Source organism: Mucilaginibacter celer, assembly GCF_003576455.2.
Classification (GTDB): Bacteria; Bacteroidota; Bacteroidia; order Sphingobacteriales; family Sphingobacteriaceae; genus Mucilaginibacter; species Mucilaginibacter celer.
In genome coordinates this window covers 5,070,290-5,127,960 of sequence record NZ_CP032869.1, presented here as the reverse complement: position 1 = coordinate 5,127,960, position 57,671 = coordinate 5,070,290, and the positions used below count along the sequence as shown (strand labels likewise).

Sequence of the window (57,671 nt, the reverse complement as noted above, 5' to 3'; positions counted from 1 at the left end):
CGGCCTGTTCTTTCGAGGCAGAAGTACTTAATACGGTTACTTCGGCACCAAAGGCAACGCCAAATTTAACGCCCATGTGGCCTAAACCACCTAAGCCTAAAATAGCCAGTTTATGGCCTTTGCCAACTTTCCAGTGGCGCAGTGGCGAGTAGGTAGTGATACCTGCGCAAAGTAATGGAGCTGTTGCTGCAAGTGGCAACTTATCTGATACGTGCAGTACAAATTCTTCGCGAACAACAATAGTGCTTGAATAGCCGCCGTAAGTTGGTACACCTTGCCTATCCAGGTTGTTGTAAGTTTGGGTATTACCTTCAAGGCAGTATTGCTCCAGGCCGTCTTTACAGTTTTCACAAACCTGGCACGAATCAACCATACAGCCAACGCCGGCAAGTTCACCTACGCTGAATTTTTTAACATGATCGCCTACTTTAACTATTTTGCCAACAATTTCGTGGCCCGGAACCATCGGGAATACGCCCGGGAACCAGTCGTTTTTAATCTGGTGAAGATCGGAGTGACAAACGCCGCAATACTGGATCTCGATCTGAACATCATGAGGACCAACCTCACGGCGTTCAAAATCCCAGGGCGCAAGATCTGTTTCGGGGCTTTGAGCCGCGTACGCTTTTGCTTGTATCATAGTGTGGATTTTGTGTTTTATGTTTAACAAAGTTATGGTGTAGCGCGGCAAATGCAAATAAAGGTTTCAAAGTAAAAATTATACTTTTCAAAGCGTTTTTCGCAGCGCCAATGGGGTGTGCCCGGTATGTTTTTTGAAAAAGTTGTTAAAGTACGATGCATAATCAAAACCCAGGCTGCCGGCAATATCGGCAATGGTCCAATCGGTATGCGTTAGCAACGACCGGGCTTCGGCCAGTATCCTGTCGTTAATATGTGTGGTTGTAGATTTTCCGGTAACCTCACGTACGGCGGCGTTTAAATGATTAACATGTATGGCCAGTTTATCGGCATAATCGCTGGCTTTTTTAAGCTTGAGTGAAAACTGCCCCGAATCTACCGGGAACTGTTTTTCTAACAGCGTTGAAAATAATTTGGCGATGCGCGATGCCGCGTTTTGCGGATTAAAGTAAGCCATTGCGGGCTGCATTTTTATAGCCTCGTGAATGATGAGGTTAAGCTGGTTACGCATCAAATCGTACTTGTAAATGTAATCTGTTTCAGCTTCTTGCAGCATGCGGGTAAAAATGCTGTACAGGTATGCCGCCTGCTCATCGCTTAAAAAATAAACCGGGGTGCCGCCGGGTTTAAAAAGGCTGAGCTCATCGATGCTTTCCATACGGTTGGCGCCATGCAAAAACTGGTTGGTAAATACGCAAAAATAGCGTTCGCACTCGTCGTGTACATCCTCCCACGAGTAGGGGATCTGCGGATTGGTAAATATCAGGGCCGGCTTATCAATTACAATACCCCGGTTGGCATAAAACAGCCGGGTGTGGCCTTTCATGGATAGGGTTATCTTATAAAAACCACGCCTCATGTAGGCGGTCAAATCACAATTGGCTGTGCAGTTGGTGGCTACCTTAAATTGTGCTTTATCGGTATGAATGTTGTCGAGATAGCCGTTGGTGATGGTTGAAACTTCAATTGCTTCCATTTTTCTAAGTTAAACAAATCAAAGGGAAAACAAGGTTACTGTGGTAAGACGATGAGTGCAGGTTGTAGGATAGTTGTTTTTTGACGGTAGGGTGATGACATGTTCGGCACCTTTAAGCAAAGATGCTTTGCCGTATCGCGATAAACTTTAGTGAGAGTATTTTGAAGAGGCAGATTCGACAGATACCTTTTATGGCTTGGTTCATTAATAATACCTTAGCTTTGTCAATGTTAAAATGTTATCATATTTAAGCAAAAAAACATTACCCCGGCGGTTTAAAAGCCTCTATTTTAGATCGATAAAAACCATAAATATGAAATATATAGCAGCCTGTTTTGCCGCACTTTTTTTGTTTGGCAATGCATCGGCACAAAATAAACAGGAAGCGGCTCTGCAGGCAAAAATCAGCGGCATTATTAAAAAAATGACCCTCGAAGAAAAGATAGCCATGCTGCATGGAAACGCACTTTTTTCATCCGAGGGAGTGAAACGTTTGGGCATCCCCGAGCTTACCTGCGATGACGGCCCGCTGGGTGTACGCGAAGAAATAAAACGCTTCGACTGGGCATCGGCCAACTGGACAACCGATTCGGCTACGTTTTTACCCAACGGATCGGCCATCGCCGCTACCTGGAACCCGGATATGGCCCATAAATACGGCGTTGTTTTGGGCGAAGAATCAAACGCCCGCAAAAAGATAGTGATCCTCTCGCCCGCGTTTAATATTTGCCGGATGCCGCTTAACGGGCGCACTTATGAGTATTATTCGGAAGATCCTTACCTGAATGCGCAGCTGGCCATACAATCGGTAAAAGGGATCCAGAGCCAGCATGTGGCAGCCTGTGTAAAACACTTCGCGGCCAATAACCAGGAAGTTAACCGCGGCACCATCAATACCATTGTTGATGAACGCACCCTGCGCGAAATTTATCTGCCCGCGTTTAAAGCATCAATACAACAAGGCAATGCCTACACTATTATGTCGGCCTATAATAAGATCAACGGGTACTGGTGTTCAGAAAATGATATCCTGCTTAACCAGATCCTGAAAAAGGAGTGGGGCTTTAAAGGGGCGGTAATATCAGATTGGGGCGGCACCCATCATACTGTCGAGGCCGCCAATAATGGCCTGGATATTGAAATGGGATCAAGCGGCCCGTACGATAAATGGTATTTTGCCACACCACTGCTTGAAGCGGTGAAGGCTGGCAAGGTATCCGAAAAAACAATTAACGATAAAGTGAGCCGCATTTTATGGGTGATGTTCCATACCTCGATGAGTACTAATCACCCGGCGGGTTCGATAGGCACACCGGCGCATGGCAAGGCTGTGTATGATATTGCCGCCGAATCAATCGTGTTGTTGAACAATGAAGATCATCTGCTGCCGCTAAAAACCAGCAAGGTAAAAAGCATCGCTGTAATAGGCGATAATGCTACCCGCACCTTTGCTTCGGGTGGTTTTGGCGCGGGTGTTAAAGCTAAATATGAGATTACTGCCTTGGCAGGTATCAAAGCCCGTTTTGGCAAAACTGCCGATATCAAATTTGCGCAGGGTTATAAAGCAAATTACAAAGCAGGCAATACCGATGCGCAGAATGCCGGTTATGATAAGCCTGATCAGTCTTTAATAGATGAGGCTGTAACCACAGCAAAAAGCAGTGAAGTAGCTATACTTTGCATAGGCGCTAACCGCGAATACGAAAGTGAAGGCCACGACCGTAAAACGTTGGAGCTGCCTTTTGGCGAAATGGCATTGGTTAAAGCGGTAACCGCCGCTAATCCAAACACCATTATTGTGGTAATGGCCGGTGCGCCTTATGATTTAAACGATATTAAAAAACTGAACCATACCATTGTATGGTCGTGGTTTAATGGTTCGGAAGCAGGTAATGCTTTGGCCGATGTTTTGGCTGGGGTTATCAATCCATCAGGAAAATTACCATTTACTTTTCCCGCATCGCTGCATGATTCACCTGCTTTTGCGCTGAATACTTACCCAGGCGAAAATCAAACCACCGAATATAAAGAAGGGATATTGGTAGGCTACCGCTGGTATGATACCAAAAAGATTGATCCGCTGTATTGCTTTGGTTATGGGCTTTCCTATACCTCGTTTGCTTACTCGGGGTTGGCAACGGATAAAAAGGTTTATGCTCCGGGCGGTAAGATCGGCATCTCGTTAAAGTTGAAAAATACAGGTGCTGTGGCCGGTAAAGAAACCGTGCAGTTTTATGTAAGTAAGGTAGGATCATCAGTTTCGAGGGCTGAAAAAGAGTTGAAAGCGTTCAGGAAAATAATGGTTGCACCGGGTAAAACCAATGCGCTGGCATTGAACATCAATGTAAATGACCTTGCTTATTTTAATGCCGAACAGCATAAGTGGGTAGTTGAACCGGGTGAGTATAAACTGCTGGCTGCTTCATCATCAAAGGATATTAAAGAGGTTGTGAGTTTTAGGGTTGGGAAATAGAGTCTCGCTAAGTTCTCTACTGCCCGGAAACTTCTGATGGCTAATTAACGAACAAAGGCCCGTTGCTTATAACGGGCCTTTGTTCGTTTTACAATTATTCTGCCAGCGCGTAAGTTATATTTCGCAAATCGGTTAAACCGTTTGAAGATTCGTTTGCTGTAGCTCCGGACTTTGTCGGTAAAATAGCTTTGCCTATACAAACCCGCAATTCTAACCCTTTTTTATTGAAAAGCTGTGCCGGCAGCATAGCCGTTTGTAAGCCCGGGTGGATATGCCGCAACAAGCCGAATGCTAAACCATTATCGCCATGAAAGTAAATGGGTATAACCGGTACGGCGGCTTTGGTTATCAGTTTGCCTACCACGGGGTGCCAATCCCTGTCGGTTATTTTGAACCTGTTAAAATCGTATGCGGAAACCTCTCCGGCCGGAAATATCGCCACCGGTACACCTTCCTTAAGTTTGGCCATGGTTAACTTAAGTCCTGTAATACTTGAGCTATCTTTAATTTTTTCGAAAGGGTTTACCGCGATAATATACTCAGCAAGGTTAGGCACTTTTTTTAGCAGGAAATTCCCCATAAAAAGTGTATCCGGCCGTTTGCTTACTAATAAAATAAGGAGCGCCAGGGATTCTATGCCACCATAAGGGTGGTTGCATACGGCTATAAACGGCCCACTTTCAGGGATGTTTGCCAGTTGCTGCTCATCAACCTTGATATGGATGCCCAAAAAATCGAGCACGAACTTGCAAAATTCCACACCTTCCAAATCTCCGGCCTGGCGCATCATCTCGTTAAAAGTATCAATTTTCATTAGCTTCATTAACAGTGAAGCCAGTTTGGGGTAGGGAGATGTGCCGGTTGCCCGTGCAAAATCCTCAGGGGAGATTAACGCCATTCTGTAAAGATACCCTTTCAATATAAAGTGCAGCCCCTATTGCTGTTAAGCTTTCAATATAAATAACAAGGCCCTAAGCAAACGCTTAAGGCCTTGTATTTGATGGTGATACTCAAATTAATTATTGGTATATCCCGGATTCTGATCTTCCGGACCGATATCATCATTCTGCTTAATTTCCTGCAGCGGGATGGGGTAGCGGTTATGGTATTGCTGTATGGTACCCGATTGTTTGGTCCACTTGTTACGGGCCTTAACCAGATCAACCAGTTTGCCCGAGCGGATCAGATCCATCCTTCTCCAGCCTTCAAAGCATAGTTCGCGCATGCGCTCATCAAGCATTTTGGTGCGGAACTCATCGGCACCCATGCCATTGTTCCAGCGTTTATCTACAGGTAATGTACCTCCCCAGGCCCTTTTACGGATCTGGTTGTTCACAATATCAACAGCCTGCGATGTTGCGCCGGTTTCGTTAAGCGTTTCGGCATAGCAAAGCAGGATATCCGCATAGCGTAAAAAGAAGATGTCTTTACCCGAGAGCCAGAAGCTTAGTGTGCCATCGGTACGGATGTCCTCATATTTTTTAACATGCGGATCAAGCTCATCGCCGCCAAAGGTTGGGTTAAGTACCGGGGTTTTGCCTTTGTACTTAAAATCGTAGCGGATGCTTTCGCCTTTCCGCACATCGCCATCCTCCCACAAACCACCGGCGCTTACATCCGAGTAGCAGTATTGCGTAGGTACCATCAAATCGTAACCGCCAAAGTAGCAGTACTGATCGATATCGGCCAGCGAGCGGGAGCCCATTTGCCATTGGCACTGGTTATTATCCGGGTATACGTTGTTAAATTGAAACTCGTAGATCGATTCGGTGCTGTTGGCATGGTTTGGATCCCACAAATCGGCATAGTTGGCAACAAGCGCGTATTTACCGCTATTAACCACCTGCTCAAAATATGATTTGGCTTTAGCAAAATCACGCACGTTTGCCGCTGCCGGGGCATACAGGTAAACTTTACCAAGTAAGGCAAGGGCCGCGCCTTTGGTTGCACGGCGTTTATCGGTTTGGGTTTCGGGCAGATATTTTACCGCGGTTTCCAGATCATTAATAATAAACTGGTAAACCAATGGCAATGGCTGGCGTTTGGTGCCATATTCCTGAAATTTAGCCTGGTCAATGATCGGGATCTCGCCCCAATATTGCGAAATTTCGAAAGTGAGGGCGGCACGGATAAAGCTCGATTCGCCTAACAGGAGGTTTTTCCTGGTGCCTTCTTCTTTATTCAGTCCCAAAGCATAAACCGCTTTTGCTGCTGCCGAAATAACGGGCCAACGGTTGTTCCATTGCTCGGCCAGGGCGGTGTTGCTTGGCGCTAAAAAGCCGTTGTAACGATCAAGGCCGGCCTGGCGGTCGTCGGTTTTAACCTGGTAGGCGCCCTGTTGGGCTTCGTCGCTGCCGAGGGTAAACATAAAGCCGCCGCGATCTTTTTTAACGTTACGCCAGCTGGTGTATAAACCCAGTACAAGGGGTTCGATATTATCGAGCTTCGAAAAAACCTGCTCTTCGGTAAGCGCTGTTTGCGGCTCCTGGATCACAAATTTTTTGCACGATGGTGATACCGCTATAACAAAAGCAAACAGTATCAAAATATATTTTCTTTTCATTTTGGGTAATGATTAAATCGTATTAAAAACCAACGTTAACACCTGCAACTATCATTTTCTGCATCGGGTAACCGTCGCCGCCTTCCGGATCGTAACCTTTGTATTTGGTTATGGTGAACAGGTTGCTGCCGGTTAAATAAACCCTGAAGTTGCTTAATCTTGCTTTTTTCATAAAGCCCTGGTTAAAGCTATAAGCCAGCGTTAAGGCCGATAACCTGAGGTAAGATGAATTTTGAACAGCGTAGTCGGTTTCGCCAACGCCGTAGCGGCCGGTGCCCTGGTATGCACGTGGTATGTTGCTGCCGGTGTTGGTTGGTGTCCAGCGGTTAAGTTCGTCGGTAACGCCAGCGTATTCGCCGGTGCCGTTCAATAAACCTTCATATAAACCGCTGATTTTTTTGCCACCGGTGCTGTAGGTAAATACGCCGTTAAGCGACAGGTTTTTATAAGTTAAATTGGTTGAGAAACCGCCATAAAATTTAGGATCGGTATTGCCAACAACAATCCTGTCGGCATCGTCAATCTTTTTATCGCCGTTAACATCAACAGGGATAATATCGCCCGGACGGATAGTGCGGCCGCCGTAATCAATACCTTTAATAGCATCCATATCGCTTTGCTGGGCTATCTTCTCAAACTTATAAGTGTAGATAGAGTTGAGTGATTTGCCTAAAAAGAGGTTGCCTTCGCGCTGGATATCAACACCCGTAAAACCGCCGTAATTGTAAATAGCATCAACATTGCCATACAGCTTGGTGATTTTGTTACGATATGAAGAGATATTGGCGCTCACATCCCACTGAAAATCTTTAGTGTTCAGCACGTGGGCGTTAACTGCAACCTCAAAGCCTTTATTAAGCAAAGCGCCAACGTTATCAACCGTATTGTTAAAGCCCGATGTGGTAGATAAGCTACGCTGCATTAACAAATCGTTATTGTGGATGATAAAGTAATCGGCAGTGATGTTGAGTTTGTTGTTCAGGATACCCAGGTCAACACCTACGTTTAGTTGTTTTTGTTTTTCCCAGCGAAGGTTAGGGTTACCTAAACGGCCGTCAGATACATAAGTAACCGTGCCGTTGGTAAACACCGGGCGGTATAATGAACGGTAGGCGAAGTTTGGTATATTCTGGTTACCGGCAATACCGTAACCTGCACGTAGTTTCAGGTTATCGATATGGCTATCCTTCATAAAATCTTCGCGGGCTACGTTCCATGCCAGGGCAAGCGACGGGAATAAACCCCATTTATTACCATTGCCAAAACGCGACGAGCCATCATACCTGCCGGTTAGGGTGGCAAAGTACTTATTGTCGTAATTGTAATTGGCGCGGGCTATGTAGCTTACCAATGTATTGGTATAAAAATCCGACTGTAGCACAAATTTGTCTTTCAAATAGGCGCCGCCAAGATATTTGTATGAAAAATCATCTGTTGCAAAACCCCAGGCATCTACCTGGTCGTAATCGTAGCTGTTGTGTGTTAAGCCAAAGCTTACCAAACCCGAAAAATTGTTTTTTCCAAAGCTTTTATCGTACGATACCGAGTTGTCCCACTGCCAGTTAAGCCAGTTTTCTTTTTTTTGCGTAGCACTGCCGTTGGTTGAGTTACGGAGCGACTGGCCCAGATCTTTAGGCACATAATTAAAATAATTCTGGTTCCGTACATCAACCGAAAAACCGCTGCGGATATTTAAGCCGCTAATTGGGTTTACCACTAAATAGTTGGTGGTAAGCAAACGGTTTTGGTTGCCTTTGCCGTCGATGCGTAAACTGCGCAAAGGGTTGTACAAATCCGGGCTTTTGATGCCTTTCCAGCTTAAGTATACCGTGGTATCATTGATAGGTAACAACGGGTTTGCGTTAGCCGCTATGTTGAACACGCCGCCATCAATGTACGATTCTTCGGTGCGGGCAAACGTAGTGTTGGTGCCAATTTTTAACCAGGGTTTTATTTTTTGGTCGAGGTTAATTTTGCCGCCGTAACGTTTATAATCGGATGTTTTTAACAAACCTTTCTGATCGGTATAGTTAAAACTCACATAAACCGACGAACCATCTGTTGTGCTTTTTGAAAAGCTGATGGTATGGTTTTGCTGTACACCATGTTGTTTAATTTTGCTTAACCAGTTGTAGGTTTGCCCTGCATTGTATGTCTGCAATTCATCGGCACCAAAAGCAGGTGAGCCTGGCGACAATAATGTTTTAATATAAGCGGCCCTATCCGCATTCGGGTTATCATCCATATAACGGTTGGCATAGGCATCAACCCTTAAATCAACAATCTGGCTGGCATTAAGGTAGTTTACATTGCGCGCAAATGATTGGATACCAACCCAGGCATTGTAATCAACTTTGCCTTCACCGCCTTTGCCTTTTTTAGTGGTGATCAGCACTACGCCGTTTGCACCACGGGCACCGTATAGGGCTGTGGCCGATGCATCTTTCAATATATCAACGCTGGCAACATCATCGGGGTTAATGGAGTTAAAACCATCTTCAATCACCAAGCCATCAACCACATAAATAGGGTTCGATCCATATTGAATAGAGTTATTACCACGTACTTTGATAGATACCGAACCACCCGGACGCGGATCGGTATTTTGGATCAGTACACCGGTTACGCGGCCCTGAATGGCCTGGTTAATATTGGTTACCGGCAACTCCTTCAGCGTTTTTTCGTTCACACTGCCTACCGAGCCAGTCAGGTCGCCTTTTTTAACAACCGCGCCTACCACCACCACTTCGGTAAGGTTATTGTTTGATGGTACCAGGGCAATGTTCATAGCACTTTCTTTGGCAGGTACCTCCTGCGTATCAAAGCCCACTGCCGAAATTACCAATACAGTGCCAGGAGCCACATTCAGACTAAAAGAGCCATTAATATCGGTTACTGTGCCGGTTTTAGTGCCCTTAATAGTTACCGAAACTCCCGGCACCGGCAGCCCTTTTTCGTCAACAACCTTACCTGTAACAGGTGCCTGGGTCATATCCAGGTCGTTAAGCTTGTTAACTGTTAATGATGGCAAACCTGCATTGATATTCCTGATCACGATTACATTGCCCGATACTTCGAACGAAAGGTTTAGCGGCGTAAACAGATCAGTAAGTACGCTGCCCAATGTTTTTTGATTATATGAGGCATTTACCTTTTGGTTACCATTAATCAGATCAGGACTGTACACGAAATTAATGTGATACTGCTGCTCCAGTTTTTTGATCACTGTTTTAAGGGCAGTATTGCTTTCGCTTACTGATATTTTGGTATCAAGAACAGCCTGTGCTTTGCTTTCTTTAGCAAGGGCGCTTCCTAATAATGAGAGACTTATAGTTAACTGTAAAAATGTGATCTTCATTATTTTTACGAGTATAGGTTTATATTTCATAGATTTGGTTAGAGTTAATAATTCGTTAATAACTTGACAAAAAAAGCCCCGGCTCAACCTTTGCAAGAGGTTACAGTAAAATGGCTATCAAACATTTTGGGGCTAAACTTTTAAACCGGTGGTACCGCAAATACTGCCGGTTTATTTTTAGGGCTGTTTTTCTTTATGTAATCATTCTGGTCATTTAAATCATAATTTGGTTAAAGGGTTAATTAATTGGCAGTGTTATGGTTAAGGTTTTGTGTGGTTATAATAATACGCCCATCAATAAACTGGCACGACGTATTGATAGCCCTGCATATCAGTTTAACTTTCTCATCAAGCGGCATACCCGAAAGTGATGCCGATAGGTGGATATTGCCGAGTGTAGCCCTGTCATACTCGATGTTTACATCGTAGGCTTTATCTATTTTATCGATAATATCGGCAAGGGTGGCGTTATCAAAGGTAAACTCCTTTGGGGCAACCGGGGTGGATAATATCAGTGGTACAGGTAACGATTCTTTTTTTACCCTGCTCAGTTTAACGGTATAAGTTGCTGTTTGGTTGGGTAAAAGGGTTACGTTGCTTTTGGTGCCGGTGTTTTTTTCGTGCTGATTGTAAACCATTACCTTGCCGGTATTTACAATCACTTTAAATTCTTTATCGATACTGAACGACCTAACCGTAAAGCTGGTGCCCAAAACTCTCACCACCATATCGTGACTGTGAACCAGGAAAGGCATTTCAGGGTTTTTATGGATCTCGAAAAATGCCTCCCCTTCTAAAAATGCCTCGCGGCCAGCTTTAAATGATCTTGGATATTTAATACCCGAACCAGGTTTTAAAACCGCCAAACTACCATCTGCCATTTGCACCAGTTTTGATTGGGTGGTGTTGTTTACCACATTTACCAACTCGTTTAATTGATTATCGGTTTGCCCGGTAAATGCCTGGTTATTGCGCGTTTTTAAAAATATAATGCCGATAGTAACAAAAACTGCTAAAACAGCCGCTATCCTGAACCATTGGGTTTGATAAAATTTTAACGACCTAATAATAGCCTCCCTCCCACCATTCTGAAGGCGGTTTTGCACGTTAGCTGCAATGCCATCCACTTCATCATCAGTTAAACCGGGTTCAATTAGTTTAACGGAGATAGCCATGATGATTTGCCTGGCACTTTCTGCTACTTTTTGTTTATCCGGGTTGTTGGTAAGCCACTCGCTCCAGAACTTATTTTGTTCGGCGGTACCTTGCTGAACCCAGTTTATAAAAAAGTCGTCGTGTAAAAAATCTTCAACTTCGTAATCGGTATAATTAGCCACTGAAACTGATATAATTGGTCTATAATTAGATATATTCCGGATTGGCAAAAAATTACCCTTCTAAACACAAGAAATTTTGTGTTTTTTATTTAAGCTGTTGATTTATAGAAAGATAATTTTAAATAATGTGCTTAGAGAAAAGTGTAATAAGAATAAGCCATTCTGAGCGGAAGCTTTTATAGGCCTTTTGCAGCAGGTTATGAACCGATTGCTTGCTGAGATCCATAATCTGCGAGATGTTATCAAAATCAAGTCCTTCATAAAAACGGAGGTACATGATTTCGCGCTGCCGGTTGGGGAGGGCATTAAGCACCTGTTGTATGCGGGTTGACAGCTCAATGGTTTCTAAATCGGCTATCATTTTGGTTTCGATGTTAAACTCAACTACAAATTCGTAATTATCATCAAGCTGCTCGCCGCGGTTCCATTTGGCTTGCTCCCGGAAAATGCGTAATCGTAAAGCTTTAAACAGGTAGTATTTAACGGCAGGGGTTGAACTGATTTTAAGGCGGCGGTTCCAAAGTTCCAGGAAAACATCCTGGATACAATCTTTTAAAAAATCCTTATCCTGGCAAATCCGGAATCCGTAATTGAACAAGGTTTTGGAGTACATTTTCATGAGCTGTGTATAAGCCGCTTCATCACCGGCCCTGAACAAATCCCACAAAGCAGAATCGTCGGGCCTAATTAATCGGTTATTGTCGTTACTCATTAGTTGTACTACGCGCTGTATCCTTAAACGTTGCGTACAGTTAAACGCAACATATTAAAGGTGAATTAAAACAAAGGTATTTAAAAGATTAAAAAGTGCGGTGTTTATCACTAATGGCTTTAAAAAATGTTACAACCATCAATTAATGCAGGTTAAAATCCTCTGCCGGACTATAATAAAGTTCGCTGAGATGAAGACATCGGGTAAAGCATTGTCCGGGTCAGGGTTTAATTTGCCCGCTTCGGCTTTAAACAGCTTAGAGAACTCCCGTTTTCAGCGCAATTTTGAATCATCAAACAACAAAAAAAACTTAACATCATGAAAACTAAAACAGTAAAAACAATCTATTGGATAGGCGCAGTACTTACAGCAACCTGGTTTGCAGCAAGCGGTTTAGGCGAATTAACCAACAACCCATTTGTTTGGGGAATAACCGTAAAATTAGGGTACCCTCCGCACTTTATCTATATTCTTGGTGTAGCCAAGCTGGCAGGCGTAGCCGTACTTTTGGTGCCAAATAAATTGCTAAGGTTAAAAGAATGGGTATTTGCAGGCATCTTTTTCGATATCATTTTTGCCTTCCTGTCAAAATTAGCGGTACTCAATTTTGCCGCTACTGCGGATGCCATTGTGGCTTTTACTATGGTAACGGTAACTTATATCATGTTCCGTAAATTGTACCAGGTTGTATACGTAAACACCGCGGCTAAATAAAGAAGTATTTTTTTCTAATTATCTGCACATAAAACAAAGATCGTCATAAATATATGGCGGTCTTTTTTTATGCATACATCGCCGGATATTTCGGTTTAATTAAGTTTGGATAATGATGATGTATAATTATTAGGCTTGATTATCAGCTTGTTGGAAATTATTTTAATCAAATAGAAATATTTTATTTGTATTTTATAATTTAATATACTACCTATGTATTATAAATCTTGTCACAATAAATATCCTGATTAGTTCTTTGTACCGGTTAAAACCTGCCCGGTTAGAATTTTGAAGCCTGTTTTTATTGTTTTTTAATTTAGTTCTGACTGAACGATATTTTTTTCGCAATAGTATTTATTGTGTACAAAATATTGTTCCTGGTTGGATTGGTGATGTATTGCTTTATAATTAACACTTGGGGGCGTGCCCCGGTGAAAAATATTGGTCTGATCAACCAGAGAGGAAATTATGGCCCAATCCTCAAATTGCGCGCTTTAAAAAAAGGGCCTTTTACTTTAAATAAATTAAAAAAATGAAAAAACTATCTGTAAACAAATTGAACATGCAACAAATGGAACAAATTGAAGGCGGCATGGCTGCTGCTTCTTGCGACACCAAGCTGGCTGCCGCTGCTGCAGGCTTTGCGCTGATTGGCTGCTTTATCCCCGGAGCGCAAATTGTGGCTGGAGCTGCTTTAGGCGCCTGGATGAGCAAATGCTTATAAAAACAAAGGTACCGGTGCCCGGCAAACAGCCGGGCACATTTTAAATTTTTTACTATGGCTAAAATTGCATTGCAAGATATTTCGAAGGCGTTTAACAATAAAATTGTGTTAAACCAGGTAACACTCACCATTAACGGCGGCGAAGTTTATTGTATTTTAGGACGAAACGGTGCGGGCAAAAGTACGCTGATTAATATTGCCTGCGATATTATACCGGCAGATGAAGGATTGGTTAAATATGAGGATGGCCAGTTGCAGGGTGTTACGCTACGCAGGCTCACCGGTATTCAAAGCCAGTTTGAAACCCTGATAGAAGAGCTGAACGCTTATGATTACCTGCAATTTGCAGGTAAGATATACGGCATGACAAAAGCCGAAATTGCAACGCAGATTAAGGTGCTTACCGATTATTTTTTTGAAGACGACAAGGATTTAAGTAAGCCTATAAAATCGTACTCAACCGGGATGCGGAAAAAAGTTATGTTATGCGCAGCTTTTTTGCATAAGCCAAAGTATATGTTTTTAGATGAACCCTTTGCCAATATTGATCCGATAGCTGCCAACGCGCTTTGCAAGCTTGTTAACGCTTACCGAAACGAGAATAGGTGTATCATAATTTCCTCTCACGATTTACTGTATGTTAACAAAATTGCTACGCATATCGGGGTGATTGAAGGCGGAAAACTGGCTTATAATGGCAATATCGATAAGTTCAGAACGGGAGCGGGCCTGGATGAAGACATGCTATCCTATGTGCAGCCAAAAAGTAACGAGAGCTTTTTACTTGACCAAATTATCAGCGAGTTATGATTTGGTTTCTGTTAAAAAAAAGATGGACTAACTTTTTCTCCATCACCAACAATGTTTATGAATTGTTAATGCAACTGATGTACCTGGTGGTCATGGTTTCGGTGGCTACTACCGCCGGGTATATTTATACGCTTACCGTTAATGGCCAGCTCAAATTGCAGCCTGTTACATTAATCCGTTTTTTAATGTACAGCCTTTACCTGTTACCGGTATTGTTCAAGTTCTTTCCCTCGGTGCGCGTAAAGCCGGCCCTTATTCAAAAATATTATCCACTTACCTTGTTTAAAGCCGCTACTACCGAGTTGGTGTATGCTGTTTTTTCTACATCATCGGTATTTTTTGTTGCACTGTTTTGCATCTTGTTTATCTCCGTTTCCGGGGCCGGATCTGCCGTTTTTGTTGCACTGTTTCTTTTTGGCATTTGTGGTATTGTACTGGCCGAAAATATACTTGCGGCATATTATCTTAAACGAAAGCTATTCCTGGCTGTGCTTATTGTTTATATACTTGTAGGCACGCCGGCAATCGGATATTTGTCTTTATCGTCAATATCGTATCTTTTGCCAGGCGCTATGGTGTTATTATGCGGGTTATTTTATCTTTTTTACACCCCTAACGAATTGCTGATTGAGCGGCCCGTGATGTTTTTTGCCAGTTCGCACAACATGATCCTCAAAATCATGTCGCGCGTAACAAAATTTCGCGTTGCAGTTGCCTTTTCGTTTGTTATACAAACCGCGCTAAGTGTACTGTTTATTACGGTATTGTTTGATGAATTGCAGTTTCTTAAATTCTATATGCTTTCATCATTAATGTATTTTTCATATTGCTATAACAATACGTTTGGTTTTTTTGCCGCGCCAACGTTTAATATGATAATGGCAGGCTGCACAATGGGGCAGTTTATACGCTTTTATCTCAAAGCACTGATCCCTTTATTTATTTTAAACCTGGTATCCTTTGGTCTGATCTTTTTTTTTCAAAAAACTGTTTTTACAGTTCCGTTGATATCGGGCCTGGTTGTGTTGCTCTTGTTTAGTATGGCAAACGGCTTGTTGTTTTCAATAATTAAAATTAAAAATGTTGAAAAAGCTGTTTCTTTCGATCAGAATAATTTTAATACCAACCTGCTGCCCACCTATATTTTAGGTGCAGCCGGGGTTATTACCGGTTTAACAGAAGACAAACCGATACTTTTTTATGCCGTTTTGGGGCTGTTGGTAGTGTATAGCGTAGCGGTTGTTATCTATCTGTTTATCAGGCAACATCATTTGTTGCATATTCTTGCTAACAGGCTTGCATCAAAAAAACGGTAACATTTTTTACACCTAAAACCTTAAACCATGTACATCGAACTTTTGCATATAAAAAAGATCTACTACTTTTTGGCGGTAGTGGTTCTGTCAATATTTTTTACTTATTACATCAACGCGGTATTTGTTTCTAAAAGTGTTTTGTTTCATACCTATGCCGAAAGCCTTACAGATGAACGGATTGGCGAGCTTTTTAATATCAGCCGGTCATATACCTTTATTTCATTTATAATACTGCCTTTTATAATACTCTTCCGTGTTTTTTATAATGCGGCTGCAGTTTCAACCGCCACACTTTTAGAAAACCAGGGGCAATACAAATTCGACGATAATTTCAACATCTGCCTCAAGGCCGAACTGGCTTTTATCCTCATGAGCATCGGTAAAATAATAGCTTTCATTTTGTTTAAAAAAGTAACGGTTTTAACCGATATCGGCTATATGCCATTATCGGCGCTGGCTTTCTTTAACGCAGATACATTGCCTAAATGGAGCCTTTTCGCATTACAATCGGTTAATGTATGGGAGTTGCTTTATTGTTATATCGGCGCTCATCTGTTTGCAAAAAACTATGGCATTTCGGTGGGCAAGTCAATACGCCTGTTTGTATTGCCATACCTTACGGGACTGTTAATTGTGGTTTTGATCGTTACTTTTCTTACCCTTCAATTTGCCTGAAATGAAACGTAAAACAGTGTTTTTTTTAATAATAGGATCGGTGTTATTATTAGTAGTAATACTGGGATATTGCAGCCTGCGTAAGGTTTCAAACAGAGAACTGGCCGCCAGGCGTGGTAAGCCTATGCCTGTTTTGCCTTTCAGGTTTTTATCGCCTTTGCATAGCCTTGAAGGTAAACCGGTTGTTATCAATTATTTTTCGCCCGATTGTGATCATTGCCAATACATGGCAACGCAAATGGTTAAAAATAAAAACGCGTTTAAAACCTGCGAAGTGGTTATGGTTACCGGGGCAAACGAAGGCCAGACCAGGGCTTTTATTACACAATATAAATTAAATGAATTATCGTTTATAACGGTTGGCATTGATACGGCATCACGCTTTTTCAGTTTATTTGGTATGGCCGATTCGCCCTCGTTTTTTGTTTATTCCCGTCAACACTACCTGCAACGGGCCATTGCCGGCGAAACCAGGATTGATAGCCTTAGTTGCCTGCTAAATTAACCAAAATACAATTGTAACATGAATAACCAATACAAAGGTTTTGTTTTACAGCAAGATCAGGCCGACTGTGGGGTAGCTTGTTTGCTTTCTGTGATCCGGTATTACGGGGGCGACAATAATCTCGAAGAGCTCAGAAAACTATCAGGAACATCTGTTACCGGGACAACATTATTGGGACTTTACCAGGCAGCAAAAAAATGCGGGTTTAATGCCGAAGGCTGCGAAGCAGATACCCAAATACTTGCCGATTATAATATGCCTTGCATACTGCACGTAAAAAACAGCCATTACGTGGTTTTTTATAACGTTATCAAAAAGGGGGCAACGCTAAAATTTGTTATCGGCGATCCGGAAAAAGGCATCATATATTTACCAGAAGAAGATCTTAAACTATTGTGGATCTCGGGAAAATGCCTTGAATTAACACCCGACAGCTCTTTTAAAAAAGCTGCCGACATCAGGAAGGAAAAAATACGATGGATCTACAGTGTAATTCGTAACGATATCGCATTATTGGGTGTAGCCACAATACTTGGAATATTGATCTCGGTTTTGGGCCTTGCGCTGGCCATTTTTTCGCAGCGATTAATTGATGATATCTTGCCGCACAAAGCCATCGTTAAACTCGAAGCAGGCCTTGCCCTTATTTTGCTGTTATTGTTATTGAAAGAATTTTTATCCCTGCTGCGGCAAAGGCTTTTAATTTCGCAAAGCCGTGATTTTAATAACAGGATCATCAATTTTTTTTATGACCGCCTGCTTTATCTGCCAAAACCTTTTTTTGACAGCCGCAAAACCGGCGATTTAACTGCAAGGCTGAATGATACTGCACGAATACAAAAAGTAATTAGCCAGCTTGCCGGTAATGTTGTTACAGATGCCGTAGTGGTGCTGGTTTCGTGTGTGTTTATATTTATCTATTCGCCTGTAATAGGTTTGGCCACCATTATTATTGCTCCTTTGTTTTACCTGCTAATCCATTTTAACCTTAAAAAAATTGTTAGCGGGCAAACCGGTATTATGCAGGCTTATGCACAGTGCGAGGGTAATTATATTTCAACACTGCAGGGTATCGATACCATTAAAAATCATAACAAGCTTAGCCTGTTTTCTTTTAGTAACAAACGTTATTTTGAAAATTACCAGGCTAATATCTTTTTACTGGGTAAGCTCCAGGTAACACTATCATTTGTTGTTAATATATTTTGTGTATGTTTTTTAACAGGAGTACTGGCTTACTGCAGCTATGAGGTTTTGAACAACCAACTAAAAGTTGGGCAAATGATGGCTGTAATAGGGATCTCGAGTACCTTATTGCCGGGCATTGCCAACCTGGCTTTAACCGCGGTGCCTGTAAACGAAGCGCGGGTAGCGTTTAACAGGATGTTTGAATTTACCCTTGCGCTTCCCGAAAGCCTGGCTAACGGTGAAGAGCCGGATGATATAAACAGTATAACCTTGTCGCACGTGGCATTTAGGTATCCGGGGCGACCGCCTGTTTTGGCAGATATATCCTTCCGCCTGCAAAAGGGCGAAGCTATAGCCCTTATCGGCGAAAATGGCTGCGGAAAAAGTACTTTAACCCAAATCATCCAGAAACACCTGCTGTATGAAAGTGGCAGCATCCATATTAATGATACATTGGAGCTATGGGCAATAAATACATCGGTATGGCGCAAACTATCGTGCATTGTGCCTCAGCAACCTTTTATTTTTAACAGCACCATACTTGAAAACATAGCCTTCGATGATGCCGTAAATAACACACAGGCTGTTATTGATTTTTTAGCTACCTATGGTTTTGATGAGTTCTTTAACAGGATGCCTCAATCTGTTTACACCCTGGTTGGCGAAGAAGGGCTAAAACTATCGGGCGGGCAAAAGCAGCTGGTAGCTTTGGCCCGTGCGGCTTACTCAAGGCCTAAACTATTGATACTTGATGAGGTTACGGCTGCGATGGATAGCGAAACCGAATTTTTTACATTTAATTTGCTGCAGAAACTTAAGGCCGATATAACAATCATCTTTATCTCGCATAAGTTACACCTTCTTAATAATTTATGCGATAGGATGGTGATTATAACCAAGGGTATGGTAGGCGCAATGGGCAGTGCGCCCGAGCTTTTAAAGCAGGATAATTTGTATAGTACCTATATGCATAATATGCTTAAAATATACAGCACATCTTATGCAGGTTAACAGGGATATAATCCTGTTTTATTTCTATTTCTTCGAGCTTTTATAGGCTTCCATAATTGCCTTTACATCAATATCTGCACAATCTTTAATCAGCTGGGAAATAATATCAAGCGGTATTTGTTCCCGCTTACTGAAATTGATGCAACTTTTTTGAAAGGTAGCGTCATGAAGTAAGAATTTATACCGATCATGAATTTCGGGGCGGCAATACATCGGGAATACATGTAACGACATGTATTGCTTCCCGCTGGCCAGCGCGTATTTAAAAGCGCCTGTTTGGCAGTAAAGGACCATCTCGCTGCGCATCATAGTGCCAACGGAAAAAGAAACGGTTGAGTCGTTGGTTATGATGATCTGGTGTAGTTCATTTAGCAGGGCTGATCTTTCTACGGGCTGGCTGGCGATGTATTCTTCGGGTGTCATGTAATAAAGTTAAAAATTAAAACTCAGGCAGCGAAGTTTTAATGTAGGGCTTAGCCTAAAATCAATTGTAATAAAAACGTATTTTAACATGGTTGATATTTAAATGTACAATGCAGCTTATTAAGTTTTTTAAATACGGATGGATGATGAGCATTGCCTGCGCGTGTGCCCACAGGCATGATGAACAATCAAGTCAACAGCAACCGAAACAAGAACAACCTGCACAAGAGCGACCGAAACCCAAAACAGTAAGTGGGCCGGTTATACGCGATGAAGATGAAAAGGAGTTTAAGGTGCAAAGCCAGCCCTTTGATATTAACGGGATGCATTTGCAGTATCAATATTCAGTTAAATATGTGGTTAGCCGTGATGATCCCCATGAAAAGGTGTGGATTATGGATAAAAAACTGATTGATTTGAAGCGGCATGCAGTTGTCTTTAATTTATGGATAGAGAATGAAGATATAAGGCCCGTTGTAAACCTGGCTGATATCAATAACAAAAAATATAGCCCGGCGAATTTTGATGATGTGAACTTTGATGGGTATAAAGACCTCCGCGAAGCGTGCAAGCCCTGTAGCGGACCAAGGGATAATATCGAATTTGTTTACCTTTTTAATCGTCGTACAAAAAGATTTAAATTGTGGAGATTGCTTTGGGGAGTAAACCTTGAACTCGACGCCAAAAACAAAACAGTACAATCATACACAAGCGGATTGAACAATGGCGAATTCGGTTTTCAGGAAGTTAAGTTTGGGGTTGGAGGAGTGCAGCTTTACAGAAAGCAGGTAACAAGTGAGTTTTTAGATAAAAAGAACGATGCATTTAAAGTGATTTACGAGAAATATAGTGGCGAAAAACTATTGGTGCATAAGAAACGCATTATAAAGGCCGAAGAAAGTTATGAGCCCAGGGATGTGATAGATGAAATGACAAAATGAAAACGATACCGTTTTTTATGTTGAATAAGTTGTTTTTAATATTAGACCTATGTATGGTACAACCGGGCTCCTCTGTTAATTTTAGTTTCCGGTTGTATAACACGCACGGAGAAGTTGTAGAAACAGACGAGCTTTGTTCCAAATATAAAGTCAGTCGGGCAGGCAGGCCTGAGATAATCAGTTTCTGTAATACTGCCCCTGCTATACGTTTTGATCAGGCATCAAAGAAAGTCGGAATTATGGTAAGCACTGTTTATGCCGATGTAGAGATAGGGCTTATTCATAAAACTGATACCATGACCATCCGGGTAATTAATTCAGGCTACGGTGCTGTTGTTGATATTGATTCGCTGGTTTTTAAACCGGGAAAATATGCCATTAAATGCACACCGCGTGTTGTTAATGGTAAAACTCTGCCCGATTTGCCGGTTCTGAAGCTGAAGCAAATTGATTATGGGATCGCCCTGGCCGAGTATTACAATTATTGGCTCGATTGGTATAAAAAATTGCTTAAACGCGAATCGCCCGAAGCATACCTGCTCCCAAAACAGTTTCGCGCATTACAGCGTAGCTACCATATATCAACAGATGACTTGAATTATAAAACTGCCAGAGACCTGGGCTTTAAAGAATAACCTGGCTCATGATTATTAATAGTGCCGATATCTGAGCCCATGTTTGTTTTCCTGATTGTTTTAATGTTCGGGTGTTTTATAACGCATTCAATCAATCCAATCACTATCTAAAAAAAAGTGTAATATTTGAAAATATCGATTAATAGTCTCATCTTTAGGCTACCAGTTATTATTTAACCCGATTGAAAAAGCTAATCGCATATCTTTTACTATGCATCGTTCTGTTCAACACGGCAGGATACCTGGCTATTCATGAATACCTGGAGCACAAAACCCAGCAATTTTTTGTTGATCAAACGGCCAAAGGTTTTTATAACGTTAAAGATCTTACCGAGATAACCATCCCCTTAAATATGCCCTATATCCATGATTGGACACGGTTTGAAAGGGTGAGCGGCCAGGTGCAGTTTCAAAATATCAACTACAACTTTGTTAAAATGCGCCTTACGCGCACGGCTGTGCATTTAATGTGCGTACCCAATTACGATACCACCAAACCTACCGATAAAAATATACTGGATGCCCGGAACATGAAGGGATCATCAGTGCCTCAAAAAGACCATGTGCCATACCCCAAATCGGCAGTGGTTGAAACTTTTAGCTATTTTACCTTCGCGCAGTTTGTATTTACCTGCCCGGTTATAAAAAGCTTCCATAAAAATATTGTACATACTGTACAACCGCTCGTTAACTACTATCAGGATATTCCCGAGCAACCGCCCAAAGCTTCCTGCTAACACTTTTCTGTATTAATTAACAGCTGCGTTTGCTTAGTGCAATTGTTGCGGTGTATTATGTCGATTTTTCTTTGCTGTTTGCTTTTTCGCGGTGTTTATCCGTTTGAAAAATGATGCTGTAATTTTTTACGCGCCCGTAAATGAGAACGCCATAAATACCCACGGCGCTGGCTATTCTTCCACATTAGTTTTTATTTTATAATGCCTCATATCCCACTTGAGTCTCACCTGCCGGGTATTACCGGCTTGCTGGAGTATAACAAAGTTACGGCCCAGCCTATCCGCGATTTAACACAGATCCTGCTGCGCGGGCCTTCAACGCTTTCCGAATTTGACCGGGAGCTAATTGCCACTATCGTTTCTCACGGTAACCAATGCAAATTTTGCACCACCGCCCACACCGCCGCTGCCGACCTGCTGGCCGGCGAAGCCGAAACATCGCAAAAAATTAAAGAAGACATTGAAACTGCGCCCGTATCCGAAAAAATGAAAGCCCTGCTTACCATTGCCAAACTAACCGGGCAAAGCGGCCGCAATGTTACCCCAACGCATATTGAAAGAGCCAAAGCCGCCGGAGCTACCGATATTGAAATTCATGATACCGTTTTAATTGCCGCCCTGTTTTCGCTTTATAACCGCTATGTAGATGGTATGGGCACCGCTCTGCCCGATAATCCCGCTTATTACAATGTATTGGCCGAAAGGCTTGTTAACCACGGTTACACCCGTTTGCCGCAAGGCTATGATCACCTTAAAAAGTAAAACACCCTAATTATTTTTCAACCTAATCTCAATCCCCAACACAATGAAAAAACTTTTATTTATCCTGCTCTTATTTGTATCGACGTCGCTGTTTGCGCAGGACGCTGATGTAAAAGGCACTATTCTTAACAACGCCACGAGCGCGCCGGTAGAGGGTGCCAGCGTTAGCGTTAAAGGCAAGCTTGCCGGTACTACTACCGATTCGAAAGGTAATTTTAGCCTTAACGTTAACAAAATTAAATTGCCGCTCACCCTGGTTATTTCGGCCGTAGGTTTTGAACCGATAGAAACCAGTGTTAACAGTACCGATGCCAAAGTAGGTGTAAAACTGGTACAAAAAGCCATTGTGCTTAACGAGGTAGTTACCGCGGCTACGCGTATTAACCAAAGCATCCTGAAATCGCCGGTAAGTATCGAAAAATTGAGTCTGAAGGCCATCAGGGAAAACCCCTCGTTCACTTTTTACGATGGTTTGCAGAATATAAAAGGCATGGAAGCCGTTACCAGCAGCTTAACCTACAAACAGGTTAATACACGCGGTTTCAACAGCACCGGCAACAGCCGGTTTTTGCAATTAGTTGATGGTGTGGATAACCAAACACCTGGCCTCAACTTTTCGGTGGGTAACTTATTCGGCGCATCCGATATTGATATTGAAAGCGCCGAGGTTATCCCGGGAGCAGCCTCGGCATTGTATGGCCCGGTGGCTTTTAACGGTTTGTTATCATTAAAAACCAAAGATCCTTTTAAATACCAGGGCTTAACTGTACAGATAAAAAGCGGCCTGAACCATTTTGGCGAATCGGCTGTGAAACCGCAGGGCCTGTATGATTTTGCGGCCCGTTTTGCCAAATCATTTAATGATAAGTTTGCTTTTAAAATCAATGCTTCTTACTTAACCGGCCGCGACTGGTATGCTACCAACTACACCGATATCAGTGCTTCAACACCGGTTGCCCAACGCGGACCAAATAATCCCGGTCGCGATGCCTTGAATATTTATGGCGATGAAGTATCACGCACCCTGCCCGGAATTGGCCTGGTATCCAGAACAGGTTATGAAGAGAAAGACCTGATGAACTATAACGTTTACAGCTTAAAACTGAACGGCGCTTTACAATACCGCATCAACAATAACCTTGAAGCCATTTACCAGTACAATTATGGCCGTGGTACCGCCAGCTATACCGGCAGTAGCCGTTTCGACCTCAATAATTTTGTACTGCAAACACACCGGGTTGAATTAAGGGGCAGTAATTTTTTTGTAAGAGGATATTCTGTTGCCGAAAACTCGCACGATTCATATAACACCCGCTCGCTGGCCCAGTTTATTAACCGCGATTGGGTGAAAGATTTAAACGGTACTACTGTAACTCCTGATAAAGCCGATGATACCTGGTTTACCCGCTACGCCGCGGCCTACAATGGTACGGTTAACGGCGTAACAGCTCATGACAATAACGTAGCCCGGGCTTTTGCTGATCAGGGCCGTTTTTTACCCGGTACGGATGCTTTTAATAAAGCTAAGGATGCATCTATACACAACTATGGCTTAGCCGGTGCTGGCGTATTCAGTGCCAGTAAGTTTTATCATGCCGATGGCCAGTACGATTTTAGCAGCGCCATTAAGCTGTTCGATCTGTTGGTTGGCGGCAGCTTCCGCGATTACCGCATGTTTACCAACGGCAGTTTGTTTGATGATAAAACCAATAAAGTTACCATACAGGAATACGGCTCATTTATCCAGGCCGGTAAAAAACTGTTTGATGATAACCTGAACCTGGTAGCATCGTTACGTTATGATAAAAACGAAAACTTTAAAGGCAGCTTTACGCCACGTTTTTCGGCAGTGTATACGGTTGATAAAACCCACAATTTCAGGGCATCATACCAAACAGGTTTCCGTAACCCAACCCCGGTTGATCAGTTTATCCACCTTAACGTAGGCCCAATTACCATTTTGGGTGGCGCACCTAATAACAGCAAGGGCATGAATGTGTACGAAAACTCGTTCACCGCATCATCTGTAAGTGCCTTTGGTGCCGCATTTGGCAAAGCAATGCAACAGGGTACGCCGTTTCCGCAGGCTGTTGAGCAAAATAAAGGTTTGCTGAAAAAATCAAACGTAGCCTATATCAAACCCGAGCAGCAAAAAGCATTTGAGGTTGGTTACAAAGGTCTTGCTGCCGATAAATTATTGATTGATGTAAACTACTATCACAGCAGCTATACCAACTTTATTTTGAACACGGTAGTTATCCAGCCGCAAAATACCATTTTGGGTAGCGATGGCAACGTAACCACAGCGGCAGCAAGCGATATCCCGAACGGCAAAGTACATGCCTTCCAGTTGTACACCAACGCGCCCGATGAAGTGTCATCGCAAGGTGCAAGTGCTGGTTTAACCTATTTATTTGATGGCGGGTACGCATTAGGAGGTAATGCCACCCTCTCTGTATTCAGCCTCAAAAATGCCAATCCTAACAACGTAGCTGCATTCAATACGCCAAAATGGAGCACCAACGCTACTTTGGGCAACAGTAATATCGGCAACAATTTTGGCTTTAACGTGGCCTGGCATTACCAAACCGCTTTTGATTGGTATGGCACCTTTAACGGCACGCTGCCGGGCCGGGTAGATTCTTATTCACTGTTTGATGCCCAGGTAAGTAAAAAACTACCTGCCTTTAAATCAACCATCAAACTGGGCGGCAGCAATATTTTCAACAAGCATATCTATCAATCGTACGGTTCGCCGGCAATTGGCGCTATTTACTATGTATCCATTGTATTTGATGATCTTTTAAAATAAAAACTCATGAGCACAATAACATTAAGCGAAGAGGTTACAGCAAAACAAGCAGACATCAGCGTATCCTATCGCGTGATATTATTCCTGATCTGCTTTATCAGCACCGCCCTGGGCGGTACGGTATCAACCCTTATGTCGGTTTATTTGCCGGTAGTAGTACGCGATTTGCAGCGCAATTTGCCCGCCGGCGAAGTGAGCACCATCAGCGGTTATATCAATGCCGTTTTCATTTTTGGCTGGGCCCTGGGCGGGTTTACCTGGGGTGTTATCAGCGATAAAATGGGCCGCAAGTTAGCCTTGCTGATGGCTATTAGCTGTTACGGCATTTTCACTATTCTCACCGGGCAAATGCCTACCTGGTGGGGTGTGGTAGGTTGCCGTTTTATGAGCGGTTTTGGCGTTGGCGGCGTACTGGTTACCAGTATTACATTGGTAAGCGAGGTTTGGCCTGCTAAAAGCAAGGCGGTGGTTATCGGCATTTTGTCGATAGCTTTCCCGGTAGGCATCTTTTCGGCAGGTGTTATCAATTATGTGGTTTCGTCCTGGCGTGAAGGATTTATGGTTGGCGTTATACCACTGGCGCTGGCTTTGCTGGGTGCCTGGCTGCTCACCGAATCGCAAAGCTGGCTCGATTACCGGGCCGATACAGCTAATAGAAGCAAGCCCTACAATAAACTTTTTTCGCCCGTTCACCGGCGCGAACTGATAGTGGGTGCATTAATGTTTGGCACTATGCTTATCGGTCTCTGGGCAATTTTTTCATGGCTGCCCACCTGGGTGCAAAGCCTTATTACCACCCGCGACGCCGACAAAGAACGCGGCCTGAGCATGATGTGCCTGGGAATGGGAGGCCTTACCGGCGGCTTTTTTTCGGGCTGGCTGGTAAACCTGCTCAAGCCGCGCCGATCAATGATATTGTGCTTTGCCGTTTGTACCGGCTTGTCGTTCATCCTGTTTAAAACCAACAGCACCTTCAGCCCGGCTGTATATGCCGAGATAGCTGTATTAGCCTTGTTTTTTGGGGCCAGCCAGGGCGTGTTATCGGCTTACATCCCGCAGTTGTTTTCAACCGGCATCAGGGCTACGGCTACCGGCTTTTGCTTTAACATCGGTCGCATTTTTACCGCTACCGCAGTACTGTTTGTGGGTGTGCTGGTATCAACGCTTGGCGGCTACAGCAATGCCCTGTTTATTTTCTCTTTAATATTTATGGTAGGACTGTTGGTAGTACTTTTTGTGCGCGAAAAACCGGCCTCAACCAATCAACCTAATTAATTATGGCACACATCGAACTGAATAATGATTTACCCGGCATCAGGGGCCTGATGGCTTACCGCCCCGAAACTGAGAAGCCTTTGAATGCCCTTGCCGAGGTTTTATTAAGGGGCGATAATTCCCTGAGCCGGGGTGAGCGCGAACTGATAGCAACCTATGTATCCTATCTTAATGATTGTTTCTTCTGCCAGAATGTTCACGGCGCATTGGCCGGTCATTATCTTGATTGCAACATCGATCAGATAGATGCCATCAAAGCTGATATGCAGCATGCCGATCTATCCCCCAAAATGAAAACCCTGCTGGCTATTGCCGCCAGTGTGCAAAAAAGCGGCAGGCACGTAACGCCCGAACAAATTGAAGCAGCCAGGGCCGAAGGCGCAACCGATACCGAACTGCACGATACCGTGCTGATAGCAGCCTCATTTTGCATGTTTAACCGCTATGTGGATGGGCTGGGTACCTGGTCACCGCAAAACAGGCAGTTTTATGTTGACAGGGCGCCGCAGAGGGCTCTCGACGGGTATCAATCAAGCGTATTTAAATAAATCAAAAAACTCATAAACCATACAAATCATGGCACACATTAAATTAAATAACGAAGAACTACCGGGCATTGTTGGCCTGCTAAATTACCGGCCGGAAACCGCCCGCCCGCTGCTTGACCTTGCCGAAACTTTACTTCGCGGCCCATCAACCTTAACCAGCGGCGAAAGGGAAATTATAGCAGCTTCGGTATCCTACTGGAACCAATGCCACTTTTGCCATACCTCGCACGCCGCCGCCGCCGTGGCGCACCTGAAAAGCGGTATCAATCTTATCGATGATATCAAAGCGGGTTTGCCGAATACACCTGTATCTGATAAGCTAAGAACGCTATTGCATATAGCCCACCAGGTGCAGCGCAATGGCAAAAATGTAACCGACGATGATATCGCAGCAGCCCGCGAAGAAGGGGCAACCGATGCGGAGATTCACGATACGGTTTTGATAGCTGCTGCATTTTGCATGTTTAACCGCTATGTGGACGGCCTTGGCACCTGGGCACCCGAACCGAATGAAGCCTATTTGGAAATGGGCGAGCGGATGGCACATGTTGGGTACGGGAAATATTAAAGACTTACAGTCCCGCCTTGCAGCCTGATCGGACCAGGGCGGGATTGTAGGTATACTACATCTATAATAGTTATGAAAAATAAAATTTTTATTGCTGCAGGTTGTTTTTTGGGTTTATCGCCGATGATATCCTGCCAGGATTCATCTCACCAGGAGATGGTTGACATTTTGCAGAAACTTAATAAACAAAGTTTTACCATTTCGCACCCGTTTAAAGAAGAACGGAAGCTTGCCTATTGCGACTCATTACTAAAGCTCGGAAAAGACGGTCAAAGGCCATATATATACACAGAACAAGCATCCTTGTTGCTGAAAGCAGGACGCGAACAGCAAGCGGTAAATACCTACCAAAAACTGATAGGGCAGTTTGATCCGATGTCGCTCGATCAGATGATGCCTGATATCGGTATCGCTTATATGCGCCTTGGCGAGCGTACCAACTGCATGCTTAACCATACGGGCTCATCGTGCATTTTTCCTATTAAGGATGATGGTGTGCACAAGATCAGAACAGGCTCAAAAACCGCTATTGATATTTACCAGGAAGTACTGAAAATGCACCCTGAAGATCTGGAATCGAGGTGGTTGCTCAATATTGCTTACATGACTTTGGGCGATTATCCCCAAAAAGTTCCCACACAATTCCTCATCCCTAATTTAAACAGGGATAGTGCCGTTTATACAAAACCGTTTATTGATATAGCACCCAGCCTGGGCCTCAACATTAACGGCAGGGCGGGCGGCGTTATCACCGATGATTTTAATAACGACGGTTATCTGGATATCGTAACATCGGGCTGGGATTTGAGCGACCCCATGCACTACTTTGAAAACAACAAAGACGGCACTTTTACCGATTGTACCGAACATAGCGGGTTGACAGGCATAACCGGCGGCCTTAACATACAGCAAACAGATTATAACAATGACGGCCTGCCTGATATTTTTGTATTGCGCGGTGCCTGGCTAACCAAGGGTTTTGGCAACCAGCCAAGCTCATTACTGAAAAACAATGGCGACGGCACTTTTACCGATGTTACCATCCCTGCAGGGTTATTGTTTTTTCACCCCACACAGGCGGCCGTGTGGGCCGATTTTAATAATGATGGATGGCTGGATGTTTTTATTGGCACAGAAAGTATCACCAGCGCTCCTAACGGTAATTTATCAAGCTGTATGTTGTTTATTAACAACTGCAATGGCTCGTTCACCAACATTGCCGCTAAAGCGCATTGCGATATCACAGCTTTTGTAAAAGGTGTTACCGCCGCTGATTATGATAATGACGGCAAACAGGATGTATTTATTTCGACGATGGATGGCCGCAAGCATTTGTTGCATAATATAAGCAAGCCAGACGGGCAGGTTGATTTTGAAGATGTTACCATAAAAGCAGGCATCGATAATAACGAACGTAGCTTTACTACCTGGTTTTTTGATTATGATAACGATGGATGGCAGGATATTGAAGTGAGCGATTACCAGTTTGAGCATGCCTTAAGCTACTACAGTGCAGCGGAAGCGTTAGGTAAACCGGTTCCAAATGCAGGTAATATTATTTTATACCACAACAATCACAACGGTACATTTACCGATGTTACCAAACAAGCCGGGCTGGACAAGGTGGTGTACAGTATGGGCGGTAATTTTGGCGATATGGATAATGACGGCTACCTGGATATGTACTTTGGTACCGGTAATCCGGATTTTAAATCGTTGGTGCCTAATAAGTTTTTTAAAAATGCCGGCGGTAAGCGGTTTATTGATATTACTTCATCATCGCGCACAGGTAACCTGCAGAAAGGGCACGGCGTGGCTTTTGCCGATTTTAGAAACTGTGGTTACCAGGATGTTTTTGCCCAAATGGGCGGTGCTTATATAGGCGATTCATACGCGAGTTCGTTATATTTGAATCCGGGGAATGATAATAACTGGATAAGCCTTAAGCTTGAGGGTGTTAAAGCCAACAGAGCGGCGATAGGCAGCCTAATAAAACTCACTTTTACCGAAAATGGCGCAAAAAGGAGTGTTTATAAAACGGTAAATTCGGGCGGTAGTTTTGGTTCATCGCCTTTAAGGCAGGAAATAGGGATAGGCAAAGCGCAAAAGATAGATGATATTGAAATAAAATGGGCCGGCAGCGGTACAATTCAACATTTTAAAAATATTTTGCCCGGCCGGTTTTTATCTGTTACCGAAGGTGTTGACAGTTATAAGGTTATACAATTAAAAAAGCTTACATTTATAAACAAGCAAGGGCTGATGTGTATGCCGATGACTGCCAGTAATAACCAATAATTTAATATCACTTTATATATACCCAATACGCTAAATTAAATCAACGATGAAAAAAATCCTGTTAATGTGTTTCCTGTTTATCGGGATAGCAACAGTTGCCACAGCACAAACTAAAACAGCCGCCGATAAGGCAAAAGGCCTGCAAAAGCAGTTAAAGCTTACCGATGCGCAAACAACTAAAATAGCAGCTATTTACACCGAATCGTCGGCAAAGTTTGATAAGATCAAGGCTGCGCACCATGGCGATAACACCAAAATGCTTACTGCTATAAAACCACTGCGTACCGAAACTATCAGCAAAATAAAAGCAGTTTTAACCAAAACCCAAAGCGCCGAATACGATAAATTGCTGAAAAGCGATAAAACCGCAGGCGGAAGCGGCTGGGGCGATGGCTGGAGCGCCGGGCAATAAGGTTTTAATAAATTATAAAAAGAGGCCGTATCATAGATCATGATCGGCCTTTTTTTATTTTGGTATGTATATTGAAAATCGCCTGAATATTTAACGGCTCCTAATCGACGCATAGCGACAAGTTAAGAAACGGGCTTTTAAGTTCCCCTCTTGAGAGGGGGCGCGATGGGAAAGAGCGGGAGCCGGGGTGTGTTATACGAGCGATAATCACAAGTAGCGTAACACACCCCTCCACCCCTCTCAAGAGGGGAATCGCACAATTCCACCGCTTTTGCTTAGGTTGATGGCTATGCTAATCGAAGTAAAAAGCTTTTTAAACTATATTTTTAAATCACTAACTGCGCCAACAACGCGATAGTGAACATCGTTAATTACCGAAAAATGCTTTTCTGCACACTGAATTTTACGTCGTTCAGTATCCCTTAGCAGGGATCTGTCGGCAGATGCCTTTGCATCCTTAGTTTCGGCAACAAAATATATTTTGGTTTCTTCACCTTCTTCTCTTTTTATCAGTGCCCAATCAGGATTGTATGGACCGATGGGCGTTGTAATCCTGAATTTTGAAGGAAGTTTTACATAAAACAAAATATCATCCCTGTTTTGGCAATCTTCAGCAAATTTCTTTTCAGGACCGCTCAGCGAATCAATCACAATATAGTTGTAAAGTGTTTTGTTTTGATTTTTTACTTCAACAAGATTATCCAGGTATTGATCAATCTCTGCCGATTCGAATAATTTCATTTCATAGGCCCCGCCTGCAATCTTTTGATATTCGATACCATTGATTTTAATCCTGTCAAATTCATCACGGATAATTTTTACCACCGAATCCATAAATAATTGCGGATTATTAAAAATTTCGCCCAATCGCCCGCACGATAAAATGATCCGGTTAATAGTATCCCTGGTTAGTTCGGTTTTGGATTGAATATAGGCCACAAAATCGGGGATGTCATGATTAACGTCTTTAATTATTTTTTCTTTCGAGCCCCTCTGCTCTCCACCCAGTGCTATCAGTTCACCTTCTTTATTTCTGATAAACTTTGCAGCATTTCTTTCCCTGTAAATAACAGGCTTATCAATAACAGGCATATTTTGTAAGGCCGTTATGCAATTGTTTACAAGATCGTCTGTTTTATAATCAACCTTATATTCGGTACGGGATCTGAGCTTATCCCACAGTTCCAGAAACAGGGCATCGTCAAGCCATTTGTTTTTTAGCTGTACTTTTTTCCGTAGTCGTGCATTTTTAATTCGCCCTTCAAATTTTACTCCCGTATCTTCCTCAATTTCCGATTGCAGCGCTTTTGAAAATGCCTCGTACGATTCATTGGCAATAACCGTAAGCCGGTTGATGGAGCGCTCTGAAATACGTTCGCCATTCTGGTTAACACAAAGCCTAAGCCCGCGGCCTATTTCCTGGCGTTTTTTAAATTCAGATTTTGTTTCATTCAACGTACAGATCTGGAACACGTTTGGATTATCCCACCCTTCGCGAAGGGCAGAATGGCTGAAAATAAATCTTAAAGGAGTTTTTATATCAAGCAGCCGTTCCTTATCCTGCATTATTAGCTTAAAGGTATCATCATCTGCCTTTGAACTTTTTCCTTCTTTCGAGTCCTTGAATTTTCCTTTGTCCTGGCTAAAATATCCATCATGAACTTCATGCGCCGTGTAAGGATACATTCCGCGATATGCGGGCATATTTCGCCATTTTTCGAAGCTTTCCTCAAACCACAAGGCAAATTTTCCTGCTTTGGGGTTGCCCTTTTCATCATAGCTACGGTAATTAACCACGCGGTCGACAAAAAAAACGGATAAAACTTTAATTCCGTGGCGCTCAAACTCTTTTTCTTTTTTGAAATGGTTTTCCACGGTTGCGTCAATCATTTCTTTCAGAATCTGATCCGTAAGGACACCGGTAGCTTCTCCGCGATAAACAAGGTTACCTCCCGAAAATTCAACATAACCGCTTTCTGTATCTAACTCGTTTATAATATATCCGTCTTTATAGCTGTCCCAACCTTTCGAAAGGGAGTACAGGTCATCGCCTGTTTTAGCGATGACTTGTTTTTTCACCGCACCGGATTTTTCATTCATAAAAATGGTAATCCTGGCAGTAACCGATTGTTTAGCCAAGTTAAAACCGTCGACACTGACAAAAGCGCCCGTATTGTCGTTTCTGGTAAGCACGGAGTCAACCTCTATTTGTTTAACCAGTCCTAAGTCGTAAGCTTTTACAGGGTCTAATTTGTAGATGAGGTTATAAAAATTTTTATGCGTGGCCGAGTATCGCAACGTAAACAAGGGATTTAAATTAGCTATAGCCTTTTTGCGAAGATCCGTTTCCATATTCTGAGGCTCGTCTATAATCACAACAGGGTTAGCGTGTTGGATATATTGGATAGGTTTTATGCCGGTTTCCCTAATCTGGTTAATCACATTTGCATCTTTTGCAAAGCTGTCGATATTGATAACCAGGATCTGAATAGTATTGCTTTTTGCGAAGCTGCCCAATTCTGTGAGGCGTGCAGCATCATACACCTTAAATTCGGCAGGTTGCTTTTCATAAATTTCCTGAAAATGATTAAATGTTATAGAAAGGCTTTTCAATACACCTTCGCGAACAGCAACCGACGGAACTACAATTACAAACTTTTTAAAGCCATAAACTTTATTCAACTCATAAATGCTGCGCAGGTAAACGTATGTTTTACCCGTGCCTGTTTCCATTTCAACAGAAAAATTCGGAAAGTTGGCTGCTATGACGGATTTTTCAGCGCTGTTTTTATTTTCAGGTATTTCGTTGTACCATAGCTTTTCGAGAGCTGCAGACATTTCGTCGTTTTTTAGTTTGTTGGCCGCCTGCACCTTATTAAGGTTCACTAATATCTCATTTTCTGATAAGCTGAGATTATTGCCGATGCCAGTTTCTGTAAATTTTATGCTGCCGCTTTGGGATGAGGTATATGAAAATTGAAAATCTGCGCTGTTTAAATGCTGTCCTTCAAACAAATCAATAACCGATTGAATTGCTTCGAGCTGATAAGCCTGATTTTTATCAAATTTAAGCTGCATTTATAATTTGCATTAAGAAATTAAATAATCCGTCAGAAAAAACATTGTAGGGAGGCCTCGGAAAGAGCAACGTGTTTATAACCCGGCCGCGTTCAATCAGGTCAATTTTTATGTTTGCATGGTTGGCGCTGGTTCCGTTGGTGCCCCATACTATAAAAAGCAATTTGGGCCTGTAGCCTAATCTCGCATCAAAGTTGTCAACAAGATCAAATAATACATCAAACCGTCTCCAATCTTCGGGATAGTTTCCAAATGCTTCATTTTCTATGGGTTTGTCTGCGTTATGGGTTTTAAACTCAATTATGGCTTCAAAGCGGCCGGTAGCATGGCTATATATCATGGCATCAATATCCCCGGGCCATGGATTTTGGGTTTCGTTAGCAAGGTAGCACTCCAAATTTGAAGTAGCAGCTTTCATATTTTTAGGTCTATCAAAGCTTCGGCGCCTTAAACGCTTGATGCCCTCCTGCATTGCGCTGAGGTTTAATTTTTTATGTGTAGCGATTGTTACACCTGTTTCGGTATCTGCGAAAGAAAAAGAGTGAATGATCTCGTCGGCCGGATCATAACCGATTGGATAATTTTCGGGCCACAAAAAGGTGAAAAACCTGCACTGTAAAACACCTGACAACTGCATGATCAACCGGAGCTCATTTTCAGAAATTAACTGCGTAATATTCTCTAAAGTGATGTCTTCATCCGGTGTTTCCTCACGATATTCCAGCTTTTTGAACAGGCCGTTCACCGCGTTTTCGGCCGTAACGATAAAGCCATCGATATTGATAACCGAATAGGTTGCATTATCTGTTTTGATCCATAAAACGGGGTTGAAGTTTGTAACGGGGTATCGTGTTTCCCTGCCTTCGCAAACTCTGGTTTCGGGTATTGATAAAATCATATCGCTATCAAATTGTATGAAATATTATGCCCTCATTTTCAACCAGCAGCTGAATATTGGTTTTGTTTTTATCGTTCTTTTTAAAAATAGAATCCAGGCATATAATTATTGCCGGCTTCTGCCTGATAATTTCTTTTGCAGACTGTACAGTAATAGATTGGGTTGCCACTATCAGGTTTCTTTCAGGAAAGAAATAGAATTGATCTTCGGAAACGGAAATGACCTGCAGCGTTGAAGACAAGGGCTCGCCCTGTTTTATTGCAATTTCCCAGGCCATATTTTCGCCTGTTGATTTTTCTTTCTCTAACGAGCTGAACATCTGCAGCTGCTCCACTATATCTTCTTCACTTTTCAAAAAATCGCCCCGCCAGATCTTAAAATTTGAATCAGAAAGTTTGAAAAATCTAAAACCCGCGGCAGATGTGTTTTTACCCCCGGGCCCTTTGCCTGCCATGTTATTTGTTGATTGGGCCACTTTTGTTAATCTTGCCCTTGTAACTTCAGCAATTGTTCTGAAACCGAGTTTATAGGCTTCTTCCAACTCGTTAATCTTTTCAGGAAGCTGTACAAGAATAAACTTGCGGTTTGCCCCATCTTCCTTATTTAACTCGTAAACAGCATGCGCAGTTGAGCCCGATCCCCCAAAAAAATCCAATATAAGATCGTTTTTTGAAGTGGAGATTTTAATCAGCGCTTTTAACAGCCGGGTTGGTTTGGGGTTATCAAATACATTTTTACCATTAAAAATAGCCGTCAGTTCGGCCGATCCTTCCTGGTTGCTTCCAAAATCCTGGTGCCCCCAAAAATTATGCGCGCACTGGCCCTCTTCCATTCTTTCGCTCAGGTAAAATTTTTTACGCGGCCAGCCGTCGCCGCCGCCTGGAAAGTAGATTCTTCCTTCGGCAACCAGTTGCCTGTATGTTGTTTCGGCACCCATCCACTCTTCGTTCAGGATCTTGCCCGTTGGTGTTTTGATAGTATATTTTGAACCCGACTGGCCGGAACCGGTCTTCCACGGCTTCGAATCCCAGGGGCCAAGCGGGTCATTATCCGGATTGGTATAACTATCCTGCCTTGCTTCTGAAAGCGGGATGCCGTAAAATGTACCTTTTCGCTTTAGGGCTTCAGAATTTTTGGCGTATACCAAAATGTATTCCGCCACTTTGGATACCATTTTCGATTTATCATTGGGTTGATTGTGCCTTCTTCGCCAGGTGATAATCGCTTCCTTATTTTCTTCACCAAAAATTTCATCCATCAAAATTTTCAGATTTGCCAGTTCAGTATCGTCAATATTAATGAAGATGACACCATCGTCGGTAAGCAGGTTTTTGGCCAAAAAAAGCCGGGGCAACATCATCGATAACCAATTTGAGTGAAACTGGCCGTTTTCCTTTTTGTTGGCACGGAATAATCCCTCTTTTATCATGAAGCCGTCTTCATCCTTATCCCTTATCTTTTTCCTGTACGTTTCTTTGGTTTCTGAAAACTTGTCGGGGTAAACAAAGCTATCATTGCCGGTATTATAAGGAGGGTCAATACATATCGCTTTTACTTTGCCGTAATATGATTTCTGAAGCACTTTCAGCACTTCAAGGTTTTCACCCTCTATCAATATATTTTCGGTATCTTTCCAGTTTACTGATTGATCCATTCCGGGTATCAAAGTGCAGGCTGATGGTGATTGCAGCATTTTAAATGCCTCGCTTTTACCGGCCCAGTTTAATTGATACCGTTCATTGTCGGTATTAACATCTTCTCCTAAAAGTTGCTTTAGCTGATCAATATTTAATTTGCCCTCCGAAAAAGCACCTGGAATAATTGCCCTTAATTTCTCTGTTAAATCGTCGGTTATATTTAGTGATTGACTATCCATGTGTTATTTGTCGGCGTTTTAATAATTTAATATCAAAATCAGCGGTGATGACTATCCCGGTTAAACAGTTGATCTTGTTTTTAATATTTTTTTCGAAGATAAATACTTTGCAGCCACCTCCGGCAGCACTTTTTTTTGAATATTGCTTAACCGCCTGGCCATCTCTGAAATAAAGAAAGCTTTTTTAATTTACTGCTACAATTGTTCTTGATTCATATGCATCGTAATTGCTCAAAATACCGAAAGCTGCCGCTGACTAATAACTCAGAACAGGTTTCGGATAGTTTCTGAAAATCAATCGCCACAGCTTTCTGTTTGATTTTTTTTGTTTTTATGCGAGTTTTGATAGAATGAAGAAACAAAAAAGCCCTTTGATATGCAATTAAAGGGCTTTTTGATATTTTTGTCAACTTTATCAGCGGAGAGGGTGGGAACAGGGCTTGTTAATTACAGGCCTGTAATTAACAAGCTTCATGTATTTTAAGCTTTTATTAGTTCCAGAATAGGTCACCACTAAAAAGAACCAAAATCACTTAAACTTATGTTTTAACGATACGAATAATTTTATGGACCTACAATCTAATCATCCGCATTTTACCTAATTACGATAAGCATTAGATGCTGATATTCATTATTTTAAAAGTTGTCTCTAATTAATTTTTATCGGTGCCGTGACAAATAAGGCAGATTTTTAATGAGGCGATCAGATCAATGCCAGCTTTTCAATTGCCTTATAACCAATGAGTTTGTTAGCTATTGCCGAGGTTTTAAAATAGATTCACTTTATTTACGAAAGTTATTGTATAATATTTAAATCGGCATTTTTTACTATGTCATGTATTACTTCGTCCAGTTCTTTTGCCGATTCATTGATGTAACTGGTTATTTGGGTAAATATTTCGGATTCATCAGGACCGGTCTCATTCATCAGGTAAATTAAACCCATTAAACGCGAAAGGGGGCCCCGGATGATATGTGATTGCATCCATGATATGTCTTTAAGCCGCTTATTTTGTTGTTGTATCTCCTCAATGTGGCGATTGCGCTCGGTTACATCAATGGCGAGTACAAGCCGGGCAGCCCGGCCATTGTAATTTAACAAGCTGCTGGTAATTTCAGCTTCAATCCGCTCGCCGTTCTTTTTAAGGTGTGTGAAAACACCTGCACAGCATTGGAACTCTTTACGGGATTTGTCGGCAATTACGGCCTGCACTTTGTCTATTTCAGATTCCGGCCGAATATCCTTGATCGTCATTTGTAAAAATTCATCGCGACTGTACCCATAGTGCAGAACCGCGGCCTGGTTGACTTCCAGGAATTCAAACGTGTTAATATCAAAAACCCATTTGGGCAACGGACTCATTTGAAAAAGGTCGCTATAGCGCTGCTCGGATAAGGCTAATGCCTGTGTTTGCACTGCTAACTGCTCCTCTGCCTGCTTACGAACGCTGATATCTTTAAAAAAAACGGACAGGCCATTATTGGACGGATAAACGCTGATGTCGAACCATTTGCCAACTATTTTTGAAAAAGCCTCAAACCGACGCACATGCCCGGTAGACATCGCGGTTTTCAGTTCCGAAAAAGAAACGGTATTCACTGCATCCGGAAAGCAGCTCCAAAAATCACGATGCAGTATCTGTTCTTTGTCAACTTTAAAATCTTCCTCGGCCTGGCGGTTCCAATAGCTTACACGCCAGTTTTTGTCGACAGAGAAAAAACCGTCACCGATACTTTCCAATATCGTATTTCGCTCCTCCAAAAATCTTTTGGCTTCCAGTTCGGCGCGTTTACGTTTGTCTATATCCTGGATACTGCCATAAATTTTGTGACAGTGACCGCCTTTAAACTCATCTTCGCCTTGTACGCGTACCCATATTTTGCGGTGTGTGGCCGTATTGAGTTCCATTTCGAGATCAAAGGGTTCGCCCGTTGAAGCTACCTTCTCCATGGCCGAGTTCACCACTTTGAGTGTTTCGGGATCGTAAAAAAACTCCGCATCGCTCCGGGAGGGGCGGTGTTCGGGGGGCATTTCTACTATCTGGTTGGCGATATCTGACCAAAACACCATGTTGTTAGCCAGGTTAACTTCCCAGCTACCAATACGGGCCATCTCACTTGCCTTTGTCAACAAATACGCTAATTCTTTTTTTTCAGTTATTTCTTTTCCAACAGCGAACAAAACCCCCTTTTCTGAGGATTTTTTGACAGTCCAGTTCAAATGCACGAGTGCCCCTGTCCTGGTTACATACCTGTTTTCAAAATGAAGTGTATCAATCTCCCCCTCCCTGAAACGTTTCATTCGCAATTTGCTCTCTTCAAGGTCGTCGGGATGAATCAATTGATCTATAGTGGCATTTAATAAAAACTTTTCGTCGTAACCTAAGATATCACACATGGCCCGGTTCACCCTTTTAATACTGCGATCAAGCCCAATGGTACAAATCATATCAGGTACCGATTCAAAAATTTGTTGTAATTCGCGTTTAAGCTGTTTTCGTTTAATTTCAGCACCGAGATGGCTGCCTAATTGAGCAAAAAGTACGCGGGTTAAAAATTGTGGTGCGGGCCCTTCAAATGCCAGCAGGATAACGCCGTTTATCTCGTTATTATTACGCAATGGCGAACATATTGCCGATGTAAGGCCGACTCTTTGCGCTGCATCCCGTCGTATAAACTTTGCGCTCGTTTGAAGATTGTCAATATATTGCAAGTCCCCGTATTCCCAGGTGCTGCCGGCAAACCCATTCCCTGCAGGCGTAAGTAGCTCAGCTGTATTTATTTCAAACGCGTCAGCAACAAGTTTATCAGACGCTACGGCTGCAGCTTGGTAGAGGTGTCCCCTTTCGGCGCTCGTGAGCCATATTTCCGCAAGGGAAGCTTTTGAAAACTGAAGTATTTCTGCAAGCACATTGCGCAGGGATGGCGACATTTCGTCCTGCTGATTAAATATAGCACTGATATTATGAAACAATATCCGCTGTAGTTCGATACTTTTTCGATCGGATATATCACTTACGAAAATAGATAGCCCGTTCTCATTAGGGTAAATACGTGTTTCCTGCCAAAGGTTTAGCTGGCCGTAATACTCCTCAGTTATTTCAGCGGTATGATTTCCTGCGGCCTTTCGAATAGCTTTAAAGGTTGCCGACTCAACATACTCAGGAAAAGCATCCCATATCGATCGGCCCAATAAATCCTCACGTTTTTTCCTGAACATTTCGCAAATACGAATATTAATGTAAGTAAAACGTAAATCCTTGTCTAACGCGGCAAAGCCATCGTTAATGCTCTCCAGCAGGTCGCTTATTTCTTTGTTTGTCCGCGTTAATTCTTCGTCTGCAAGTTTCAACGCCGTGATATCGTACCGAATGGCTACATACTGGTATGGCTTACCTTCCGAATTAAGGAAAGGAACAATGGTGGTGGCAACCCAGTAAATGCTGCCGTTTTTGGCGCGGTTGCATAATTCTCCACGCCATACCTTCCCGTTAGCTATGGTTTTCCAAAGATTTTGAATGTATTTCGCCTCGTGATATCCGGAGTTGATCAACCTATGGTCTTTACCTATTAATTCATCCCCGCTATAGCCTGATATTCTACAGAAATATTCATTAACGTGTACTATCCTTCCGGTTTGGTCGGTTACTGCAACTATAGCGGCTTCATCAAGCGCATACTTGTAAGCAGACAATTCGCGGGCCGCCTGTTCCTGGTTTTCAAACTGGCTAAGACGATTTGCATCGGGATTGTTTTTCTTTTTAGGTTCATCAACGGCCGCGTGTAACTGGCGCGCATAAAAAGAGTACCCGTTTAATACGTCGCCATCATATAGCGCCTTTATGGTTATTTCGGCCCGTGAAACAAATGAGCTCTTCGATTGGAGAACTTCAGCTTCAGTCTGATAGTTGCTGTTTTCAGATGCCATCTGAAAAGCAGTTTCGTAATCAAAACTTTCGAACAGATGCGTAAGCGGGCAACCAACAATATTTTCTGCCCTGCATCCATAAAAACGCTCCGCGCTACTATTCCATCCCTTAATTATACCACAGGTATCTGATACAAAAATAGCTTCACCGCTTAACTGTTCACACAGCGCGTTAAATACCTGATCGTTAAGATTCGGAAGGTTCATCTTGTACTATTAAAAAAGCGCTGGTAAATAATGTTGGTTATTATAATGGTTTTTGAAGATACTTAAATTTTAGTACGTCACAAATATTTTGTGTATCAGCGCAGTCTTATTTTGATTCACAGCTAAATTTAACCGATAAATATGTATAAACAGATTTCCAACTGTATAAAACCGATGCAGCGGAGTAAGCAAAGTTGAGAAGAGCCCAACTTTGCTTGCCCTACGGGGCTTTTGGGTATACCCCGAGGATACTTTAACGTACTATGGCTGGTGAAGAAAAAGAAAAAAGTATACTGTGCGGTATACTATATATCTGAATAAGCACTTAAAAGATCGGCGAAATATGAATGAGGAAGTGCTAAGCGTTATCCGGCAAAAAATGATGATATGTACGTGTTATTCCTTACATCTAATAATCCCGTTCCACTTTTTGCATATCAAGCAGAAACAATAACCCATTGAACTCTTGCACTCACTTAATTTGCACTAAAATATAGGTTCGATTTAATAGGAGCAATTATCCAATTGATATCTGTCATGGTTTTCGTTCGACAAATAGGTAACGCACTAAAGCATTATTTTATCTGGTCAATCTATTTGCGAATTGCTCAAGCCGCTCGACTGCTTGAAGCGCGGACGAGAGGCTTTTGTGCAAGAAAACCGGATTTAACGACAACCCCTTGCGTTGCAAGATTTGAAGTGTTCCTTTTATCGTGGTTAAAGGAGTACGCCACTCATGGCTGATCCGTGACCGCTGTCCATACAACGAGCCGTCAAAACGCGATGGCACTTCTCTCTGTATACCCACCAGGTGTAATAGTTTCCCATCATTGTCAAAGATTGGGGATAAGGATAGCTCATTCAGAAATGACACTCCATCCTTTCTGTAATTTTTAAGCACCACGGTACAATTTTTACTTTCGCTTATGGCTTCCCGAACAAGGCTGAGGGCACTTTGAGATCGATCAGGACCTTGAAGGAAACGGCAGTTCCGACCTATAACCTCGTCTTTCGTGTAGCCCGTAAGTCTCTCAAAAGCAGGGTTGCAAAATATAATGGGATCATCCGGTTTGGAATGATCGGTAATTATGACGCTATTGCTTGAAGCATTGACCGCTTCAGCTAAAATCGATAGATCCGTAGATAAAATTCCAGCTTGCATGATAATTCGTTTTACAAATATAATATCACGATGGTTTATTTTAAAGATGAGGAAGAAGTATTGACATTTAAATATGGTGGTCTCTGCTTCCAACATTATAAAATCAGCCATGCCTCGGTTTGCTACTTCTCGTGTTCATTTGTTAAAAAATGTTAAACCTATTGCATGATTTTGAAGAGGTTTTTTTATTTGAACCATCAATTTTTAATCCTTAAACAAATTTTTTCGAAGCATTTTTTGAAAGCTATTACTAATCATTTTAGTCGTTGAATTATGTTAATTAAATTATCTACAACACCATCAGGCGTCTTACGCCAGACCACTCTCTTCCTTGTCCTAATTCTTATTTCCTCTATGAGTCATGCGCAGCAATCGACCGCTCAGTCAATTTCCGGTTCAGGGTTCAGCGCCAAGCTCGTGAACATCGAAGCTGCGACCAACGAAACCTTCCGCTACAGCACGACTTTACGAAACGGATCTTCCACAGCGCACGTGTATGACTTGCAGACCGTGCTCCCGCCTGGTTGGATCATAGCCTTCAAAGCTGAAAGCAGCCAGGTGACTTCTATCAGTGTAGATGCAGGCAAATCGCAGGATATCTCCGTCGAGATCAATGCTTCACCGGAAGCCAGGCCAGGAAAATATAAAATCCCGATTGATGCCATTTCCGGTAAAGATACGATAGCTTTGACGCTCGAAGCGGTCGTCAAGGGTACCTATGGTTTGACCTTAACCACGCCGACAGGCAGGTTGAGTGAGGATGTTACATCCGGGAACCAAAAGCAGCTTCAACTGGTTGTCAAAAATTCCGGCACCTTGCCCCTCAGCAATATCAGCTTCTCCAATCAGTTGCCGACCGGATGGGAAGCGAGTTTCGAACCGGCCAATATCACCGCGCTGGAGCCGACGAAATCTCAAAACATAACGTTAACCCTCAAAGTGCCGGATAAGACACTTGCCGGAGACTATGCCGCTACCATCACCGCATCGAACATCAATACGAATTCCCAGGCGGCTTTCAGATTTGCTGTTAAAACATCTCTACTGGCTGGCTGGCTCGGCATAACCGTCATTCTCGTGGCTATCGGTATCGTCTATTACCTTATTCGTAAATATGGCCGAAGATAATCGATATATGCAAATGGATGTTCCTATCATACAATTAAAGGGCCTGACTAAACGTTACGGCAATCACCTGGCTGTCGATAATTTAAATTTACAGGTGAATAAAGGAGAGATCTTCGGCTTGCTCGGGCCTAACGGCGCGGGTAAAACCACCAGTATACTCATGATGCTGGGTCTGACCGAACCGACCGAAGGATCAGCAACCGTGTGTGGGTATAATGCTACCACCGATCCCATCAAAGTAAAGACCAAAGTCGGCTATATGCCGGATAGTGTTGGTTTTTATGATCACATGACCGCGTTGGACAACCTGTTGTATATCGGTAGGCTTAATGGCCTGGCAGAGCATCAGCTTAAGCATAAAGTAGAATTGGTGCTTGAGCTTGTCGGGCTGAGCGAGGTGGGGCTTAAAAAAACTGCGACATTTTCCAGGGGCATGAAGCAACGCTTGGGCCTTGCGGAAGTGCTCATCAAGGGCCCGGAGGTGATCATCTTAGATGAACCTACGCTTGGGATCGATCCCACCGGCGTTAAAGATTTTTTAGTGTTGATCAGGAAGCTGAGCCGGGAGCAAGGCCTGACCGTCTTACTATCGTCGCACCATTTACATCATGTACAGCAGGTATGTGACCGGGTAGGCATATTTGTAGAGGGGCGGCTTCTGGCAGAAGGTGACCTGCCCCAGCTCGCCGAGAAATTGTTTGGGAAGAACGGCTATGTTACCTCAATTGCCCTCGACGAGCATTTGAGCCATCCCTGGCCACCGGAACGGGTGCTGCAGGGATGGGACGCCATCGATGATATTTCATATCAGGGTGAAACGATAGTGTTCAGCTGCAACAGGAATATTACCCCGTCCCTGGTACGTTTCTTAGTTGAAAATGATCATAACATCATGAGTGTAAATCAAAAAAATTATGGACTTGACGATATTTACCAAAGATATTTTGAAACGCAAACCGGAAAAAGTGATTACAAAAGGACAGCCTGAGAGGGGCGCGTTCGCTGTGATCCTACGTAAGGAAACAACTGACCATATACGTAGCTGGCGCTTCATTGTCCTGGTAGCACTGATTGTGCTGACATTTATAGCTGCTATTTATACTTCGCTTTCAAACATTAAGCCAACTGGCGCTATGTTACATAATCCGGATCAGAATTTTCTTTATCTTAAGTTGCTGACAGTAACGGATAACACCATTCCGCCTTTTCACATTTTTTTGAGTTTTTTAGCACCCTTGCTGGGTATCGGTTTGGGTTTTGATGCCATCAATTCTGAAAAGAACAACGGTACCCTTATACGGCTCATGGCTCAGCCGGTTTACCGGGATAACCTTTTGCTCGCGAAATTCAGCAGCGCCCTGCTGATCATAAGCAGTCTATTTATAGTTCTCGCGTTGCTGATGATCGGTGCAGGCCTTATCTTGACGGGCGTACGGATGGAACCGGACGAGGTACTTAGAGTTACTGGTTTTGTTTTCGTCACAATAACTTATGTCGCGTTTTGGCTGGCCTTGTCCATGACGCTTTCCATTGTATTCAAACAAGCTGCCACTTCGGCTATCACCTGTATAGGTCTTTGGCTTTTTTTTACAGTGTTTTACCAGATATTGGTTGACGTGGCGCTGAGATCGCTGTTGCCGGACGCTGCCCAACTTACCCAGGAGCAGGCGATTGCCTATAACGATGTTGTGTTGAACATCCTGCGCATATCTCCTAATCAGCTTTACACGGATGCGGTTACAACGCTGCTCATGCCATCAGTTCGGAGTCTCGGGCCGCTGACGATGGAACAAATGGCGGGTGCAATTCCTTCGCCATTGCCGTTTACCCAGAGCCTGTTGGTGGTGTGGCCACAATTAAGCGGTCTGTTAGCCTCAGTGACCTGTTGTTTTGGTTTGGCTTATTTTCTATTCATGCGCCGGGAAATTAGAAGCTAACGTGCCACGTATTTTCGAGCAAAAGCGAATGCGAGATGAGGATCAAATGATGAGGCAAAGTCGTTAATAAGTAAGCCTTTTCAATGCATAGACTGATCAACATATAAGCGAATCATATTGCTGCTTATAAGCTAAAAACCTGTAGCGACCTATAAGTGAGAGCAAGCACTCCACTTTAGGTTACTAAAATCCAGTAACAGCCGAAATTTAAATTGAGAAAAGCAACGCTTGTTTAATAGGATAGATTGACTTAGGATCAAGGATAGATTGACTTAGGATCATTGTCCGCCGAGTACTTCAAAGTGGTCAGCCGTTACGTATTTCTTAAGGCCAGTTCGATCTATGAAATTTCGTGTACGTTGGATGTTCCCAGATGCTTGACCATGCTGTTCCATGCCGATTAGAGCTGTGAATGTGTTGAAGAGTATAAAATTTAAAAGATCTGGTTCAAGGAGATAGCATGGTCAAAGTGTAACGGAACTCCCTGAACGCTTTTCCGGAACGCATTGATCATCGGTTCCGGAATGTCCACTTAGGTTACCAGTTTGATTTTTAGCTTGTTTTAGGAAAAATAGTAAACCAAAGCTTTTTTCAATCATAAAAGTGCATTTTTAAAGATGATAAATTTAGTTTTATTGCCATTGTTAGACAAGATGTTTTTATCGTAAAAATCTTGTATTACAGTGTTTTATGTCGTTTTTCATTGCGTCTTTTTTTTGATTTAAAAGACGCTACGAATGATGCAATAGAATTATGCGTTTTTATGCGATTTTTGGTAGGGTGAAAAATAGAAAAAGCCCTTTAATTTACAATTAAAGGGCTTTTTGACACTTTTGTTAACGTTATCAGCGGAGAGGGAGGGATCAGAACCCGACCCTGTATTCTTTTGATCTTCAGTCAATTATTCGTTGTTCGAAAATTGACTCACCGCGTGACTCACCAGTTTTCTTGTTTAAAATGGTGACGCAAATCTAAGTACAAATTTATCGAATTTTTCTTTCGATTTAAATTCACAAATCTCAATGTTGATCATTACTAGCAGAAAATGGTTTGATTCGTGCCAAGTTAATCTGCTGGAGGTATTAGCCCTGAACAGATCTGTTCAGCACGTAGCCCTGGTGACGGGCTTAAAGCATTATTTGGGGCCGTTCGAGGCGTATGCCCAAGCAGGATTTTTGCCGGAAACCCCTTTACGCGAGGAACATCCCCGGCTGGACATCGAGAACTTTTATTATGCCCAGGAAGACGAAGTTTATACTGCTGCCGAACGCGATGGATTTACCTGGAGCATTCACCGCCCGCATACCGTTATTGGTCAGGCGGTAGGTAACGCCATGAACCTGGGCACCACGCTGGCGGTCTACGCCTCGATCTGCAAGGAAACGGATCGTCCCTTTATATTTCCCGGCTCAGCCGCCCAATGGAACGGGCTGTCCGATGTCACCGATGCACGGATATTGGCTGCACAACTGATCTGGGCTTCGACTACGGATGCCGCGCGGAACCAGGCTTTCAATATCGTTAACGGCGATGTTTTTCGCTGGAGCAGGTTATGGAGCCGGATCGCAGCTTATTTCGGCGTTGAATCCGCAGGCTTCGATGGCACCATTCATCCGCTGGAACGAACGATGGCTGATGACGCCCCTGTCTGGCGGGAGATCGCGCAAAAATATCATTTGAAAGAACCCGCGCTTAACCGGCTCGCCAGTCCCTGGCATACCGATCTCGACCTGGGCAGGCCAATCGAGGTCATGACCGATATGTCCAAGAGCCGTAAGCTGGGATTTACAGTCTACCAGGATACGGAAGATGGCTTTTATGACCTCTTTAAACAATTGCGGGAAGCGAGGCTGATTCCCTGATAAATTCAGATCGATGGCCCGGGTTTCGGCAAACGTCTAAGGAGGCTCTGCAATACGTTAGTTTGCATAGGTTATCCGACTTTTTTGATCAAGCGCTTCGGTCAGCGGCGCTACCTCATATTTGCAATTCCATGCTTTTATACTTTCTAAGATCGGCAGAAAAGCCAGGCCTTTTTCAGACAATTTATATTCGACCCTTGGCGGGAGTTCCTTATAGGCCATTCTTTCCAACAACCCGTCCTCTTCCAGCTCTTTGAGTTGTTCGGTCAGAACTTTCCTGGAAATAAGCGGAATAATGGAATCCAGCTGACCGAAACGAACGGTACGGGTGCCGATCACATTGATGATGATCGGTTTCCATTTATTACCAATGGTTCCGATGGCCCGCGTAAAGGGGCAATTTGATGCGCAAAATCGCTCGTCTCTCATATTTCAAAATTTGTAGTTACCCATTAGTAACCAGATTCAATCATAATGGTTACAAAAGTAAACTATTGATAGTAACTTTGCGAAACAAATTTAAATATAAATTAAAAATGAGCAGATTAACAAATAAAGTAGCGGTGATCACGGGCGGTAATAGCGGTATCGGATTGGGCATTGCATTGGAATTCAAGTACGAAGGTGCAAAGGGAGTTGTCGTCGGCAGGAACCAGGAAACCTTAGATCGTTCCGTAGCGCGACTTGGCGAAAATTTCATAGGCATCAATGCTGATGTAACCAACCTGGCCGACCTGGAAAGGGTATTTGCAGCAACCGCTGAAAAGTTTGGCAAGATAGACATCATTGTCGCCAATGCGGGTGCCGGAGCAGTAGGAACAGTAGCGACTTTTTATGAAGCCGCGTTCGACCAGGCGATCGACCTGAACCTGAAGAGTGTTTACTTCACCGTACAGAAAGCACTACCCTATATGAATGATGGTGGCTCGATCATTCTGATCGGGTCAAATGCTGCCCATCGGGCCTATGCGAATTTTACGCTTTATGGCGCTGCCAAAGCGGCCGTGATCTATTTAGCCAAAGGATTTTCAAGTGACCTGTTAGACCGGAAGATCAGGGCAAATGTGATCACACCTGGTACCACAGATACCCCGGCGTTTGACAAGTTTGTTCCCGTAGAACAAATGGAAGCGGTAAAAAGGCACTTTGCCGATCAAATGCCTATCGGCAGGATCGGGCAACCAAGTGACATTGGTAAAACAGCCGTTTTCCTGGCCTCTGATGATTCTTCTTTTATGTTGGGTGCTGAACTCCTGGTGGACGGCGGTATGACCTATTTATCTAAATAACTAAAAAATGACTAATTCAGCAAACTACGCCATTATTGGCTTCGGCAAGATCGGCCAGGCCCTGGCCAAGGCATTTGCCCGCAAGGGCATCAAGGTAGCGGTGGCTACCACACGGGACCCGGAAAGCTTCACCTCCGACGCGGCCGCGATCGGCCCGGAGATCATTGCCACCACACTGGCGGACGCCGTCAAAGCGGACGTTATCTTTTTAGCGGTGCGTTTTGCAGCGCACCGGGATGTCGCTAAAGCGCTGCCCAACTGGGAGGGTAAAATTATTGTCGATGTGACCAACGCTTATGGCGTGCCACCCGAGCAGATGAACGGACTGCCTTCAGCCAAATTCGTGGCGCAGGCGTTCACCGGTGGGAAACTCGTTAAAGGCTTCAACCATTTGGGGGCTGCCATTCTTGAGCAGAATCCGTCGGTACACGGTGGCCGAAGGGTCGTATATCTGGCTAGCGACGATGAAGCCGCAGCAGCGGAGATCGGTGCGCTGGCCGAAGATCTCGGGTTCGTGCCGGTAAAACTGGGCGGGCTCGCTGAAGGCGGGCTGCTGGTGCAGGCGCATGGCAATACCTGGGGTCAGCTGATCTTCCAGGACCTGGTTAAATTCAAATCTTAAATAATATAAACAATGAGCAGATTAAAAAATAAAGTAGCGGTAGTAACCGGTGCAGCAAAAGGAATAGGTGCAGCCATCGCGAAACATTTCGCGGCCGAAGGCGCAAAAGTGGTGATCAACTATGTTTCCAGCAAAGAAGCCGCAGAACAAGTGGTGAAAGCCATAACTGATAACGGCGGCATCGCTATCGCGGTACAGGCCGATGTATCGAATGAAGCCGATGTAACGAGGCTTTTTGAAGAAACAGCGAAAGCATTCGGCGGATTGAATATTCTGGTTAACAACGCGGTCGCGCAGGGATACGCACCTATTGAAGGCATATCAGTAGCCGGTTTTCATCAGAGTTTCAACGTCAATGTATTAGGGCCGATACTAACGATCCAGGCGGCCTTGAAATTATTTGGCGACAAAGGCGGCAATATCATCAATATCAGTTCCGGCGCCAGCAAAATGCCGCTTCCGGGGGCATCTTTGTATTCCGCAACCAAAGCGGCCTTAGATGCCTTCACTATTGCTTTAGCAAAAGAGTTGGGTGTCAAAAGCGTTCGTGTCAATTCCATATTGCCTGGCGCAACAGAAACAGAGGGTGCAACCGAAGCGGGGGTAACAGCCGGCAGCGACTATGAAAAAATGTTTATTGAAAAAACGCCGCTTGGCCGCCGGGGCCAGCCGGAAGATATTGCCAAAGCAGCGGTATTCCTTGCTTCCGATGATGCAGCCTGGATAACCGGCGAGCAGATCTCCGTTTCGGGCGGTATGTATGGTTTTTAAATAGGCCGCTTTCAGCATCTCAAAAAGCCCCAAAATAAAGTATAATAAAAAGGTCCCCCGCCAGATGATCGCCGGGGATCTTTGTTTTGTGCTATTTAATGGCCAGCAGATCTACTTTTTCGATCACCGGTCGCACGGCCAGTAAATCATTCGCGACAGCTGCTAAGGCTTTAGGTATCTCGCCGCCTAAATGTGCGTCCCGGCCGGCTTCATCGGCAAATGTGTCGAATATGCCAAAAGTGGAGGGACTGAGTTGCAATGCATACCAGCGGATGGTGCCTGGCTCGGCTTCCGCCAAGGGCAAAGCGCTTTTAAGCAAGTCGGCAACTTGCTGTTCTTTACCGGGTTTGGCCTCCAGGCGGGCCAGTAATGCTAATTTTTCCATTTGATTATTTTAAGCAGGAGGTTATTGGCGGCAATTTACCGCCGCTATTCATGCCACACGAATAGTGCCACGATATGGCTGCACATTATCTACAGGGCAATAGAGCTGATACCGCGCTGCAGGGCCGCCTCCGCCTGTCCGGGGTAAGCCAGGCCCTCTGCCCGGAAGATCTTGAGATCGGTCATGCCCATAAAACCCAATACGCCTTTCAGGTAAGTCGGTACGAAGTCGTAAACCTGATAGGGGCCACTGGAATAGACGGCAAAATTTAGGAATCGTATTAACACCGAAACATATCACAGAATTGGTTTTGCGATTTAGCTGAACTTAAAACAACTGATTTAATTTTAGATCCATGTTATGGTACGGCAGGGTTTCTAATTTCCGCAATGCACGACATGGTGCAAAAAACAGATAAAGAAGATGTGCGAAGGAAAATTCGTAAAAATCAACTTCATGGTTTGGAGTTGCTAATCGCAGCGGATTGCGGCAGTTGATTAAAGTACAAACTTTCCGTATTACTTCATTAAATATTTGAGTAGTCTCAACTTAGTCAGGCCTTAGGGCGTTTTGATGTGGTGATAGCCAAGACTGGACTTTATCCATAAAGAAGTCGAGATCGAAAGGTTTAGGGATATAATCATCTGCATGGCTTTTTTCAGCAATGCATTCGATGTCATTTTTTGCAGAAATCAGTACCACCGGGATTGTTTTAGTCTGACGGTTCTGCTTTAATGCCCTGCAAAGCAGGTGCCCATATCCATCGCTAAGCCAGTCGTCAAGCAGGATCAAGTCAGGCTTGACGTTGCCTAATTTATTAAATGAAAGTATATCGGTGACTGCATCAACCAATTACCCTTTTTCTTCCAGTATATAGCGTATTATTTGAAGGATATTGACCATTAAATTGAATGTATTTTTGTTGAGTCTGATTTTTCATCTCGTTAAGCTTTATCGGCTGAAAAAGAATCCAATGCCAATCTGCAATGAATTCAATATGAGATAATTAGCAGTACGTATTTCTTAGAGACATTACGATATGCCCTATATTTTCAATCTTGCATTGAGATAGCGACGATCGCCAATAGTGGGCAGCGGCGCTGAGCCTGCCCGTTTGAGCCTTGTTATCAAGGCGAAAGCTATATATTCCAAAGAATAGGTTGGAAAGCGAGCCTCGAATAAGCACTTTTATATTTAACCTCTACAAAAGTAAGTGCCTGATTGAGAGAATGTTTGAAAAATCATATTAAATCAGTAAATTAGCTTTGAAAATTGAAGTATCTAAAGCTAAAATTGGAAGAAGTATTTGTTAAAGTTGTTGTAAAGTGAAATGCCCTGCAAGATATCTCAAATGATAACCGATCTCTACCGAAATAATCATTACGGTTTTATAAGCTGAACTTTCCCGCCGAAAAGACTTCTTTGATTTTAAAAACGATCCCCATGGGTAAATTTTTAGTCATCTGCTTCTTCACAAGTGTCGCGTATATAGCAATTGCGCAAGATCATCTGTCATCGCCGGATTCGCTTTTGGAAAAATTAAACAAAAATCAGCCCGATTCGGATAAATTGAATGTGCTTTTAAAACTCGGTGATTTCTATCTTTTTAAACCCAACGAATTCAAAGAAGATCTTGATGTGGCAATTACTTACTTCAATCAAGCGAAAATAATCGTTGATAAGCTTCAATCAAATAAATGGCAAAACAGGATTTGGATTTCGATGATGAATTATTATTTCGAAAAACATGACTATCAAAATGCGAAATATACTTTTGACAGCCTGATACGCAATTTTCAAAAAACAGGGAATAAGATACAGGAAGCGGAAACTTATGAAACTTATACCGAAAAACTGAACTATAGCAAAACAGATCCCGCTTTTTAACAGAGATGGCCAGTTATCATGAAAAGGCGCTTAAGTTGTTCTCCGAGACAGGTCAAAAACAAAAGGAAATACAAACGCTGAAAAATCTCGCGGATATTCATATGCAGCAGGGAAAGCTGGATCAGGCGGAAAATGAGTTGAAAAACGTAATTTACAAATACCAGGCAATTGGTTATAAAAACCTGACTTCTACTTATGATCTGCTTGCAAATGTAAACTACAGAAAAGGAGATCAATCGAAGGAATTGTTATATAGATTGAAAGTCCTCGACATGTTGTACGCTACGCATTCAGACGCACCGGACAAGTATTGGACATATATTTCACTCGCACAGCTTTACAACATTCTAGGACAATTTGACAAAGCATTATTCTGGGTAAAAAAGACAGTGTCATCAGGTGAAAGTACTGTCAGTTCGACGGTGTATTGTTCAGCAATTCAATTTGGTGTAAATTCACTTGTAAGCCAAAACAAGTTAAATGAGACCTGGGTGTTTTTAAAAAAATATGCAGGGAGAGCCCGTAAAAGCCCCGATGCAGGTATATTTCTTAACTTGGCATACGGTCATTATTATGAAGCGCGGAAACGTTTCGATATCGCAGAAAACTATTACAAAAAATCTCTTATTGCTTATGACCAGTTTGACAAATTGCATGAAAGGAAGTACCTCTATGCACAGGAGATGTACGCTGTAGGGCATTTTTATGTTACCATTGGATCATTTGAAAAGGCCAGCAGGTATCTTCATGCAATAGAAGCATACCGATCAGAGATCATTCCCCCGGTACAGCAGGGAAAAATTCAGTTTGAGCTGTTCAAAATTGACTCTGCCTCCGGTCATTTTATAACCGCCATCAGGCATTTTGAGTTACATAAAAGAATCACCGATTCATTATTTACGGCAAGTAAAGTAAGGCAATTAAATGAATTGCAGGTAAAATATGAGGCCAATCAAAAAGAGCAGCAGATCAGGTCCCTTAACAGCCAGGCCCTGGCGCAACAAGCAAAGCTTGATAAAGCCAATATACAACGAAACAGCACAATGGCTGGCATAATGGTCGTTATAGTTATATCGCTGATACTTTATTATAATTATCGAATTAAGCAAAAAAACAATAAAATCATTATTAGAAAGAATGAGACGATCTCACAAAAAAACGAGCAGCTGCAGCATTTGCTGATTGAAAAAGACTGGTTGTTAAAAGAAGTTCACCACCGGGTAAAAAACAATTTGCATACCATCATTTGCCTGATGGAATCCCAGGCAGCCTATCTTGAAAATGATGCTTTGAAAGCAATGGAAATAATTCAGCAACGGATTTACACAATCTCACTGATCCATCAGAAACTTTATCAATCTGAAGATATTAAGACCATTGATATGCAATCTTACATCGCAGAATTCGTAGCTTATCTCGCCGACGTCTGGGTTTCAAATCGGCATATTAAATTCTGCCTGGATATCGCCCCTATGAGGCTAAGCACGGTACAGGCAATCCCGATAGCGCTAATTATCAACGAAGCCGTTACCAATTCTATCAAATACGCTTTTCCAAAAACAGTATCGGGAGAAATAATGATCAGTATGAAACAAAACGGCAAACAAGTGTCATTATTTGTGGCGGATAACGGTATCGGTATTAATATTTCACCATCTGATAAAAAAACAAGTTCACTTGGCATGATTCTGATGAAAGGATTAAGTGAAGATATAAATGCCCAGCTGATTATTCGGAATGAAGGAGGAACGAAAATCAGCGTCCTGTTCCAAAGTGATATCATTCAAAATGAACTCGAACCTATCCCTCTTTTTTAACAACGAGACCCCATTATAGCAATAATATTTGAAACACCGATAAAGATACGAGTATCAAATCAACCGAAGGTAGAGATGCTGCTTGTCCAATTATTATAGGCCGCGTGAAAGTTACTACGCATTTTTAAAATCGATCGAACCATTAAAAGAAGTTCCTCAGATACAGCTGGACTTGCTGCTGTAACATATACAAGACAAGTGTTTGCTGGAGGACGATTTATTATTTGAACCGGGTATGCCGATCGACGCAACTTGGATTTTTATTTCCAAAAAATTCAGTATTTATGTTTTGCGCAACAATGAATTGAGCGATTTCGCAAATGCAAATGCTGAAGATATACATGGCTGCTTAGAGTTTTCACGAGGCTAAGTAAATTTCGCATACTGTAAAGCAATAATCGATACACAAATAAGGTATCCGAAATATTTTTACGAGATACCTGAACATAGACTTTCACAAGGCATAGCTGTGGTCGTTGGCAAATAGCTCGCATATATGCTCAACGAAGTGCTGCAGCCGATTTCAGCACGAAAGAGAAACGCGTAAAAGAACTGAAAGTTAATGACTGGGCATAGCAAATGATAAACAATATGGTTCTATCATAAAACGGTAACCGGGTCGTTCCTATAATAGCGGCGGCCTTGTTAAGTTATTTTAGATTCTTAGGGGCTGTCGATTGATATGGAATCCACCATCTTATCTTCCAACTCTTTCGGAATGTAGCTAGTGAACTGCTTGGGCCAGGTTATCAATGCAAAAATTGCTATCCAAGAAAGTAGTAGGACCAAATATCGATTGCTTTAATACTGACAATCTGAACAAAGAACTTAGTATGGGACACAATTAATATCAGCATCTGAACTTCCATTAAACTGACTTGGGCTAGGGGCTGAGGGGTTATGACTTTTGATCGCTCTTGAACAAGTAATCGAATAATTTTGGACACGATCACAAAACATTTAACTGTTCCATGCAATTTCTGTCTCGGCCAATACGTCATCATTATAGGTTATCGGCTCGATTTGAAACTCGAACATGATGGAAGTCCCATTTTTATTTTGGATATCGAGGCTACCATTGATATCATCGGCCAATCCCCTGATAAGTTTGAGGCCAAGTGAATTAGACGGTCGTTGAAGCTGATCTTGTTGTATGCCGATTCCGTTATCGGAGATAATCAATTTAACTTTAGGGCCATAAGTATTCATCTTAATGGATATGATGCCATTTGTTCGCCCTTGAAATGCATATTTGATGGCATTGGTCACGGCCTCATTGATGATTAGCGAGAGCGGTATGGCGAGTGATACTTCAACTTTTATCAGGTCCACCTCAAGCTCAAAATATATCTTGTTGCCGGTGCCGGTACTGTCTTTAAGATAACCAATGAACTCAGGTAAAAAGGTTGCCATGTTAACCGTTTTAATATCTTCAGACTGGTAAAGTTTCTGATGGATAAGTGACATGGCATAAATTCGGTGCTGGCAATTTTCTATCGCATGTAAAGCGTCATCGTTTAAATTGATCGCCTGCGATTCCAGCAGGCAAACGACAGTATGCAGGTTGTTTTTTACGCGATGATGCACCTCTTTTAATAACCATTCCTTCTCCTTTAAGAGATGCTCGAGTAATTCGTTTTTCTTCAAAATGATCAGGTTGTTTTTTTTTCGGATAGTACTTTGCCGGTAGAATAAGGCGGCAATGACCGCTACAAGAAATATACCAGCGATAGTTACATTTTTGATTAGATTTAGACTTTGTAGTCTACCCATTTCCAAAGCGGAGTTTTGGTTAAGTATTTTGATTTGGTCTTCCTTTTTTTCGTCTCATACTTAATACTCAGCTCCTGGACGTCTTTGTTCTTTTTTTCGGTTAAGTAGAAATTCTCAAGTTCTTTATTACGGCTCAGGTGAGTTATCGCAGACTTGTAATTACCAGTTGCTGAATCAACCTTAAAGTACATGTACTCGATCTGGCTGCGCGTCGATATTTCAAGTTTTTGTTTTACCTCGTTAGAAATCCGGTCAAGATAAGGCCGGGCTTTGGCATAGTACTTTGTCTCGATATAAAACTGTGCCATCTCCTGGTGATCAGCCCGAAAGGCCTCGTGTACGCTGTTTAAATATTTATAAGCCTTAAGTAAATGCTTTTCAGCCTTTACAACGTTTATCTTTTGGTAACAGCGGCCTAATTCGCTTTCATAGCGTGCATTTTGAGATCCGGATGCCGGAAACTCTTTTATACTTTTTTGCAGATAAATAAGCGCTTCATTATAACGCCCCATTTCTCTTAATGTCCTTGATATAAGGGTAACGTTTTTGGGGGGACTATCATTGAACATGCTGGGATGTACCTTTTGCGCGTTAATCGATAACTTTAGGTATTCAATATATTTTTCCGGTTGTTTATTGATGTGGTAAAAATTTGCCAGAGCAGCGTAACAATCAGCTAATGCAAGTGGATCATTTAATTTTTTTTCAAGTTCGAGCGATTTTTGGGCAAGTTCAAATACTTTTGCATAATCTCCATTACCCCTATAGTAGATGAACATGGGCAAATACACATATTGAAGATAGGGATAATTTGCCGATCTGCACTCTTTGATCACATCCAGGTAGTCTTTTTCAATCCCTGCATAGTTTCCATAATAGCGAAAGTAGGTCAGCAGGGTCCTGGCGATTATTTCTTTTTCTTTTACTTTTGATGTGCGGGAAGAATCCCTTGCCTCCGCAGCAAACTTAAGCGACTTCCTGTAATAGTTGTCCGTTATATCATTGGCTTCATAAAAGTTTTTACTGCTCAGCGTAAGTAGCATATCGATCCTGTCCTTGCCGGAAACGGTAGGCAATAATGCTTCAGCTTCGCTGAGAAGGTGACGGTCTCCATAAATCTCCGCCAATCGGATCTGAGCCCGGTTGAAGCCGTGTTTATTGTTAAGCTGGATACTAAGCCGTCTTGCCCTTTCAGCGTAAAGTTCCGCCGTACGAAGTTCCGATTCCTTTCTTAAGGGCTTATTATAATAGAGGTTAGCCAAAGCCAAAAGGATATCGACCTTGCCGTTCCGCTCGGCCATGTTATTTAGCTTTTCGATCAAAAGACTTTCCTGCTGCGGCGGCACCGGCTTAGGATAGCCATAATATTGTCCTCTGACATCGGTAGGTATTGTTATTGAGGTCAAAAGGAATACAATTGTCAAAAATAGATTTGACGCCTTGATATAGGACAAGTTGAAGTTTTCGGTCATTAAAAAACAGTTATGGATAATTGAAGGTCTCTGACTCAGGAAAAAGCTTTTTCGCTGATCTTTTTCCGATGCATTGACGTTGGAGATCAGTTTTTTTTCTTCAAAAGTGTATACCTTATGCTGCCCGTCCGGTTTTCTGAACTAAGCATTTCAATCGACAATAATTCACTCGGGATGTTATTTCCATACCAATACGGATTCTCCCGCTGTTTCCAGGTTACCAGCGCCATGTCTAATGTCCGCGCACATCTCATCCTGCCCGACTTGGGCGCACGCATGGAGATGTCATTTGCGCAAAGGGTACACATGGTGCAAGCTTTCTTATCAATCAGCCTACTCATAGCTTTATAATTTGATGGGCCAAACCCAAGCTCTTAGGTATTGCAGCCCGGTATTCGATTGCTGATCCACATGGGGCACCCTGTCACAGCCACATATAGACAGAGCAACAGCAACTAAAAGAAAAAATCTTGCGACCTTCATGACGTTCAGCTTTTACAGGAACAGTAAATACATAATCTTGATTTTTCATAAGCCGACGGCAACTGATGCACTCTGACGCCAACAATGACATTTTTCCATACGGTATCATTTTTAATGTTTTAAAACGGGCAAAGCCCCAGCCACAGGTAGAAGCATACATTTGAGAATTTTTGATCATGAAATCCAACTGTATAAGAGCGGCGCTGCGCGCGTTTCCTGCGGAATCTGTGATTTTGGTCCAAAGTGCTTCGACAAGGTAGGCTCAGTCGGGCCACGGACGTGTTTGATGATCACTGACCGCCCGGATCGCGACCTCATTACCAAATATGACCGGCATGGTCCCGCTTTCATATCGGTCGCTCTTACCGAGGATTTGCCAGTTTTTATAATTTGGATCATAAGTGATTCCTTAGGGTGAAACGGGAAGAATAGACAGCTCCTCCACATGCATCAATTGCTGGTAATGGAAAGCTTCCGCATTGATTTTCAAATTATCGGAAGGCTTATTATCTACCATGCCGGCCAGATAGTTTTTTTAAAACAGTTAACTCCTTATCTGATACATTTGCTGGCGCATGCATAAAAACATAATCTGCGCGCGGCATTGCACAAAGCAGGGTGTGATTAATCGCTTCCCATAATTTCTGTTTACGTTCAGTCGGCGTTAGCTTTTCCCATTCGAAA

The 57,671-nt window shown here is 42.9% G+C and carries 47 protein-coding genes and 1 pseudogene (2 of these 48 running past the window's edge); 27 read left to right on the top strand and 21 right to left on the bottom strand.

Annotation, left to right across the window (positions count from 1 at the left end; all coding sequences use genetic code 11):
- A protein-coding gene (locus HYN43_RS21080; RefSeq protein WP_119409059.1) for an NAD(P)-dependent alcohol dehydrogenase crosses the window boundary here: on the bottom strand, window positions 1-640 show its 5' portion. It extends 401 nt beyond the left edge of the window; only the first 640 of its 1,041 coding nucleotides appear in the window; the start codon lies at window positions 638-640; its stop codon lies off the left edge, out of view.
- An 87-nt stretch (window positions 641-727) separates the two neighbouring features.
- A complete protein-coding gene (locus tag HYN43_RS21075) occupies window positions 728-1,615 on the bottom strand; it encodes a helix-turn-helix domain-containing protein (RefSeq protein WP_119405920.1) in 888 nt (295 codons plus the stop codon).
- Between the two features lie 313 nt (window positions 1,616-1,928).
- On the opposite strand from HYN43_RS21075, the gene HYN43_RS21070 reads away from it, so the two are divergent.
- Window positions 1,929-4,088, top strand: coding sequence for a glycoside hydrolase family 3 C-terminal domain-containing protein (locus HYN43_RS21070; protein WP_119409058.1), 2,160 nt, complete (start codon window positions 1,929-1,931; stop codon window positions 4,086-4,088).
- Window positions 4,089-4,182: 94 nt separating this feature from the next.
- Here HYN43_RS21070 and HYN43_RS21065 read toward each other — a convergent pair whose 3' ends face one another.
- The 5 genes from HYN43_RS21065 to HYN43_RS21045 all read right to left on the bottom strand — a co-directional run bounded on the left by HYN43_RS21065 (window position 4,183) and on the right by HYN43_RS21045 (window position 12,058).
- Window positions 4,183-4,986 carry a 1-acyl-sn-glycerol-3-phosphate acyltransferase gene (locus tag HYN43_RS21065; protein WP_119405919.1) on the bottom strand — a complete coding sequence of 268 codons (804 nt, stop codon included), beginning with the start codon at window positions 4,984-4,986 and terminating at the stop codon, window positions 4,183-4,185.
- A 117-nt stretch (window positions 4,987-5,103) separates the two neighbouring features.
- A complete protein-coding gene (locus HYN43_RS21060) occupies window positions 5,104-6,651 on the bottom strand; it encodes a RagB/SusD family nutrient uptake outer membrane protein (RefSeq protein WP_119405918.1) in 1,548 nt (515 codons plus the stop codon).
- 22 nt (window positions 6,652-6,673) lie between these two features.
- Entirely contained in the window at window positions 6,674-10,009 is a 3,336-nt protein-coding gene (locus HYN43_RS21055; protein WP_162996570.1) for a TonB-dependent receptor, read from the bottom strand.
- Between the two features lie 242 nt (window positions 10,010-10,251).
- Window positions 10,252-11,346, bottom strand: coding sequence for a FecR family protein (locus HYN43_RS21050; protein ID WP_119411193.1), 1,095 nt, complete (start codon window positions 11,344-11,346; stop codon window positions 10,252-10,254).
- Between the two features lie 118 nt (window positions 11,347-11,464).
- Window positions 11,465-12,058: an RNA polymerase sigma factor gene (locus tag HYN43_RS21045; RefSeq protein ID WP_119411192.1), complete on the bottom strand. Its 594-nt coding sequence runs from the start codon at window positions 12,056-12,058 to the stop codon at window positions 11,465-11,467.
- A gap of 318 nt (window positions 12,059-12,376) precedes the next feature.
- Here HYN43_RS21045 and HYN43_RS21035 point away from each other — a divergent pair, with 318 nt between their 5' ends.
- The 7 genes from HYN43_RS21035 (at window position 12,377) to HYN43_RS21005 (ending at window position 19,001) form a co-directional block, all read left to right on the top strand.
- Window positions 12,377-12,772: a DoxX family protein gene (locus HYN43_RS21035; RefSeq protein WP_119411190.1), complete on the top strand. Its 396-nt coding sequence runs from the start codon at window positions 12,377-12,379 to the stop codon at window positions 12,770-12,772.
- Window positions 12,773-13,304: 532 nt separating this feature from the next.
- Entirely contained in the window at window positions 13,305-13,496 is a 192-nt protein-coding gene (locus HYN43_RS21030) for a Blp family class II bacteriocin (protein ID WP_119411189.1), read from the top strand.
- Window positions 13,497-13,550: 54 nt separating this feature from the next.
- Entirely contained in the window at window positions 13,551-14,306 is a 756-nt protein-coding gene (locus HYN43_RS21025; protein WP_119411188.1) for an ABC transporter ATP-binding protein, read from the top strand.
- On the top strand, window positions 14,303-15,622 hold the full coding sequence (locus tag HYN43_RS21020) for a hypothetical protein (protein WP_119411187.1): 1,320 nt from the start codon (window positions 14,303-14,305) through the stop codon (window positions 15,620-15,622). The genes HYN43_RS21025 and HYN43_RS21020 overlap by 4 nt, the downstream gene beginning before the upstream one ends.
- Before the next feature lie 27 nt (window positions 15,623-15,649).
- Complete coding sequence (locus HYN43_RS21015; protein WP_119411186.1) at window positions 15,650-16,297, top strand: hypothetical protein; 648 nt, start codon at window positions 15,650-15,652, stop codon at window positions 16,295-16,297.
- A 1-nt stretch (window position 16,298) separates the two neighbouring features.
- On the top strand, window positions 16,299-16,802 hold the full coding sequence (locus tag HYN43_RS21010; protein WP_119411185.1) for a TlpA family protein disulfide reductase: 504 nt from the start codon (window positions 16,299-16,301) through the stop codon (window positions 16,800-16,802).
- Window positions 16,803-16,820: 18 nt separating this feature from the next.
- A complete protein-coding gene (locus HYN43_RS21005) occupies window positions 16,821-19,001 on the top strand; it encodes a peptidase domain-containing ABC transporter (protein ID WP_119411184.1) in 2,181 nt (726 codons plus the stop codon).
- A gap of 24 nt (window positions 19,002-19,025) precedes the next feature.
- Here HYN43_RS21005 and HYN43_RS21000 read toward each other — a convergent pair whose 3' ends face one another.
- Window positions 19,026-19,424 (bottom strand): DUF1801 domain-containing protein, encoded by a 399-nt coding sequence (locus tag HYN43_RS21000; protein WP_119411183.1) that lies wholly within the window; start codon window positions 19,422-19,424, stop codon window positions 19,026-19,028.
- A gap of 110 nt (window positions 19,425-19,534) precedes the next feature.
- Here HYN43_RS21000 and HYN43_RS20995 point away from each other — a divergent pair, with 110 nt between their 5' ends.
- The 10 genes from HYN43_RS20995 (at window position 19,535) to HYN43_RS20950 (ending at window position 30,412) form a co-directional block, all read left to right on the top strand.
- Window positions 19,535-20,365, top strand: coding sequence for an XAC2610-related protein (locus HYN43_RS20995; RefSeq protein WP_119411182.1), 831 nt, complete (start codon window positions 19,535-19,537; stop codon window positions 20,363-20,365).
- A gap of 239 nt (window positions 20,366-20,604) precedes the next feature.
- On the top strand, window positions 20,605-21,000 hold the full coding sequence (locus HYN43_RS20990; protein WP_119411181.1) for a hypothetical protein: 396 nt from the start codon (window positions 20,605-20,607) through the stop codon (window positions 20,998-21,000).
- Window positions 21,001-21,182: 182 nt separating this feature from the next.
- Window positions 21,183-21,737: a hypothetical protein gene (locus tag HYN43_RS20985; protein WP_119411180.1), complete on the top strand. Its 555-nt coding sequence runs from the start codon at window positions 21,183-21,185 to the stop codon at window positions 21,735-21,737.
- A gap of 201 nt (window positions 21,738-21,938) precedes the next feature.
- Window positions 21,939-22,499 (top strand): carboxymuconolactone decarboxylase family protein, encoded by a 561-nt coding sequence (locus HYN43_RS20980; RefSeq protein ID WP_119411179.1) that lies wholly within the window; start codon window positions 21,939-21,941, stop codon window positions 22,497-22,499.
- A gap of 43 nt (window positions 22,500-22,542) precedes the next feature.
- The gene (locus HYN43_RS20975; RefSeq protein WP_119411178.1) at window positions 22,543-25,311 is read left to right on the top strand and encodes a TonB-dependent receptor; all 2,769 of its coding nucleotides are present in this window, start codon (window positions 22,543-22,545) and stop codon (window positions 25,309-25,311) included.
- A 6-nt stretch (window positions 25,312-25,317) separates the two neighbouring features.
- Window positions 25,318-26,586: an MFS transporter gene (locus HYN43_RS20970; protein ID WP_119411177.1), complete on the top strand. Its 1,269-nt coding sequence runs from the start codon at window positions 25,318-25,320 to the stop codon at window positions 26,584-26,586.
- A 2-nt stretch (window positions 26,587-26,588) separates the two neighbouring features.
- Window positions 26,589-27,134 (top strand): carboxymuconolactone decarboxylase family protein, encoded by a 546-nt coding sequence (locus HYN43_RS20965; protein WP_119411176.1) that lies wholly within the window; start codon window positions 26,589-26,591, stop codon window positions 27,132-27,134.
- A gap of 28 nt (window positions 27,135-27,162) precedes the next feature.
- Complete coding sequence (locus HYN43_RS20960) at window positions 27,163-27,702, top strand: carboxymuconolactone decarboxylase family protein (RefSeq protein WP_119411175.1); 540 nt, start codon at window positions 27,163-27,165, stop codon at window positions 27,700-27,702.
- Between the two features lie 72 nt (window positions 27,703-27,774).
- Window positions 27,775-30,000, top strand: coding sequence for a CRTAC1 family protein (locus HYN43_RS20955; RefSeq protein WP_119411174.1), 2,226 nt, complete (start codon window positions 27,775-27,777; stop codon window positions 29,998-30,000).
- A gap of 46 nt (window positions 30,001-30,046) precedes the next feature.
- Complete coding sequence (locus HYN43_RS20950; protein ID WP_119411173.1) at window positions 30,047-30,412, top strand: hypothetical protein; 366 nt, start codon at window positions 30,047-30,049, stop codon at window positions 30,410-30,412.
- Between the two features lie 318 nt (window positions 30,413-30,730).
- Here the strand turns inward: HYN43_RS20950 and HYN43_RS20945 are convergent, their stop codons facing one another.
- From HYN43_RS20945 to HYN43_RS20925, 5 genes are all read right to left on the bottom strand, one after another.
- Window positions 30,731-33,490, bottom strand: coding sequence for a restriction endonuclease (locus HYN43_RS20945; protein WP_119411172.1), 2,760 nt, complete (start codon window positions 33,488-33,490; stop codon window positions 30,731-30,733).
- Window positions 33,480-34,388 (bottom strand): hypothetical protein, encoded by a 909-nt coding sequence (locus tag HYN43_RS20940; protein ID WP_119411171.1) that lies wholly within the window; start codon window positions 34,386-34,388, stop codon window positions 33,480-33,482. Before HYN43_RS20940 ends, HYN43_RS20945 begins: the two co-directional genes overlap by 11 nt.
- A 7-nt stretch (window positions 34,389-34,395) precedes the next feature.
- A complete protein-coding gene (locus HYN43_RS20935; RefSeq protein WP_119411170.1) occupies window positions 34,396-36,264 on the bottom strand; it encodes a site-specific DNA-methyltransferase in 1,869 nt (622 codons plus the stop codon).
- A 796-nt stretch (window positions 36,265-37,060) separates the two neighbouring features.
- On the bottom strand, window positions 37,061-40,399 hold the full coding sequence (locus HYN43_RS20930) for a PAS domain S-box protein (protein WP_119411169.1): 3,339 nt from the start codon (window positions 40,397-40,399) through the stop codon (window positions 37,061-37,063).
- A 580-nt stretch (window positions 40,400-40,979) separates the two neighbouring features.
- Window positions 40,980-41,672, bottom strand: a complete 693-nt coding sequence (locus HYN43_RS20925) for a PAS domain-containing protein (protein WP_119411168.1) — start codon at window positions 41,670-41,672, stop codon at window positions 40,980-40,982.
- A gap of 162 nt (window positions 41,673-41,834) precedes the next feature.
- On the opposite strand from HYN43_RS20925, the gene HYN43_RS20920 reads away from it, so the two are divergent.
- The 4 genes from HYN43_RS20920 to HYN43_RS20905 all read left to right on the top strand — a co-directional run bounded on the left by HYN43_RS20920 (window position 41,835) and on the right by HYN43_RS20905 (window position 46,488).
- Complete coding sequence (locus HYN43_RS20920; RefSeq protein WP_119411167.1) at window positions 41,835-42,689, top strand: COG1470 family protein; 855 nt, start codon at window positions 41,835-41,837, stop codon at window positions 42,687-42,689.
- On the top strand, window positions 42,676-43,677 hold the full coding sequence (locus HYN43_RS20915; RefSeq protein WP_245446969.1) for an ABC transporter ATP-binding protein: 1,002 nt from the start codon (window positions 42,676-42,678) through the stop codon (window positions 43,675-43,677). The genes HYN43_RS20920 and HYN43_RS20915 overlap by 14 nt, the downstream gene beginning before the upstream one ends.
- Window positions 43,604-44,626 (top strand): ABC transporter permease, encoded by a 1,023-nt coding sequence (locus HYN43_RS20910; protein ID WP_119411166.1) that lies wholly within the window; start codon window positions 43,604-43,606, stop codon window positions 44,624-44,626. The genes HYN43_RS20915 and HYN43_RS20910 overlap by 74 nt, the downstream gene beginning before the upstream one ends.
- Before the next feature lie 1,022 nt (window positions 44,627-45,648).
- On the top strand, window positions 45,649-46,488 hold the full coding sequence (locus HYN43_RS20905; RefSeq protein WP_119411165.1) for a Rossmann-fold NAD(P)-binding domain-containing protein: 840 nt from the start codon (window positions 45,649-45,651) through the stop codon (window positions 46,486-46,488).
- A gap of 57 nt (window positions 46,489-46,545) precedes the next feature.
- On the opposite strand, the gene HYN43_RS20900 is transcribed toward HYN43_RS20905, so the two are convergent.
- Window positions 46,546-46,917: a winged helix-turn-helix transcriptional regulator gene (locus HYN43_RS20900; protein ID WP_119411164.1), complete on the bottom strand. Its 372-nt coding sequence runs from the start codon at window positions 46,915-46,917 to the stop codon at window positions 46,546-46,548.
- Between the two features lie 107 nt (window positions 46,918-47,024).
- Between HYN43_RS20900 and HYN43_RS20895 the strand changes: the two genes are divergently transcribed.
- From HYN43_RS20895 to HYN43_RS20885, 3 genes are read left to right on the top strand one after another with little or no spacing between them, the layout of a single operon-like run.
- A complete protein-coding gene (locus HYN43_RS20895) occupies window positions 47,025-47,777 on the top strand; it encodes an SDR family NAD(P)-dependent oxidoreductase (protein ID WP_119411163.1) in 753 nt (250 codons plus the stop codon).
- Window positions 47,778-47,784: 7 nt separating this feature from the next.
- Window positions 47,785-48,399: an NADPH-dependent F420 reductase gene (locus HYN43_RS20890; protein WP_119411162.1), complete on the top strand. Its 615-nt coding sequence runs from the start codon at window positions 47,785-47,787 to the stop codon at window positions 48,397-48,399.
- A 12-nt stretch (window positions 48,400-48,411) separates the two neighbouring features.
- On the top strand, window positions 48,412-49,170 hold the full coding sequence (locus HYN43_RS20885; RefSeq protein WP_119411161.1) for an SDR family NAD(P)-dependent oxidoreductase: 759 nt from the start codon (window positions 48,412-48,414) through the stop codon (window positions 49,168-49,170).
- Between the two features lie 91 nt (window positions 49,171-49,261).
- Here the strand turns inward: HYN43_RS20885 and HYN43_RS20880 are convergent, their stop codons facing one another.
- The 3 genes from HYN43_RS20880 to HYN43_RS20865 all read right to left on the bottom strand — a co-directional run bounded on the left by HYN43_RS20880 (window position 49,262) and on the right by HYN43_RS20865 (window position 50,407).
- On the bottom strand, window positions 49,262-49,555 hold the full coding sequence (locus tag HYN43_RS20880) for a putative quinol monooxygenase (protein WP_119411160.1): 294 nt from the start codon (window positions 49,553-49,555) through the stop codon (window positions 49,262-49,264).
- 89 nt (window positions 49,556-49,644) lie between these two features.
- A complete protein-coding gene (locus HYN43_RS30910; RefSeq protein WP_119411159.1) occupies window positions 49,645-49,842 on the bottom strand; it encodes an NAD(P)H-dependent oxidoreductase in 198 nt (65 codons plus the stop codon).
- A 262-nt stretch (window positions 49,843-50,104) separates the two neighbouring features.
- Window positions 50,105-50,407, bottom strand: a complete 303-nt coding sequence (locus HYN43_RS20865; protein ID WP_119411158.1) for a response regulator — start codon at window positions 50,405-50,407, stop codon at window positions 50,105-50,107.
- A gap of 591 nt (window positions 50,408-50,998) precedes the next feature.
- Here HYN43_RS20865 and HYN43_RS20860 point away from each other — a divergent pair.
- Window positions 50,999-51,442, top strand: coding sequence for a hypothetical protein (locus tag HYN43_RS20860; RefSeq protein ID WP_119411157.1), 444 nt, complete (start codon window positions 50,999-51,001; stop codon window positions 51,440-51,442).
- Window positions 51,443-51,447: 5 nt separating this feature from the next.
- Entirely contained in the window at window positions 51,448-53,259 is a 1,812-nt protein-coding gene (locus HYN43_RS20855) for a tetratricopeptide repeat-containing sensor histidine kinase (protein WP_119411156.1), read from the top strand.
- Between the two features lie 960 nt (window positions 53,260-54,219).
- Here HYN43_RS20855 and HYN43_RS20850 read toward each other — a convergent pair.
- The 4 genes and pseudogenes from HYN43_RS20850 to HYN43_RS20835 all read right to left on the bottom strand — a co-directional run.
- The gene (locus tag HYN43_RS20850) at window positions 54,220-54,906 is read right to left on the bottom strand and encodes a sensor histidine kinase (protein ID WP_162996569.1); all 687 of its coding nucleotides are present in this window, start codon (window positions 54,904-54,906) and stop codon (window positions 54,220-54,222) included.
- A gap of 104 nt (window positions 54,907-55,010) precedes the next feature.
- Window positions 55,011-56,504 carry a tetratricopeptide repeat protein gene (locus HYN43_RS20845; RefSeq protein ID WP_162996568.1) on the bottom strand — a complete coding sequence of 498 codons (1,494 nt, stop codon included), beginning with the start codon at window positions 56,502-56,504 and terminating at the stop codon, window positions 55,011-55,013.
- A 424-nt stretch (window positions 56,505-56,928) separates the two neighbouring features.
- A pseudogene (locus HYN43_RS20840) lies at window positions 56,929-57,231 on the bottom strand (cytochrome P460 family protein); the annotation flags it as partial.
- Between the two features lie 262 nt (window positions 57,232-57,493).
- Window positions 57,494-57,671, bottom strand: partial view of a heme-binding domain-containing protein gene (locus tag HYN43_RS20835; RefSeq protein ID WP_162996567.1) — the 3' end only. The gene runs 224 nt beyond the window's last position; the window shows 178 of its 402 coding nt (coding positions 225-402); its start codon lies off the right edge, out of view; it ends in the stop codon at window positions 57,494-57,496.

What these genes read in the sequence shown, in the direction of transcription:
- HYN43_RS20950 (WP_119411173.1), top strand. Translation starts at nt 30,047, where the DNA reads ATGAAAAAAATCCTGTTAATGTGTTTCCTGTTTATCGGGATAGCAACA.
- HYN43_RS21075 (WP_119405920.1), bottom strand. Translation starts at nt 1,615, where the DNA reads ATGGAAGCAATTGAAGTTTCAACCATCACCAACGGCTATCTCGACAAC.
- HYN43_RS21035 (WP_119411190.1), top strand. Translation starts at nt 12,377, where the DNA reads ATGAAAACTAAAACAGTAAAAACAATCTATTGGATAGGCGCAGTACTT.
- HYN43_RS20965 (WP_119411176.1), top strand. Translation starts at nt 26,589, where the DNA reads ATGGCACACATCGAACTGAATAATGATTTACCCGGCATCAGGGGCCTG.
- HYN43_RS20990 (WP_119411181.1), top strand. Translation starts at nt 20,605, where the DNA reads ATGGTAAGCACTGTTTATGCCGATGTAGAGATAGGGCTTATTCATAAA.
- HYN43_RS20885 (WP_119411161.1), top strand. Translation starts at nt 48,412, where the DNA reads ATGAGCAGATTAAAAAATAAAGTAGCGGTAGTAACCGGTGCAGCAAAA.
- HYN43_RS20995 (WP_119411182.1), top strand. Translation starts at nt 19,535, where the DNA reads ATGCAGCTTATTAAGTTTTTTAAATACGGATGGATGATGAGCATTGCC.
- HYN43_RS20910 (WP_119411166.1), top strand. Translation starts at nt 43,604, where the DNA reads ATGGACTTGACGATATTTACCAAAGATATTTTGAAACGCAAACCGGAA.
- HYN43_RS21025 (WP_119411188.1), top strand. Translation starts at nt 13,551, where the DNA reads ATGGCTAAAATTGCATTGCAAGATATTTCGAAGGCGTTTAACAATAAA.
- HYN43_RS20905 (WP_119411165.1), top strand. Translation starts at nt 45,649, where the DNA reads ATGTTGATCATTACTAGCAGAAAATGGTTTGATTCGTGCCAAGTTAAT.
- HYN43_RS20855 (WP_119411156.1), top strand. Translation starts at nt 51,448, where the DNA reads ATGGCCAGTTATCATGAAAAGGCGCTTAAGTTGTTCTCCGAGACAGGT.
- HYN43_RS21015 (WP_119411186.1), top strand. Translation starts at nt 15,650, where the DNA reads ATGTACATCGAACTTTTGCATATAAAAAAGATCTACTACTTTTTGGCG.
- HYN43_RS21005 (WP_119411184.1), top strand. Translation starts at nt 16,821, where the DNA reads ATGAATAACCAATACAAAGGTTTTGTTTTACAGCAAGATCAGGCCGAC.
- HYN43_RS20945 (WP_119411172.1), bottom strand. Translation starts at nt 33,490, where the DNA reads ATGCAGCTTAAATTTGATAAAAATCAGGCTTATCAGCTCGAAGCAATT.
- HYN43_RS20925 (WP_119411168.1), bottom strand. Translation starts at nt 41,672, where the DNA reads ATGGCTGATTTTATAATGTTGGAAGCAGAGACCACCATATTTAAATGT.
- HYN43_RS20980 (WP_119411179.1), top strand. Translation starts at nt 21,939, where the DNA reads ATGCCTCATATCCCACTTGAGTCTCACCTGCCGGGTATTACCGGCTTG.
- HYN43_RS21045 (WP_119411192.1), bottom strand. Translation starts at nt 12,058, where the DNA reads ATGAGTAACGACAATAACCGATTAATTAGGCCCGACGATTCTGCTTTG.
- HYN43_RS20920 (WP_119411167.1), top strand. Translation starts at nt 41,835, where the DNA reads ATGTTAATTAAATTATCTACAACACCATCAGGCGTCTTACGCCAGACC.
- HYN43_RS20845 (WP_162996568.1), bottom strand. Translation starts at nt 56,504, where the DNA reads ATGACCGAAAACTTCAACTTGTCCTATATCAAGGCGTCAAATCTATTT.
- HYN43_RS20935 (WP_119411170.1), bottom strand. Translation starts at nt 36,264, where the DNA reads ATGGATAGTCAATCACTAAATATAACCGACGATTTAACAGAGAAATTA.
- HYN43_RS21060 (WP_119405918.1), bottom strand. Translation starts at nt 6,651, where the DNA reads ATGAAAAGAAAATATATTTTGATACTGTTTGCTTTTGTTATAGCGGTA.
- HYN43_RS21020 (WP_119411187.1), top strand. Translation starts at nt 14,303, where the DNA reads ATGATTTGGTTTCTGTTAAAAAAAAGATGGACTAACTTTTTCTCCATC.
- HYN43_RS20880 (WP_119411160.1), bottom strand. Translation starts at nt 49,555, where the DNA reads ATGGAAAAATTAGCATTACTGGCCCGCCTGGAGGCCAAACCCGGTAAA.
- HYN43_RS20890 (WP_119411162.1), top strand. Translation starts at nt 47,785, where the DNA reads ATGACTAATTCAGCAAACTACGCCATTATTGGCTTCGGCAAGATCGGC.
- HYN43_RS21030 (WP_119411189.1), top strand. Translation starts at nt 13,305, where the DNA reads ATGAAAAAACTATCTGTAAACAAATTGAACATGCAACAAATGGAACAA.
- HYN43_RS20860 (WP_119411157.1), top strand. Translation starts at nt 50,999, where the DNA reads ATGGGTAAATTTTTAGTCATCTGCTTCTTCACAAGTGTCGCGTATATA.
- HYN43_RS20960 (WP_119411175.1), top strand. Translation starts at nt 27,163, where the DNA reads ATGGCACACATTAAATTAAATAACGAAGAACTACCGGGCATTGTTGGC.
- HYN43_RS20975 (WP_119411178.1), top strand. Translation starts at nt 22,543, where the DNA reads ATGAAAAAACTTTTATTTATCCTGCTCTTATTTGTATCGACGTCGCTG.
- HYN43_RS21055 (WP_162996570.1), bottom strand. Translation starts at nt 10,009, where the DNA reads ATGAAGATCACATTTTTACAGTTAACTATAAGTCTCTCATTATTAGGA.
- HYN43_RS20900 (WP_119411164.1), bottom strand. Translation starts at nt 46,917, where the DNA reads ATGAGAGACGAGCGATTTTGCGCATCAAATTGCCCCTTTACGCGGGCC.
- HYN43_RS21000 (WP_119411183.1), bottom strand. Translation starts at nt 19,424, where the DNA reads ATGACACCCGAAGAATACATCGCCAGCCAGCCCGTAGAAAGATCAGCC.
- HYN43_RS20895 (WP_119411163.1), top strand. Translation starts at nt 47,025, where the DNA reads ATGAGCAGATTAACAAATAAAGTAGCGGTGATCACGGGCGGTAATAGC.
- HYN43_RS20970 (WP_119411177.1), top strand. Translation starts at nt 25,318, where the DNA reads ATGAGCACAATAACATTAAGCGAAGAGGTTACAGCAAAACAAGCAGAC.
- HYN43_RS20955 (WP_119411174.1), top strand. Translation starts at nt 27,775, where the DNA reads ATGAAAAATAAAATTTTTATTGCTGCAGGTTGTTTTTTGGGTTTATCG.
- HYN43_RS21065 (WP_119405919.1), bottom strand. Translation starts at nt 4,986, where the DNA reads ATGGCGTTAATCTCCCCTGAGGATTTTGCACGGGCAACCGGCACATCT.
- HYN43_RS21010 (WP_119411185.1), top strand. Translation starts at nt 16,299, where the DNA reads ATGAAACGTAAAACAGTGTTTTTTTTAATAATAGGATCGGTGTTATTA.
- HYN43_RS20940 (WP_119411171.1), bottom strand. Translation starts at nt 34,388, where the DNA reads ATGATTTTATCAATACCCGAAACCAGAGTTTGCGAAGGCAGGGAAACA.
- HYN43_RS21070 (WP_119409058.1), top strand. Translation starts at nt 1,929, where the DNA reads ATGAAATATATAGCAGCCTGTTTTGCCGCACTTTTTTTGTTTGGCAAT.
- HYN43_RS20930 (WP_119411169.1), bottom strand. Translation starts at nt 40,399, where the DNA reads ATGAACCTTCCGAATCTTAACGATCAGGTATTTAACGCGCTGTGTGAA.
- HYN43_RS20915 (WP_245446969.1), top strand. Translation starts at nt 42,676, where the DNA reads ATGGCCGAAGATAATCGATATATGCAAATGGATGTTCCTATCATACAA.